The 57,671-nt window shown below is 65.0% G+C and carries 39 protein-coding genes (1 of these 39 running past the window's edge); 16 read left to right on the top strand and 23 right to left on the bottom strand.

Features of this window, described 5'->3' with window-relative positions; all coding sequences use genetic code 11:
* A protein-coding gene (locus B5F90_RS08840) for a DUF4919 domain-containing protein (RefSeq protein ID WP_087362441.1) crosses the window boundary here: on the top strand, positions 1-694 show its 3' portion. Its footprint begins 53 nt before the window's first position; only the last 694 of its 747 coding nucleotides appear in the window; its start codon lies beyond the left edge, outside the window; it ends in the stop codon at positions 692-694.
* The gene (locus tag B5F90_RS08835; RefSeq protein ID WP_239307778.1) at positions 655-2,145 is read left to right on the top strand and encodes a clostripain-related cysteine peptidase; all 1,491 of its coding nucleotides are present in this window, start codon (positions 655-657) and stop codon (positions 2,143-2,145) included. Before B5F90_RS08840 ends, B5F90_RS08835 begins: the two co-directional genes overlap by 40 nt.
* Positions 2,146-2,298: 153 nt before the next feature.
* On the opposite strand, the gene B5F90_RS08830 is transcribed toward B5F90_RS08835, so the two are convergent.
* On the bottom strand, positions 2,299-3,657 hold the full coding sequence (locus tag B5F90_RS08830; protein WP_087362440.1) for an MATE family efflux transporter: 1,359 nt from the start codon (positions 3,655-3,657) through the stop codon (positions 2,299-2,301).
* Positions 3,658-4,083: 426 nt separating this feature from the next.
* Here B5F90_RS08830 and B5F90_RS08825 point away from each other — a divergent pair, with 426 nt between their 5' ends.
* Positions 4,084-5,586 carry a pseudouridine synthase gene (locus B5F90_RS08825; protein WP_087362439.1) on the top strand — a complete coding sequence of 501 codons (1,503 nt, stop codon included), beginning with the start codon at positions 4,084-4,086 and terminating at the stop codon, positions 5,584-5,586.
* A 512-nt stretch (positions 5,587-6,098) separates the two neighbouring features.
* Here B5F90_RS08825 and B5F90_RS08820 read toward each other — a convergent pair.
* The 10 genes from B5F90_RS08820 to B5F90_RS10875 all read right to left on the bottom strand — a co-directional run bounded on the left by B5F90_RS08820 (position 6,099) and on the right by B5F90_RS10875 (position 24,247).
* Positions 6,099-7,445 carry a tetratricopeptide repeat protein gene (locus B5F90_RS08820; protein WP_087362438.1) on the bottom strand — a complete coding sequence of 449 codons (1,347 nt, stop codon included), beginning with the start codon at positions 7,443-7,445 and terminating at the stop codon, positions 6,099-6,101.
* A 149-nt stretch (positions 7,446-7,594) separates the two neighbouring features.
* Positions 7,595-10,186, bottom strand: a complete 2,592-nt coding sequence (gene gyrA, locus B5F90_RS08815; RefSeq protein WP_087362437.1) for a DNA gyrase subunit A — start codon at positions 10,184-10,186, stop codon at positions 7,595-7,597.
* 567 nt (positions 10,187-10,753) lie between these two features.
* Positions 10,754-11,701: a hypothetical protein gene (locus B5F90_RS11180; RefSeq protein ID WP_239307777.1), complete on the bottom strand. Its 948-nt coding sequence runs from the start codon at positions 11,699-11,701 to the stop codon at positions 10,754-10,756.
* A gap of 295 nt (positions 11,702-11,996) precedes the next feature.
* Positions 11,997-15,083 carry a DNA translocase FtsK gene (locus tag B5F90_RS08805; RefSeq protein WP_087362436.1) on the bottom strand — a complete coding sequence of 1,029 codons (3,087 nt, stop codon included), beginning with the start codon at positions 15,081-15,083 and terminating at the stop codon, positions 11,997-11,999.
* Positions 15,084-15,648: 565 nt separating this feature from the next.
* Positions 15,649-16,440: a glutamate racemase gene (murI, locus tag B5F90_RS08800; RefSeq protein ID WP_087362435.1), complete on the bottom strand. Its 792-nt coding sequence runs from the start codon at positions 16,438-16,440 to the stop codon at positions 15,649-15,651.
* Positions 16,441-16,465: 25 nt separating this feature from the next.
* Positions 16,466-17,002 (bottom strand): shikimate kinase, encoded by a 537-nt coding sequence (locus B5F90_RS08795; RefSeq protein WP_087362434.1) that lies wholly within the window; start codon positions 17,000-17,002, stop codon positions 16,466-16,468.
* Positions 17,003-17,386: 384 nt separating this feature from the next.
* Positions 17,387-20,461, bottom strand: coding sequence for a DNA gyrase/topoisomerase IV subunit A (locus B5F90_RS08790; protein WP_087362433.1), 3,075 nt, complete (start codon positions 20,459-20,461; stop codon positions 17,387-17,389).
* A gap of 75 nt (positions 20,462-20,536) precedes the next feature.
* Positions 20,537-22,411 carry a DNA topoisomerase IV subunit B gene (locus B5F90_RS08785; RefSeq protein ID WP_087362432.1) on the bottom strand — a complete coding sequence of 625 codons (1,875 nt, stop codon included), beginning with the start codon at positions 22,409-22,411 and terminating at the stop codon, positions 20,537-20,539.
* A 126-nt stretch (positions 22,412-22,537) separates the two neighbouring features.
* Positions 22,538-23,263, bottom strand: coding sequence for a lysophospholipid acyltransferase family protein (locus tag B5F90_RS08780; protein ID WP_087362431.1), 726 nt, complete (start codon positions 23,261-23,263; stop codon positions 22,538-22,540).
* 534 nt (positions 23,264-23,797) lie between these two features.
* Positions 23,798-24,247 carry a hypothetical protein gene (locus tag B5F90_RS10875; RefSeq protein ID WP_204229547.1) on the bottom strand — a complete coding sequence of 150 codons (450 nt, stop codon included), beginning with the start codon at positions 24,245-24,247 and terminating at the stop codon, positions 23,798-23,800.
* A gap of 676 nt (positions 24,248-24,923) precedes the next feature.
* Here B5F90_RS10875 and B5F90_RS08775 point away from each other — a divergent pair.
* From B5F90_RS08775 to B5F90_RS08765, 3 genes are all read left to right on the top strand, one after another.
* On the top strand, positions 24,924-27,293 hold the full coding sequence (locus tag B5F90_RS08775) for an outer membrane beta-barrel family protein (RefSeq protein WP_087362430.1): 2,370 nt from the start codon (positions 24,924-24,926) through the stop codon (positions 27,291-27,293).
* A gap of 254 nt (positions 27,294-27,547) precedes the next feature.
* On the top strand, positions 27,548-28,477 hold the full coding sequence (locus tag B5F90_RS08770) for a TPM domain-containing protein (RefSeq protein WP_087362429.1): 930 nt from the start codon (positions 27,548-27,550) through the stop codon (positions 28,475-28,477).
* Between the two features lie 364 nt (positions 28,478-28,841).
* Positions 28,842-29,423: a LemA family protein gene (locus tag B5F90_RS08765; RefSeq protein WP_087362428.1), complete on the top strand. Its 582-nt coding sequence runs from the start codon at positions 28,842-28,844 to the stop codon at positions 29,421-29,423.
* 407 nt (positions 29,424-29,830) lie between these two features.
* Here B5F90_RS08765 and B5F90_RS08760 read toward each other — a convergent pair whose 3' ends face one another.
* Positions 29,831-31,774, bottom strand: a complete 1,944-nt coding sequence (locus B5F90_RS08760; protein WP_239307776.1) for a glycoside hydrolase family 13 protein — start codon at positions 31,772-31,774, stop codon at positions 29,831-29,833.
* Positions 31,775-32,033: 259 nt separating this feature from the next.
* Positions 32,034-33,320, bottom strand: coding sequence for an alpha-amylase family glycosyl hydrolase (locus tag B5F90_RS08755; protein WP_087362427.1), 1,287 nt, complete (start codon positions 33,318-33,320; stop codon positions 32,034-32,036).
* Positions 33,321-33,938: 618 nt separating this feature from the next.
* Between B5F90_RS08755 and B5F90_RS08750 the strand changes: the two genes are divergently transcribed.
* The 3 genes from B5F90_RS08750 to B5F90_RS08740 are packed head-to-tail and all read left to right on the top strand — an operon-like array spanning position 33,939 to position 37,710.
* A complete protein-coding gene (locus tag B5F90_RS08750; protein ID WP_087362426.1) occupies positions 33,939-34,754 on the top strand; it encodes a polysaccharide biosynthesis/export family protein in 816 nt (271 codons plus the stop codon).
* 9 nt (positions 34,755-34,763) lie between these two features.
* Positions 34,764-37,289 (top strand): tyrosine-protein kinase, encoded by a 2,526-nt coding sequence (locus B5F90_RS08745; RefSeq protein ID WP_204229546.1) that lies wholly within the window; start codon positions 34,764-34,766, stop codon positions 37,287-37,289.
* 31 nt (positions 37,290-37,320) lie between these two features.
* A complete protein-coding gene (locus B5F90_RS08740) occupies positions 37,321-37,710 on the top strand; it encodes a hypothetical protein (RefSeq protein ID WP_087362425.1) in 390 nt (129 codons plus the stop codon).
* A gap of 442 nt (positions 37,711-38,152) precedes the next feature.
* Here the strand turns inward: B5F90_RS08740 and B5F90_RS08735 are convergent, their stop codons facing one another.
* Entirely contained in the window at positions 38,153-39,064 is a 912-nt protein-coding gene (locus B5F90_RS08735) for a sugar phosphate nucleotidyltransferase (protein ID WP_199792101.1), read from the bottom strand.
* Positions 39,065-39,540: 476 nt separating this feature from the next.
* Here B5F90_RS08735 and B5F90_RS08730 point away from each other — a divergent pair, with 476 nt between their 5' ends.
* From B5F90_RS08730 to radA, 6 genes are all read left to right on the top strand, one after another.
* Complete coding sequence (locus tag B5F90_RS08730) at positions 39,541-40,410, top strand: M23 family metallopeptidase (RefSeq protein WP_234025758.1); 870 nt, start codon at positions 39,541-39,543, stop codon at positions 40,408-40,410.
* 5 nt (positions 40,411-40,415) lie between these two features.
* Positions 40,416-41,567, top strand: coding sequence for a 1-deoxy-D-xylulose-5-phosphate reductoisomerase (dxr, locus tag B5F90_RS08725; protein ID WP_087362424.1), 1,152 nt, complete (start codon positions 40,416-40,418; stop codon positions 41,565-41,567).
* 16 nt (positions 41,568-41,583) lie between these two features.
* The gene (rseP, locus tag B5F90_RS08720) at positions 41,584-42,903 is read left to right on the top strand and encodes an RIP metalloprotease RseP (RefSeq protein WP_087362423.1); all 1,320 of its coding nucleotides are present in this window, start codon (positions 41,584-41,586) and stop codon (positions 42,901-42,903) included.
* A 94-nt stretch (positions 42,904-42,997) separates the two neighbouring features.
* Entirely contained in the window at positions 42,998-43,663 is a 666-nt protein-coding gene (locus B5F90_RS08715; RefSeq protein ID WP_087362422.1) for a lactate utilization protein, read from the top strand.
* Between the two features lie 18 nt (positions 43,664-43,681).
* Entirely contained in the window at positions 43,682-44,404 is a 723-nt protein-coding gene (locus B5F90_RS08710; protein ID WP_087362421.1) for a hypothetical protein, read from the top strand.
* A gap of 46 nt (positions 44,405-44,450) precedes the next feature.
* On the top strand, positions 44,451-45,818 hold the full coding sequence (gene radA, locus B5F90_RS08705; protein WP_087362420.1) for a DNA repair protein RadA: 1,368 nt from the start codon (positions 44,451-44,453) through the stop codon (positions 45,816-45,818).
* Positions 45,819-46,119: 301 nt separating this feature from the next.
* On the opposite strand, the gene B5F90_RS08700 is transcribed toward radA, so the two are convergent.
* The 9 genes from B5F90_RS08700 to secDF all read right to left on the bottom strand — a co-directional run bounded on the left by B5F90_RS08700 (position 46,120) and on the right by secDF (position 56,011).
* Positions 46,120-46,776: a DNA alkylation repair protein gene (locus tag B5F90_RS08700; protein WP_087362419.1), complete on the bottom strand. Its 657-nt coding sequence runs from the start codon at positions 46,774-46,776 to the stop codon at positions 46,120-46,122.
* Positions 46,776-47,675 (bottom strand): DUF4831 family protein, encoded by a 900-nt coding sequence (locus B5F90_RS08695; protein ID WP_087362418.1) that lies wholly within the window; start codon positions 47,673-47,675, stop codon positions 46,776-46,778. The genes B5F90_RS08700 and B5F90_RS08695 overlap by 1 nt, the downstream gene beginning before the upstream one ends.
* Positions 47,676-48,514: 839 nt before the next feature.
* Positions 48,515-49,228, bottom strand: coding sequence for a methyltransferase (locus B5F90_RS08690; protein WP_087362467.1), 714 nt, complete (start codon positions 49,226-49,228; stop codon positions 48,515-48,517).
* Positions 49,229-49,250: 22 nt separating this feature from the next.
* The gene (locus B5F90_RS08685; protein WP_239307780.1) at positions 49,251-50,015 is read right to left on the bottom strand and encodes a TIGR02757 family protein; all 765 of its coding nucleotides are present in this window, start codon (positions 50,013-50,015) and stop codon (positions 49,251-49,253) included.
* A 179-nt stretch (positions 50,016-50,194) separates the two neighbouring features.
* Positions 50,195-50,854 (bottom strand): ABC transporter ATP-binding protein, encoded by a 660-nt coding sequence (locus tag B5F90_RS08680; RefSeq protein WP_087362416.1) that lies wholly within the window; start codon positions 50,852-50,854, stop codon positions 50,195-50,197.
* Positions 50,855-51,055: 201 nt separating this feature from the next.
* Positions 51,056-51,850 (bottom strand): dihydropteroate synthase, encoded by a 795-nt coding sequence (folP, locus tag B5F90_RS08675; RefSeq protein WP_087362415.1) that lies wholly within the window; start codon positions 51,848-51,850, stop codon positions 51,056-51,058.
* Positions 51,851-51,869: 19 nt separating this feature from the next.
* Positions 51,870-52,460, bottom strand: a complete 591-nt coding sequence (coaE, locus tag B5F90_RS08670; protein ID WP_087362414.1) for a dephospho-CoA kinase — start codon at positions 52,458-52,460, stop codon at positions 51,870-51,872.
* Entirely contained in the window at positions 52,460-52,864 is a 405-nt protein-coding gene (locus tag B5F90_RS08665; protein ID WP_087362413.1) for a hypothetical protein, read from the bottom strand. Before B5F90_RS08665 ends, coaE begins: the two co-directional genes overlap by 1 nt.
* A gap of 105 nt (positions 52,865-52,969) precedes the next feature.
* Positions 52,970-56,011 carry a protein translocase subunit SecDF gene (secDF, locus tag B5F90_RS08660; protein ID WP_087362412.1) on the bottom strand — a complete coding sequence of 1,014 codons (3,042 nt, stop codon included), beginning with the start codon at positions 56,009-56,011 and terminating at the stop codon, positions 52,970-52,972.
* A gap of 146 nt (positions 56,012-56,157) precedes the next feature.
* On the opposite strand from secDF, the gene B5F90_RS08655 reads away from it, so the two are divergent.
* Positions 56,158-57,087, top strand: a complete 930-nt coding sequence (locus tag B5F90_RS08655; RefSeq protein ID WP_239307775.1) for a DMT family transporter — start codon at positions 56,158-56,160, stop codon at positions 57,085-57,087.
* The last annotated feature ends 584 nt before the right edge of the window (positions 57,088-57,671 follow it).

Here is a 57,671-nt window from a genome sequence, read left to right as displayed (position 1 = left end):
GCTGGCCAAGGTGCCCGACGACGAAGACATCCTCGACCGGACGATGAACACCGCCTCGCCCTTCTACTACACGAAGCTGATGATGCGCTACAACGCGGGCGATTCGACGATGACCGACGAGGACTACCACTACCTCTACTACGGCTACGCCTTCCAGGATGCCTACAAGCCCTTCGCCTCGAACCAGGCGCTCGACCGCATGCTGATGATTGCCGCGCGCATCGACGTCGAGCGGCCGCTGCGCGAGGACCTCGAGTTGCTCGTCTCGGCGGGCAACGACGCCCAGAAGGTCGACCCCTTCAGCCCGAAGGTGCTCAACCTGATGGCCTACGCCTACGGGGCGCTGGGCGACACCATCCGCGAGCGGGCCTACTACGAACGGATGAACCGCATCATCCGCACCATCGAGCAGTCGGGCGACGGCTACACGCAGAAGACGCCGCAGCACATCCTCATGTTCGACCATGCACTCGACGTGCTCGCCTCCGAGGGGCTCCCCTACGGCCGCAGCCGCGTCATCAGCCGCGAGGTCGAGTTCGTGCCGCTCGTCTCGCCCATGGTCATCGAGGGGAAGAAGCGCAAGGGGTTCTACTTCGACTTCAGCCGCATCTACCGCAACAAACCCGAAGGATACACCTATAAACGTGACCGCACATGGCAATTCAACAATCTGAAACCCCGCACCTACAAATAATCGCACGCCGCCTGCTGCTGCTCGTGCTGACGGCCGCCGCGGCCTTCGGCTGCAGCAAGGAGGAAGGCGAGCGGCAGCGCCTTGAGAGCAACGTCGCGAGCGTCGTGCTGCGCTCCGAGGCGGGCTCCGAGGCGTCGTTCACCGTCTCGTCGAGCGGCCCGTGGTCGCTCACCACGACGGGCGAGGAGTTCGAGGTCGTCGGCCCCGCGAGCGGCGACCGCGGCGAGACGACCGTCACGGTGCGGGCGCTCGCCGCGAATGACGGGCGGCTGCGCCGCGAGCTGGGCAGCATCACGCTGCAGCTCGACAAGGGCGGGCTCCAGACGCAGGTAGGCGTCGAGCAGAGCATGGCCACGGCGCCCCAGACGCTGCTCATGTACATGCCCTGGTCGGGCGACCTCACCTCGTTCTTCGAGCAGAACCTCGCCGACATGGAGCAGACCGTCGCCGCCGGCTACCTCGGCGATACGCGGCTCGTGGTCTTCTTCATGCCCGATGAGCGGCGGGCCGAGTTCTTCGAGCTCTACCACGACAACGGGCAGTGCGTCCGGCTGAACCACCGCACCTACGATACGGCGCCCGACTTCACCACGGCCGAGGGCATCGCCTCCATCCTCGAGCAGGTGCGCCAGACGGCCCCCGCCGAGCGCTACGCCATGACGATTGGCAGCCACGGCATGGCCTGGCTCCCCGTCTCGGGCATCTACGCGCGGCCCGGCAGCGCGGCTCCGCGCGAGCGGGAGTACTGGGAGTATGCGGCCGAGGGTGCGGCACTGACCCGCTGGTTCGGCGGCAAGCTGGACCAGTACCGGACCGACATCACCACGCTGGCCGAGGGCATCACGCAGGCCGGCATGGAGATGGAGTACATCCTCTTCGACGACTGCTACATGTCGTCGGTCGAGGTGGCCTACGACCTGCGCCACGTCACGCGCCACCTCATCGGCTCGACGTGCGAAATCATGGCCTACGGATTCCCCTACGCCCTGATGGGGCGCTACCTGGTCGGCGAACCCGACTACGAGAACATCTGCGAGTCGTTCTACCGCTTCTACAGTTCGTACCAGTACCCCTACGGGACGATTGGCGTGACGGACTGCGCCGAGCTGGAGCGTCTGGCCGACATCATGAAGCGCATCAATGCGGGCGATGTCTTCGACGGCTCGCAGCTCTCCGAGCTGCAGGTGCTCGACGGCTACAACCCGACGCGTTTCTTCGACCTGGGGGACTACGTCCGCCACCTCTGCACCTCGCCCACGCTGCTTGCCGAGTTCGAGGAGCAGCTCGCCCGCACGGTCCCCTACCACCGCCACACGCCGGAGTTCTACTCGATGTCGAGCGGAGCGAAGGCGATTCACACCTTCTCGGGCATCACCACCTCGGACCCGAGCACGAGCGACGCCACGCGGACCAAGCAGCAGACCGCATGGTGGCAGGCCACGCACGAATAGCGGGCCGCTGACCGGGGTGCCGACCGGCCGCCCGCGCGACCTGCCGACCATAGCTCCGCCGCCAGCCCATAAAAAAAGAAGAGAAGCGACCCCGCAAGGGTCGCTTCCCTTTTATCCTTTTGCCCAGCCCTAACCTCCGACTTCCGCTCCCGCCTACTCCCGGACCGGCGACGCGTACCCGACCCGGCCCGCATCGGCCCGCGCATAGATGACCTGCAGGCGGCGCGTCATGAAGAACTGCAGCACGCCGCGCAGGAACATGTAGAGCATGAATGCGAGCCAGAGGGCGTTGTTGCCAATCCACCCGTAGAAGAGGTGGTAGATGGCGAAGTAGGCCGCCGTAGCCCAGAACATCGAGTTGCGCATCACGCGCGTATGGGTCGCTCCCACCATGATGCCGTCCATGATGAAGGGCATGGCACTGGCGATGGGGATGATGATAATCCAGACGATGTAGCGCCCGGCAAGCTCGACGATGGTCGGGGCGTCGGGGGCCGACGCGTCGACGAAGAGCCCCACCAGGTCGCGCCACCAGACGATGTAGATGCCCACGAAGAGGGCCGAGACGGCCGTCCCCCAGAAGATGCAACGCTTGAGGCATGCGCGCAGCGAGCGGCCGTCGCGCGCCCCGATGAAGCGCCCCGTGAGCGCCTCGGCGGCATAGGCGAAGCCGTCGTTCATGTAGGAGAAGAGGGTGAAGAGCTCGAGCAGCAGCGTGTTGACCGCCAGCATCGCCGGGTTGTCCATGCGGGCCGAAGCCCCCGTGAAGAAGGAGTAGACGGCCACGATGCAGAGCGTGCGCAGCATGATGTCGCGGTTGACGATGAAGAAGTGGCGCAGCGGACGCAGGTCGAAGACCTCGCGCCAGTCGATGCCCGTCAGCACGTGCCGGTAGCGCCACACCAGCAGCAGCGCCGCCAGCATCACCCCCGTCCACTGCCCCGCAACGGAGCCGTAGGCGATGCCGACGATGCCCATCTTCATGCCGAAGGCGAACCAGAGGCTGCACCCCACGTGGACGATGTTGACCGTCACGGCCGTGCACATCGGAATCAGGGCGTTCTGCATGCCCGTATACCAGCCGTTGAAGCCGAAGAGCATGATGCCCGCCGGGACGGCCCAGATGCGGGCGTAGAAGTAGGCGCGCGTCATCTCGCCGCCGTTCATGGCCCAGAGCGCCAGCTCGCCGATGGGGTACTGCAGCGCGACGACCAGCAGCCCCATCGAGGCGGCCACCACCAGCGCACGGGCCAGCATGTTGGTGCACTCGCGGAAGTCGCCCGCACCGAAGGCCTGCGCCGTGAAGCCGCTCGTGCCCATCCGCACGAAGGAGCAGTTCCAGTAGATGAAGTTGAAAATCGAGACCCCGATGGCCAGCGCCCCGATGTTGGCCGCCGAGTCACCGGCCGAGTGGCCGGCGATGGCCGTACCGACGATGCCCATCAGGGGCACCGTGATGTTCGAGACGATGTTGGGCAGCGCCAGGCGCAGGATTTCGCGGTTCATCGACATGGGCACTCGCCGCCGGAGGGTAGATGCCGCAAAGAGCCGCCGCGGCAGGGGGTTCCGGCGAAGCGAATACAAAGATACACTTTAATTCGACAAAATGAAGGCCCCGCCCCCCTTTTGTTTCCGATTTCGGCACGAAGCGTGTGCAGAATCCCGAAAATTGAATTACCTTTGTGCAACCTTGTCGACGCGTGCGGGTTAGCGCATCGGAGGGGAAGCCCCCTTCCCGTGCCCGGACCCATGCGCAGGGCCGCCGCTCCGCACGGCGGAGACGCAGCCGCCGACCGGGCAAAAGGGGCAAATGCCGGCAGGAATCCGGGCGTCAGCGACGCCCCGAAACGAGTTCGACGTATTCCGCCGCCGGCAGGAGCCTCCGTTCAGCAAACAGACCATACCGAAAAAACATCCACGTCGAACTCGACCATTCGTATGAAAGAACACAAGAACGACTCAACCGACGCACTCGCACGCTTCGGGCGTGACAAGCGGGTGCGTACCGCAACGGTCACGGCGGAACGCGTTGAGCGCAGCCCGCGTCCGCAGCGCGATGCCGCCGACTCGGAGCGACCCACAACGGACCGACAGCCCCGCAAACGGGCTTCGTACAACCCCAACTTCACGGCCGACAACCGCCCGCTGCACGAGGAGCAGCAGGGCCGCAGCTACGGCGAGCGTCCGCACTACGGCGAGAAGGAGCACTCCGGACGAGGCTTCCAGGGCCGGGGAGGCGCCGCACGCGGAGGCGAGAGCCGCCGCGGGCAGTACGCAACGCGCGACCGCGACGAGCGGCACGAGACGCGCGGCCGCTATGAGCGCTACGAGCGCCGCGACCGCCGCGAAGAGCAGTACGGTTACTACGACGAGGAGCCGCGCGAGGAGTACGGCCGCTACGGGCAGCGCGACGAGCGTGACGAGGAGCGGCGTGCAGGCCGCGGCCGTGACGACCGCCGTGACGACCGCCGTGACGACCGCCGTGACGACCGCCGCGAACGCCGCGCCGGGGAGTACGGCCACACACCGCACAAACCCAACAAGCGATACGACAACAACCGCGCAGAGGGGCGCTCCGCCTCGGCATACGGCGAGCGCAAGGCTCCGCGCAAGTATGGCGAACGGCCCTCGTACGACGGGCGCCGCGAGGAGCGCGGCGGACGCTTCTCCTCGGCGCGGCGCGGCGAATGGAGCTCCTATCCGCGTTTCGACGCGGCGAAGGGGAGCGGCGAGATTCGCCTCAACCGCTTCATCGCGCAGTCGGGCCTCTGCTCGCGCCGCGAGGCCGACGACTACATCCAGGCGGGCGTGGTCACGGTCAACGGGCAGGTGGTCACGGAGCTGGGGAGCAAGGTGAAGCCGACGGACGACGTGCGCTTCAACGGCGAGCGCGTACAGGGCGAGAAGAAGGTCTACCTCGTGCTCAACAAGCCCAAGGGATATGTGACCACGATGGAGGACCCCCACACCGACAAGACGGTGATGGAGCTGGTCAAGGGAGCCTGCACGGAGCGCATCTATCCGGTTGGCCGGCTCGACAAGAACAGCGTGGGACTGCTGCTCTTCACCAACGACGGCGACCTGACCAAGCAACTCACCCACCCCTCCTACCGCAAGAAGAAGATTTACCAGGTGACGCTCGACAAGCCCCTCACGCGTGCCGACATGGATGCCATCGCCGAGGGCATCACGCTCGAGGACGGCGAAATCTATGCCGATGAAATCTCCTACGTTTCGGAGAACAAGGAGGAGGTCGGCATCGAAATCCACTCGGGGCGCAACCGCATCGTGCGGCGCATCTTCGAGCATCTGGGCTATACGGTGCTGAAGCTCGACCGGGTCTACTACGCCGGTCTGACGAAGAAGAACCTTAAGCGCGGACAGTGGCGCTTCCTCACGCGCGAGGAGGTTGAGCGCCTCAAGTCGGGACAGTACGAATAGTGCGCCGCGGGCTAACCGCCGCCGGACCACGGAGGCCGCCATCGGTGCGGCCTCCGTTTTTTATCTTCCACCGCCTCACCCCGGCTGTTCCGGCATCCTCTCCGCCACCCGGTCCGGCACTAACCCCCCCCACACACACAGACAGTCGCCTACCCGACGACACAAGCGTCCAACACTCGCTTGCCCCACGACCTCCTCTCCGGCGCCCAAACCAACCGCCCACACACACCTCCTGCCGCGCCTCCCCGCGCCCCCCTCCCCGACAGACACAAAAAAGCGGCTCCCGGCACCGGAACCGCCACCCTACATCCGCATCCTCGCCCGCACCATCCGCCCCCCCGAACCGGCTGGGAAAAAGCACCCTCTTCCTGCCACGTCTTCCACGTCCGCGCCGCCCGGAAAAGCGCCGCCCCGCGCCTTCCCGCACCTCCAAGTGCCTCCCCTCCCCGGCAGGCACAAAAAAAGCGGCAGCCCGCTAAAGGCTGCCGCGCTTCGTTCAAACCGCCGGGCGATTAGTTACCCTTGATTTGGTTGTAGAGGTCGTTGTACTTCTTGTACTTGTCCATCATGCCCTCCTCGTCACGCAGACGGAAGCAGAGCGACTTGAGGAACTCAACGGCGTCCGGGTCGTTGGGCTTCAGCTCGAGGACCTTCTCGAACCAGGGCACTGCTGCCATGTAGACCGCATTGACCGTCTTCAGATCGGCATCGTAGTCGGCCTGGCTGCTGTACTGACGCTCGTTCATCTCCTTATTCATGGCATCGCCCTTGAGCGCATAGAAGAGGCCGAGGTAGTAGTTGCCCTCGTACATGTCGGGCTTCAGCTCGACAATCTTCTCGAACGACTTGATGCTCTCGTCGTAGTTCTTCAGCGCGTAGAAAATACGGCCGCGGCCGAACCAGAGGTCCGTGTTGGTCGGATTCTCGGCAATGGCGGCGTCAATCATCGTCACCAGGTCGGCGGGGTCGCCCACGCCCTTCTCGGCCGTGTAGAGCTGCATCAGACCGTCGAGAATACGCTCGCTCTTCGGGAACTTCTCGATACCCTCCAGCAGCGCATCCTTGCTCTTCATGACGAAGGCTGCGTCCTTATCCTTCTGGCCGTAGTAGCAGTGGAAGAGGTAGTAGTAGATGTTGCCATCCTCGTCCGTATAGCCCTGCTCGAGCGCACGGTTCAGGTAGTCGGCACCCTCGGCATAGGCCTCGGGGTTCGTCGAACCCTCGACCGTCTTCAGATAGCCCGCATAGTAGAGCAGCGCCAGGTTGGGCTTCTCGCCGTAGGCGGGGCTGCTCTGTGCGGCATAGGCCGTCATGTAGTACTTGGCCGCGTCGGCATACTTGCCCGTGGTGATGCTCACGTCACCGGCCTGTGCGCAGAAGTCGCTGATTTGCTTCAGACCGACCTTGACCTTCGATGCGGTCTTGGGGTCCATGTCGTAGGCCTTGTTGTAGGCCTCGAGCGAGAGCTCCAGAGCGCCGGGGTAAATCTCCTGGGTCTGCGTCCATGCCATAATCTTGTTGTCCTTGACATAGGCCGTGTAGTAGGGATATACATAGGCCGTGTAGGGCACGTCGAGCAAGGTCACCTCGGAGGTCGACTGGGGCTCTCCGTCGTTGAACTTGAGCATCACGGGGTCCATTTCGAGGAACAGGTCCTTCGTCGGTTCGGATACGGCCTCGAAGAAGAGCTTGCCGCGATTTACCCACGTTGCAGCCTTGGCTCCCTTCTTGGCGTCGGCGATGTCGGCGTCGCTCTTCTCGATTTTCGAAAGGAACGAATCCTTGTTCACCTTCTGAGCCTGCACGGCGGGAACTGCCAGAAGCAGCGCCGCGAGGGCCGTTACACATGTTTTTTTCATAAAGAACTTATTTTTAGGTGTTTGTATTTGGTTTCCGTCATGCGGTGTTTCCTACCTGCAAATATAGGCATAAAATCCACTACTGCAACAGATGCGCCGCATGAAACTGCCCCAAAGATGTCCTTTCCGGCCGAAACGGCCCGGAGGAACTACTTCTCCGGGGTCGTCTCAGTCGTCTCGGTCGTTGCGTCCTGAGCGCCGTTCTCCGCATCCGGAGCCTCGACTGCGGTCTGTCCCGCCGTTTCGTCCGTTGCGGCAGAAGTCTCCTCCTCGTCGGCATGCGGCACGGCCATGACCGAAGCAATCGCGTCGCCCTCGCGCAGGTTGATGATGCGCACGCCCTGCGTGGCGCGTCCCGCCATGCGGATTTGCGACACGGCCGTGCGGATGGTCAGGCCCGAGCGGTTGATAATCATCAGGTCGTTGTCGTCGGTCACGGCCTGAATCGAAATCAGGTCGCCGGTCTTCTCCGTGATGTTAATCGTCTTCACGCCCTTGCCGCCGCGGTTGGTGATGCGGTACTCCTCCAGGTCGGTGCGCTTGCCGTAGCCGTTCTCGCTCAGCACGAGCACGTCCTGCTTCGAGTCGGGCTCGATGCAAATCATGCCGACCACCTTGTCGCCCTCCTCGAGCGAAATGCCGCGCACGCCGGCGCCCACACGTCCGATGGGACGCACCGTCGTCTCGTTGAAGCGAATCGCCTTGCCGCCGCGGGCCGCAATCATGATTTCGGCGCTGCCGTTCGTGAGCTTCGCCTCGAGCAGCTGGTCGCCCTCGCGGATGACAATCGCGTTGACGCCGTTCTGACGCGGACGCGAGTAGGCCTCGAGCAGCGTCTTCTTGATGACGCCCTCCTTCGTGCACATGACGATGTAGTGGCTGTTCACGTAGTCGGCATCGTCCAGACGCTTGACGTGGATGTAGGCGCGCACCTTGTCGTCGGGCTCAATCTGGATGACGTTCTGGATGGCGCGGCCCTTCGAGCTGCGCGTGCCCTCGGGAATCTCGTAGACCTTAAGCCAGTAGCAGCGGCCCTTCTCCGTGAAGAAGAGCATCGTGTTGTGCATCGTGGCCGTATAGATGTGCTCGATGAAGTCCTCGTCGCGCGTGGCGCTCCCCTTGGCACCCACGCCGCCGCGGTTCTGCGTACGGTACTCGGCCAGCGGCGTGCGCTTGATGTAGCCCATGTGCGAGATGGTGATGACCATGTCGTCGTCGGCGTAGAAGTCCTCGGGGTTGAACTCCTCCGAGGCGTAGACAATCTCCGTGCGGCGCTCGTCGCCGTACTTCTCCTTGACCTCGAGCAGCTCCTGCTTGACAATCTCGAGCTGCATGCCGACGTTGGCCAGCACCTCCTTCAGGTGGGCAATCTGCTTCTCGAGCTCGTCGCGCTCGGCCACCAGCTTGCCGTGCTCGAGCCCCGTGAGGGCGCGCAGACGCATCTCGATGATGGCCGAAGCCTGGATGTCGCTCAGCCCGAAGCGCTGAATCATCGTCTGCTTGGCGGCGTCGGGGGTCTGCGACGAGCGGATGATGTGGACAATCTCGTCGATGTTGTCCTGGGCGATGAGCAGACCCAGCACGATGTGGAGGCGCTCCTCGGCCTTGCGCAGCTCGAAGCGCGTGCGGCGCACCACCACGTCGTGGCGGTGGTTGACGAAGTGCTTGACCAGGTCGCGCAGGTTGAGCAGCTGCGGGCGGCCGTTGACCAGCGCGATGTTGTTCACCGGGAAGACCGTCTGCAGCGGCGTATTCTTGTAGAGCGTGTTGAGCACGACGCTCGCCACGGCATCGTGCTTCAGAATCACGATGATGCGCAGTCCGTTGCGGTCCGACTCGTCGTTGATGTAGGAGATGCCCTCAATCTTCTTCTCGTTGATCATGTCGGCGATTTTCTTAATCATCTCCGCCTTGTTGACCATGTAGGGAATCTCCGTGATGACGATGCACTCGCGGCCGCTGGCCGTATGCTCGATTTCGGTGCGGGCGCGCATGACCACCCGACCGCGGCCCGTGAGCAGCGCCTCGCGCACACCCTCGTAGCCGTAGATGATGCCTCCCGTCGGGAAGTCGGGGGCCTTGACGTATTTGAGCAGCTCCTCGCACTCGATGTCGGGGTTGTCGACATAGGCGCAGCAGGCGTCGACCACCTCGCCCAGGTTGTGCGGGGCCATGTTGGTCGCCATGCCGACGGCAATACCGCTCGCGCCGTTGACCAGCAGCAGCGGAATCTTCGTGGGGAGGACCGTGGGTTCGGGAATCGTATCGTCGAAGTTGAGCGTCCAGTCGACCGTCTCCTTGTCGATGTCGGCCATCACCTCGTCGGTGATTTTCTTCATGCGGGCCTCGGTGTAACGCATGGCGGCAGGCGAGTCGCCGTCCATCGAGCCGAAGTTGCCCTGGCCGTCCACGAGCGGGTAGCGCATCGACCAGTCCTGGGCCAGACGCACCATGGCGTCGTAGACCGACGAGTCGCCGTGGGGGTGGAACTTACCGAGCACGTCGCCGACGATACGTGCCGACTTACGCGTGGGTCTGTCCGAATAGAGATTCAGCTCGGCGCTCATGTCGTAGAGGATACGGCGATGCACGGGCTTCAGACCGTCCCGCACATCGGGAAGCGCACGCGACACGATGACCGACATCGAATAGTCGATGTAGGCCGTCTTCATCTGCTCCTCGATGTTAATGGGGATGATACGCCCCACCAAACCGGCATTCTTTTCTTCTTCAGTTAGCATTTCTCTCTGGAATTACCTTCGTTTTAACAGACAAAAATAGGCTTTTTTTTCGATATGGCCAACTTTGGGCGCCGAAATCTGGGGCCGCGACGGGGCAATTCGCGCGATTTGTCCCCGCAAGGCCCCCTTTCGGGCGATTTGAGCCGTTCAAAAAAAAATCCCGACAGGGGGTCGGGATTTTTACGGGGTTTCGCTGCGGGTCGTAACCGCCGTGCGACCGTTTCGGCCGCGGGCACCGCCTCTGCAATCAATGGCGGCCGGAGGCTCGCCACAACCGGCCGCACCCATCGGAGCCGCCGCGGACGGAAGGCCGGCAACGCAGAAAAACCGGCAGCACCGAAAAGCCGGAAGTGCCGAACGGCAGGCCGCAGACGACCGGCAGACGGCGCCGGATGGCGGGCCGCAACAGGATGACGGGCCGTGCCGGGCCGCGGGTTACAACAGAAAGCTGGCCGCAACAGGGAGGCGGGCCGTGCCGGACAGCAGGTCGTGGGCGGAAGGCTGGCCGCGCCGGATGGCGGGCCGCGCCGGATGGCTGGCCGCGCCGGATGGCTGGCCGCGGACGGGCTACCGGAAGTCGATGAACTCGTAGCCCTTGCAGGCCGAGGCGTCGAACGTGCGCAGGGCCGCATGCTCCGCAGCGATGCGGCTCACCCGCACCACAATCTGCTCGCCGTCGAAGTCGTAGGTCAGCGAACGGGGCTTTGCGGCAGAGGTATCCACCTCGAGCAGGATGCTCCCCACGGGCAGCGCACCCCCCTCCGCCGGCGTGAGGCGCACCACGGCGCACGAGCCCACCTCGCTGACGAGCGAGGCACGGTACTGCGCATCGAGGAAGTCGAAGGCGCGCGTCGGGTTGTCGACGATGTTGCGGCTCGACTCGTTGACCCGGTCGATGACCACCTCGCGTCGGCGGTGGTCCACCTCATAGCGGACCTTGCCGTCGCAGAAGACCTCGGCATCGCCCAGCGTCATGCTGTAGCGGTTGCCCGAGACGCTGTAGTGCCCCTCGACCGTCTGGTCGCCGCTCTCGACGGCAAACGAAACGCCGTAGTCGCCCAGCGCCCTGATGGAGGCCACCAGCCGCCGGAGCAGCTCTTCGGCCCGCTGCGAAAGCTCCGAGGAGGGCGCCGCAGCCACGCGGGTCCCGGCATCCGTCGCACGTACAGCCGCAGCGACAGTTGCAGCCTCCGCCTCGGTTGCAGCCGCAAACTCCGACGCAGACGCAGCCTCAACAGCCGTCCCGGACGCCTCGGCAAACCCGGCAAACCCGGCGCCCTCGGCGGCAGTTGCCGCCTCCGTCTCCGTTGCAGCCGCAAACTCCGACACAGCCGCGGCCTCCGACACAGCCGCGGCCGGCAGTCCGGCAGCGAAGCGAAGCTCCGTCGCAGAGCGAACCTCCGCGGCGGTCGAAGCGCCGAGGAATGCCTGCGCCGCCCGGAGCGGCTGAGCAGCGAAGAGCAGCAGCGCGCCGCAGAGCGGCCACCCCCATGTATGGATTCCGTATTTCATCATCTTCAAAGGTATTTGTCGGTTCATATTGCGCCATCCGGCGGGTTGCCCGGCCAGAATCGACGCCTCCCGGCCTCAGGTTGACCGTCCGCAATCGAAGTTCACCGGGCCTCGGGTTCCTTGCCCGCAATCGGAGCCTCGCGGGCGCATCCACGTCGGACCGCCCTTTCACCGGACCGCTTCAGCTCCGGGACCGCCCCTTCACTGTCCAACCTCTCATCGGGCCCGCCCCCTCTCACCGGAACCGCCCCGTCTCCGGGGTCGTCTTCCCCTCTCGTCCGGTCCCCCCCGTCCGGCCTCAGAAGAGGCCCAGGTCCTGCAGTTTGGCCTCGAGCGAGGGCATGTCGTGGAAGAGGATGTCGCGCGGCTTGGCCCCCTGCTGGCGGCCGACGATGCCGGCACGCTCGAGCTGCATCATGATGCGGCCCGCACGGTTGAAGCCCACCTCGTAGTTGCGCTGAATCATCGAGGTGGAGATGCTCCCGCTCGAGACGGCGTCGCGGGCAATCTCGGCAAAGAGCGAGTCGTACTTCTGGGGCGCCGACGACTCCTCGCTGCCCATGCCGCCGCCACCCTCGCCCGAGTCGGGGGCGTAGTCGGGCAGCAGGTAGGCCGACGTGTAGCCCTGCTGCTTGGAGATGTAGTCGACAATGCGCTCGACCTCCCGCGTCTCGACCAGCGCGCACTGGATGCGGGTCAGCTGGCCGTCCTTCGAGAAGAGCATGTCGCCGCGGCCGATAAGCTGGTTGGCACCCGGCTGGTCGATGATGGTGCGCGAGTCAATCATCTGCATCACGCGGAAGGCGATGCGGGCCGGGAAGTTGGCCTTGATGCCGCCCGTGATGACCTTCACGTCGGGTCGCTGCGTGGCGATGATGAGGTGGATGCCGATGGCGCGGGCCTTCTGCGCCAGACGCATCACGGGACCCTCGACCTCGCGCGCCGTCATAATCAGGTCGGCGAACTCGTCGACCACCACCACGATGTAGGGCAGGTAGCGGTGGCCGTTGTGGGGATTCAACCGCCGCGAGACGAACTTCTCGTTGTACTCCGAGATGTTGCGCGCCCCGGCCTTCTTGCAGAGCTCGAGGCGGGCGTCCATCTCCATGCAGAGCGAGTTGAGCGTATAGACCGCCTTGCGCGGGTCGGTGATGATGGCCTCCTCCTCGGACTCCATCTTGGCCAGGAAGTGCTTCTCGATTTTGGCGTAGAGCGAGAATTCGACCATCTTGGGGTCAATCATCACGAACTTGAGCTGCGCGGGGTGCTTGCGGTAGAGCAGCGAGGTGATGATGGCGTTCAGACCCACCGACTTGCCCTGACCCGTGGCGCCGGCCACGAGCAGGTGGGGCATCTTCGTGAGGTCGAAGACGTAGTTCTCGTTCTGAATCGTGCGGCCGATGACCACCGGCAGCTCGGCCTTCGACTCCTGGAAGCGCAGCGAGCGGATGGCCGAATACATCGAGACCACCTGCTTGTCGCGGTTGGGGACCTCGATGCCGATGGTGCCCTTGCCCGGGATGGGGGCGATGATGCGGATACCCAGCGCCTTGAGGCTCTGGGCGATGTCGTTTTCGAGGCCCTGGATTTTCGAAATCTTGACCCCCTGCGCCTGGACAATCTCGTAGAGCGTCACCGTCGGGCCGACCGTCGCCTTGATGCGCTGAATCGGAATGCCGAAGTTCTTGAGCGTCTCCTCGATTTTCGACTTGTTCTCGTAGATTTCCTCGTCGCTCACCTCCGTGTCGGACATGTAGTCCTCGAGCAGCGAGACGGGCGGGCGGTGGTAGTTGACCAGGTCCTTGAGCGGGTCGTAGGCGTCGGTGGCAATCTGCGCGTCGTCGACCTCGCGGGCCTTGTTGGCCTCGACCGTCACCACGATGCCCGGCTCGGCGGCAGCCGCATGCAGCGATTCGACAGGTTCGGCGGCGGCATGCAGCGGCGCGGCGGGTGCGGCGGGCGTTTCTGCTTCGTACTGCGGGGCGGCGGGCGCCTCCTCCCCGTAGTGCGGAGCGGCTGTCTCCGCCTCGTGCTGCGATGCGGCGGGGGTGAGGGCAATCTCGACGAAGGGCGACGAGGGGACAGCGGCCGGCTCCGGTGCCGCGTGCCGGGCGGAGGAGTCCTGCCGTGCGGCGCCGGCCTCCCCGGAGGCTTCCGGTGCGGACTCCGGCGCGGGCTCCCCGCCGACGGTGATTTCGGTGAAGGGGCCGTTCTGCACCACGGCGGGACGGCGCACGGGGGCGGCGGGGCGTTCGAGCTCGACCAGCCCGCTGCGGCCCATCACCAGACGCCCCTCGCGCGACGCGAGGTCGACCTCCTCAAAGGCGTCATCCGACGCGTCGGCATGCGGCGCGTGCGGCTGCTCCGCCTCCTCCTCGGCGGTGTGGCGGGCAATCTCCATCTCGACGGGCTTGCCGTCGGGGGCCAGTTCGAGGAAGGGGTTCTCCTCCGAAGCGGCCGCAGCCGTCGGACGGGGCTCCTCCGCACGGCGCTGCACGGTGAGCGTCGCCGGCTCGTCGTGCGGCACCTCGCGACCCGTCCGGCCGGGCACGTCGCGGGGGTTCTCACGCTCGGAGGTCGTTGCCGGGCGCTCCGCGGCGGCATCACGGCGCTGCGCGGCATGCTGCGCAGCCGGTGCGGCCTGAGCGGCCTGAGCGGCCGTACGCGGCGAGGAGGGCTCGGACGGGGCCGCTTCGGCCTCCTGCTCCTCCTGCTCACCCTGCTGGGCATGGCCCGAAGCCATCTTGTGGCAGACCATGTCGACAATCCGTCCCCCCTTGTCCACCATGGCGTTGCCGGCCGTATTGACCGTATTGATGAAGTTGCGGTTGATGAAGACGCCGGTCAGAATCCAGCCGCCCAGCAGCAGGATGAGGGTCCCCACCGAGCCAATCTGGGCGCCGAGCCACTCGCCGCCCCCGATGCCGAAGGCGCCGCCCCACCCCGTGCTCGAGCAGAGGCTCCACTTGTCGCCGAAGGCGAAGCCGAGGGTGAGCGACCCGAGAATCATGATGAGCGAGAGCGAGAGAATCGAGTGGTTGAACAGGATGGGGCGCTGGCGAATGATGCGCACCCCCACCAGCGTCAGCATCACGGGGATGAGCACCCCGAAGACGCCGAACGAACGGCCGACGAGCTGCTCGCCCAGCCAGGCACCCGCACGCCCGCAGAGGTTCTCTACCGTGTCGTCGTAGAGCGGGCTGTCGCTGCCGACGCCCTGCAGCACGCTCAGGTCGGCCGACCAGCAGAAGAAGGAGAAGAGGACCGACGCCGTGGCGAAAAGCCCCGTGAAAAAGAGCAGCAGGCCGAGCGTCCAGCGGGCGCTGTCGCGGTTCGAACGGGTGGTCTGCTGACGACTGCCGGAGGAGGTATTTTTGGATGCCATGGAATTTGCGCTTGATTTATCAAGCGAAGTTACGGAAATTTTGCGAAACTAAAAAATCGGAGGGTTGAATCCGTCGGAAGAATGCGGCGGAGCCGCGGCGGCTCAGCGCGTTGCACGGACGGCATCGAGCCGTACTCGAACTGGCGGCGCGCAACCGACTGAAAGCGAGTGTGCCGCGACATGGCTCAGCCGACCCGGAACTTCACTGTCCCGCCGCCCGACTTCGGCCCGGAGCTTCTCCGCCCAGCCGACCTGTTCCGGTCCGGAGCTTCACCGCCCCGCGTCGGCCCGGGCATCCGGTTCGGCCCGGTCTCCCGGTTTAGCCCCGCCGCCCGACTCGGCCCGGAACTTCACCGCCCGGCAAGCGGCTGCAACATATTCCCGGACCGCTGCAACCGGTTCTCCGCCCTGCCGCCTGGCAGACTGTCGCCGCAACGCTCCATGCCGCCCCGCCACCGCCCGGCAAGCGGCGGCAAAATATTCCCGGACCGCTGCAACCGGTTTTCCTGCCCCGCCGCAGCTTGGCGGACGGGCGCCGCAACGCTCCCTGCCGCTCCGCCGCCGCTTACCGGGCAGCGGGCGTATCGGCGTCGGCAAAGGCCTTGGCGCGGAGGCGCTCCCGGTAGGCCTCGTCGGCAAAGGTGCGGAATTCGCAGGTGGGAGGGTGGTCCGGGGCGGCCCGCAGACCGTACTGGTCGAGCAGCTGGGCCGTGCGCCGCGCCACGGCCGGCGAGGGGTCGATGATGGTCACGTCGCGCCCGGCGACAATCCGCCTGAAGACGGGCATCAGAAAGGGATAGTGCGTACAGCCGAGGACAATCTGGTCGGCACCGCGCTCCAGCATCCCGGCCATCGCCCGACGCACGCACTCCTCGGCCTCGGGCGTCGCCTCGCGGTCGGACTCCACCAGCTCGACGAAGCCCTTGCCGGGGGCGGTCACCACCTCGATGCCGCGGCCGTAGCGGGCCGCCGTACGCCGGAAGAGCTCGCCGTCGAGGCTCCGCTCGGTGGCCAGCACCCCCACCACCCCGCTGCGCGTATGCAGGCAGGCGGGTTTGACGGCCGGCTCCATGCCCACGAGCGGGATGTCGGGATAGCGCTCGCGCAGGAAGTCAATGGCTGCGGCCGTGGCCGTATTGCAGGCGACGACCACCAGCTTGCACCCCTGCGCAATGAGGTAGTCGACCGCCTGGCAGGCCAGACGGCGCACCTCCTCGCGCGGCCGCGCCCCATAGGGGCAGTTCTTGCCGTCGCCCAGATAGAGGAGCGACTCCCCGGGCAGCGCACGCCGCAGCTCGCGCCACACGGTCAGGCCTCCGAGGCCCGAATCATATACTCCGACAGGACGGTTGTCCATAGCAATCAGACGTCAGTTTGAAGATTCAACGCACCAGGCCGTCCGCCCGCAGCCGGGCCACGACGGCATCGAGCGCCGCCTCGTCGCTCAGCGCATCGCACGCCAGCGTGAGCTGTGCACGCTCGTAAAAGGGGGCGCGCAGAGCCATGTCGCGCTCCATGAAGGGGACCAGCTCCTCGTCGCTCAGGCCGCGCAGGCGGGGGCGCTTGCGGCGGCCGTAGGGGGTCAGCCGGCGGGCTATTCCCGCCGCCGAGCGCTGCAGGTAGACCGTCACGCCCGAGCCATTCATGCGCTCCATGTTGTCGTGCCACAGAGGCAGGCCGCCGCCCGTCGAGACCACGACGGGCTCCGCCGCCGCAATGAGGTGCTCGAGCACCTGCCGCTCCACCTCGCGGAAGCGCTCCTCGCCCTCGTAGTGGAAGATGTCGGCCACGGAGGCCCCCTCGGCCTCCTCGACCAGCGCGTCGGTGTCGGCAAAGCGCCACCCGAGGCGGCGCGAGAGCTTCCGCCCGACGGTGCTCTTGCCGCACCCCATGTATCCTATCAAAAAGAGAGGTTTCATCGTTGCATGTTCCATTTGCCGGCACCGGCTCTGCCTCGGCTTTTCCGGCGCCTTCCGCCGGCATCTTCTCGGGCTTGGCGTCCCGCCGACGCCCCGCCGGCATTTTCCGGCGCCCCGCAGACACCTTTCCGGCACCGTTTCGGGCTCCTTCCGCCGGCATTTTCCGGGCACCGCTCCGGCATTTCTTCCGCCGCTCCGCAGGTACCCGGCCGACGCCACCGGCGTCTTCCGCCGGCTTCATCTCGGGCTTGGCGCCCCGCAGGCTCCTTCTTCTCCGAACCTGCCGTCACGTCTTCTCCGGCACCGCCGGCACCCCGCAGAGGCCCCGAGCCGGAGCGGCCGCACGGACCTCGGCTCCGCCGCCGAAGGGCCCCGGAATCAGCTTCAGAAGAGGTTGAGCTGCTCGGGGTCAATCACCTCGTCCACATCGCCTTTGGCCCGCTCGATTTCGAAGTCGACGCCGCCTCCTCCCGTCTTGGGAAGGCCCGTGGTCGAGATTTCACCGCCGCGCGGCTCCGCCGCACGCCGCTTGCCCGTCTGGGCACCTGTCGAGGCGCCCGTCTGAGCACCCGTCTGAGCACCCGTCTGAGCACCCGACGCCCCCTTCGGGGCCGCGCCTGCGGCCGCATCCCGGGAGGCGTTTCCGGCTGCGGATGCCGCCGCCGGAGCATCCTCCGCCGCAGCCTCCGAAGAGCCGCCCCGCTCCGCACCGGCAGCTCCGGCAGCGCCGGCAGCACTCGAACCCCCGGCAGCCCCGGCTGCCTCGGAAATTCCGGCAGCTCCCTCAACACCGGCAGCATCGTCCTCCTCCAGCGGCTCCTCGCCGTCGGAGGGTTCCGGCTCGGGCGGGAGCTCCGGCTCGATGAAGCGCAGCGTCGCCACCTCGTAGGTCGTCAGACGCTTGCCCTTGGCGCGGTGGCTCTTCACGCCGACGAACTCGTCGACATCCACCAAATCGGCCGGGCGCGCCGCATGGGCCCCCTTGTAGGTGATTTCGAGCTTCGCCCCCGCCTTGTCGGTCAGGCAGACGAAGTCGGCCTGCCCCTCCTCGAGGAAGAACTGCAGGCGGTCGCTCATCTCGGCCGTGAAGCGCTTGAGATAGTAGTAGTGCTGCTCGCGGTCGTAGTAGCAGAGGCTGTAGACGCGGTCCGCCTCGAAGCGGTCGACCCGCACCGTATCGTCGGGGAAGTGCTGCGTCAGGTCGTAGCCCGTGATGTAGTACTGGTTCTTCGAGGTCCAGACGATGAGCTTGTCGTCGCCCTTGAACTCGCCCAGCAGGCGGCCGCGCCCCTCGGCGTTGAGCCGGCGCACGTCGTCGTCGTACCAGATGTTCTGGCCGCCGAGCGTCGAGGTGCCCCGCTCCTTGAGGACGATTTTGTGGATGCCGTAGCGCGAGAAGAGGTTGCCCTGGCTCTGGCGCCCCTTGATGGCCAGCGTCGAGAAGTCGAGGTCGACAATCACCTTCTTCAACCGCGGGCGCGGTTTGAAGTAGACCTTCAGCACCTCGGCCTCGCCGTTGGGGTTGACCGACATGTAGAGGATTTCGCTCCGCGGCGTCCCCTTCGTGATATCGTACTCCTTGTCGCGCGTGATGCCCTTGATGGCGCAGCGCTTCATCATGATGGGGCCGTTCTTGCCGTCGCGGTAGAGGACGTTGTAGATGGTCCGCTCGTCGTTGCGCTTGAAGACGCCGATGTAGTAGATGCCCTTGTCGAAGAAGGCCTTGTCGGAGACCTTCGTGATGACGTAGCGGCCGTCCCGCGTGAAGACAATCACGTCGTCGATGTCCGAGCAGTCGCAGACGAACTCGGCATCCTTCATCGACTTGCCGATGCCGAAGAATCCCTCGGCGCGGTCGACGTAGAGCTTGGCGTTGGTCACCGCCACGCGCGTCGCCTCAATCGAGTCGAACTCGCGCAGCTCGGTGCGGCGCTCCTTCCCCTTGCCGTACTTCTCGCGGATGTGCTCGTAGTAGGCCACGGCATACTCCGTCAGGTGGGCCAGGTGGTAGCGCGTCTCGTCGATGTCGGCCTCAATCTGGCGGATTTCGTTGTCGGCCTTCTCGGTATCGTAGCGCGAGATGCGGATGAACTTCAGCTCCGTCAGGCGCTGCACGTCCTCGAGCGTCACCTCGCGGCGCAGCTGCTTCTTGAAGGGCTCCAGCCCCTTGTCGACGGCGGCGTAGGCCTCCTCGCGGCTGCGGCACCCCTCGATGAGCTGGTAGAGCTTGTTCTCGATGAAAATCCGCTCGAGCGAGGCGGCATGCCACGCCTCGTTCAGCTCGCCGAGGCGAATCTCCAGCTCGCGGCCCAGCAGCCAGCGCGTATGCTCGGCCGAGCGGCGCAGAATCTCCGACACGCCCAGGAAGTGGGGCTTGTCCTCCCAGATGACGCAGGCGTTCGGAGCAATCGATACCTCGCAGTCGGTGAAGGCGTAGAGGGCGTCGATGGTCTTGTCCGACGACTCGTCGGGGGCCACCTGCACGATGATTTCCGCCTTCTCGGCCGTATTGTCGTCGACCTTGCGGATTTTGATTTTGCCCTTGTCGCTCGCCTTGATGATGGACTCCTTGATGGACTCGGTGGTGGTCGTGTAGGGAATCTCGGTGATGGCGAGCGTCCGTTTGTCGATTTTCGAAATGCGGGCGCGCACCTTCACCGTGCCGCCCCGCAGGCCGTCGTTGTAGCGGCTCACGTCGGCCATGCCGCCCGTCGGGAAGTCGGGATAGAGCTGGAACTCGCGCCCCTGGAGGTGGGCGATGCAGGCGTTGATGAGCTCCACGAAGTTGTGGGGCAGAATCTTCGAGGCCAGACCCACGGCGATGCCGTCGGAGCCCTGCGCCAGCAGCAGCGGGAACTTGATGGGCAGCGTGACGGGCTCCTCGTTGCGGCCGTCGTAGGAGCGCATCCACTCGGTGGTCTTGCGGTTGAAGACCACCTCGAGGGCGAATTTCGAGAGGCGCGCCTCGATGTAACGGCCCGCCGCGGCTTCGTCACCCGTGAGGATGTTGCCCCAGTTGCCCTGGCAGTCGATGAGCAGCTCCTTCTGCCCCAGCTGCACGAGCGCATCCTTGATGGAGGCGTCGCCGTGGGGGTGGTACTGCATGGTCTGGCCGACGATGTTGGCCACCTTGTTGAAGCGGCCGTCGTCGACCGCCTTCATGGCGTGGAGGATGCGTCGCTGCACGGGTTTGAGGCCATCCTCGACGTGGGGCACGGCGCGCTCCAGAATCACGTAGGAGGCGTAGTCGAGGAACCAGTTCTTGTACATGCCCGCCAGCTTGCGCACGCCGGCCTCCTCCTGCATCAGGCGGCCGAAGCGGCTCGGCCGGCCCGACTGTGCGGAGGCGGGGGCGTCGACGGGAGCCTCCTCCTCGCTGCCGGCATCGGTTTCGGGCGTCGAGGCATCCTCTTCGTTGAGCAGCTCTTCCTGCTCGCGTTTATCTTTCTCTTCAGACATAATCCGTTGCTTGGTTGACCGGCCCTGCGGCACGCACCCCGGACGGGGGCGCCGGCCGCCGGCGGCGTGTTACGTTCAGCTCAGACGCAGGTCCTCCTCGACGAGGTCCTCCTCGATGCGGAGGTTGTCGATGATGAAGCCCTGGCGTTCGTAGGTGTTCTTGCCCATGTAGAACTCCAGCAGGTCGTGAATCGGGTCGTCCTTCGTGATGCGGACCCGGTCCAGACGCATCCGCTCGCCGATGAATTCGCGGAACTCCTCGGGCGAGATTTCGCCCAGACCCTTGAATCGGGTGATTTCGGCATTGGCCCCGCAACGCGCGATGGCCCGCAGACGCTCCTCCTCCGAGTAGCAGTAGTGGGTCTCCTTCTTGTTGCGCACGCGGAAGAGCGGCGTCTGCAGCACGTAGAGGTGCCCCTCGCGGATGACCTCGGGGAAGAACTGCAGGAAGAAGGTCATCAGCAGCAGCCGGATGTGCATGCCGTCGACATCGGCATCGGTGGCGATAATCACCTTTTCGTAGCGGAGGTTCTCCATCTCCTCCTCGATGTTGAGCGCCGACTGCAACTGGTAGAACTCCTCGTTCTCGTAGACCACCTTCTTCGTCAGTCCGAAGCAGTTGAGCGGCTTTCCGCGCAGCGAGAAGACCGCCTGCGTGCGCACGTCGCGGCTCTTGGTGATGGAGCCCGAGGCGGAGTTTCCCTCCGTGATGAATATCATCGACTGCTCGGCCAGCTCGTTGCGGTCCGTGCGGTGAATCTTGCAGTCGCGCAGCTTGCGGTTGTTGAGCGAGACCTTGCGGGCCGTCTCGCGGGCCTTCTTCTGGACCCCCGAGATGGCCTTGCGCTCCTTCTCGTTCTCGACGATTTTCTTCTGGAGCACCTGCGCCGTGTCGGCATGCTTGTGCAGGTAGTCGTCCAGATGCTTGCCCAGGAAGTCCATCACGAAGTTGCGCATCGAGACGCCCGGCTCAATCTCCTTCGAGCCCAGCTTGATTTTGGTCTGCGACTCGAAGACCGGGTCGGTCACCTTGACCGAGATGGCGGCGATAATCGACGTGCGGATGTCCGACGGGTCGTAGTCCTTGTGGTAGAACTCCTTGATGGTCTTGGCGATGGCCTCGCGGAAGGCCGCCTGGTGCGTACCGCCCTGCGAGGTGTACTGTCCGTTGACGAACGAGTAGTAGCTCTCGCCGTAACCCGTGCCGTGGGTGATGGCCACCTCGATGTCGTCGCCCGAGAGGTGGATGGGCGGATAGAGCGGCTCGTCGGTCATGTTTTCGTTGAGCAGGTCGAGCAGGCCGTTCTTCGAGACGTAGCTCCGGCCGTTGAGCCGGATGGTCAGCCCGAGGTTCAGATAGGTGTAGTTCTTCACCATCTGCTCGACATACTCCATGTTGTAGGCATAGGGGCCGAAGACCTCCTCGTCGACGCGGAAGGAGATGAAGGTGCCGTTCTTCTCGTCGGTGTGCTCCTCCCAGCGCTCGCCCTGTTCGAGCCCCTTGGCGAAGGTCACCTCGTGGGCCCGGCCGTCGCGCACCGAGCGGGCCGTGAACTCGCTCGAGAGCATGTTCACCGCCTTGACGCCCACGCCGTTCAGACCCACCGTCTTCTTGAAGGCCGAGCCGCCGTACTTGCCGCCGGTGTTCATCTCCGAGACGGCCGCCGTGAGCGAGTTGAGCGGGATGCCGCGGCCGTAGTCGCGCACGGTGACCAGCTGCCCCTCGACCGTGATGTCGATTTGGCGTCCGGCGCCCATGATGAACTCGTCGACCGAGTTGTCCACCACCTCCTTGATGAGGACGTAGATGCCGTCGTCGGCCTGCGAGCCGTCGCCCAGCTTGCCGATGTACATGCCCGGGCGCAGGCGGATATGCTCGCGGGGCGTGAGGGTGACGATGGCGTCGTCGCCGTAGTTGTCCGTAGGAATATTATTCAATAAGTCAGCCATAATTCATGTTCAGTCCATAACCGGAAGCGCCGCAGGACGCCCGCGGTCCGCGGTCCGTTCGTCCTCCGGCACGAAGGGCGCACCCGCGCACGCGAGGCGGGATGCGGCTGTCGGACCCCGGCGGTCCTATTTGCGACGAATCTCCTCCAGCGCAGAGCACATCGCGTCGTGCACCTCCTGCATCAGCACGTGGGGGTCTTCGGCCGCCACGCGCTCGGCCGGAACCGGCGGCAGCACCCGAATCGTGATGCGGTTGCCCCAGTTGAAGAGGCCGTTGGGGCGAATCAGCGTGTTGGTACCCTCGGTGACCACCGGGAGAATCGCCACGCCCGCCTCCCTGGCCAGCAGGAAGGCGCCCGCCTTGAAGCGGTGAATCTCGCCGTCCTTCGAGCGGGTCCCTTCGGGGAAGATGGCTACCGAAGCCCCGCGCGAGAGCCAGAGCTTGCCTTCGCGCAGCAGCTGCTCCATCGCCTCCGTGGCGCGGCCGCGGTTGATGCAGATGTCGCCGTGCAGGAAGAGGTACTGCCCGAAGAAGGGGACCTTGTAGACCTCGCGCTTGGAGACCCAGCGGAAGTTGAGCGGCAGGTAGTAGAGCGTCGGGATGTCGATGACGGTGCGGTGGTTGATGACAATCACGTAGCGCTGATGCCGGTCGATGAGCTCCCGTCCGATGACGCGCTGCCGCCACAGGGGCGGGATGGCGAAGAAGATGCGCACCAGAATGCGCGAGAGTTCATGCACCGTGCGGCGCGCGCGGTCGAAGGGCCAGCACAGGACGAGGGCCAGGGCCGAGAGCACCATGAAGAGGGTGCAGAGGAGGACGAGGAAGATAAAGAAAATCAGGCTCAGCATAGGTTCGGGGCGTAATCAGTCATCGTAATTCATCCTGCAAATTTAGGAATTATTCCCGGGATTCCCGAGGGCGTGCCGCCGATTTTTTTCGAAAAACGCGGCCGAAGTGCGCTGTGCGCTCCGGCGCGGGAAGCGCGGCCGGCCGGCAGAGCCTCCGGACGGGACGCTGCGGACGGCCGCAGCACCGGAACCGCCTCATGCAGAAGCCGCTCCGCAGCGCGGCGGCATCCTGCAATACCGGGACTCGGCGCGGCAGGAGTACCGCGTTCCGAGTCGGCGACCACCGCGGCTGTTTCCGGCATGACGGCTGGATTCTCCAGATGATTTGTCTCGGCACCATGGATTGCGCTCAAAACAAACTACAAAGACACTGTTCGTCTATACATCAGTCGTAAAGAGCTGAAAAACCTTCTCTTGAAAATATTACAAATCGTTTTGCTTTAACAGTTTATCCAATTTAAACAAAAAGGATTGGATAAACATCCAATCCAAACTTAAGTAAGACAATCATATCAACACATTAATACATGCGGCTCATCTAAATATATCTAATAATGTTTTCTCGAATTTTCCCGTAGACGAAAAATTATAGGATGGATATATGGCTAATCCCGTAAAATTAGATGTAATCTCTTTTCCCCTAATATTACCAATATTTATTGTTATAGAAACACGTCCATCATTCGTGTCTATCACATGAACATTAAGCGAACATTGCACTGATACCGGCTTGGCATTCTTTTCATACGGCATGACAAACCAAGCCTGGGGATTTTCAATTACACCCCTTTTATCTTCCATTGTAAGGCATGTCTTCCAAAAAACGACATCATTCGCAGCCACAATGCCGCTTGATTTATCGATTGTCGAAATTGCAATATTGTTTGACGCAAAAAAATTTATTACTTTATTCCAAACATCCTCGTATGACGATGTAGTTTCAATAGTATTTTCGACTTTGTATTGCCCCCTCAGCGGATACATTTTTGGCATACATGACACCATGGATAACAAGACCGAGACAAACAGTAGGAGAAAAAAGATTTCTTTTTCATAACGCTGTATTATTTTAATCGTTAAACATTATAGTCTATGCCAAAGATGGCATACGCTTAACCATAAAAAAGAAACGCAGGTCATGCTTATTGCAACGAGGCACGACCAAGCGCCTGCAAAAACATAGGCACAACCCACGCCATACAGCGAGGGCATTCATTGTGCCTATTGGTGTTTTTGCGATTAAAAATTGGTCGTTTTCGTTGCAAAACCAATAGCCTAAATGCCATCAAAAAAGCGTATCGATATTCTCGATACACTAAAAATAAAGTTTGAATCTTAAGCAAATAAAATACTTTTATTATTTCGAAACTTTTACCACTCAATACATACCACCGTTATCCGTGCTTGCAATTGATTTCAATAGTCAGATTCTTTTTACCTCTACTACGAATGCTAAATCCCCTCTCCTTTAACTACACATTCTCATACCACAAGCACCTCGCTACCTCTTAAAAGAGGCTCTATTTCTTTTTAATAAATATATGTATCAAAAAATTATGCGAAAATTTAGTACTTTGTATTGCATAATACAACGAAATTTATTTATATTTGCATTGTCAAATAACAAGCAACGCAAACAATAATAAAACACAATAAAGCCATGAAGAAACTGGTTCTTCTCTCACTTGCACTGATGCTCTCCCTCACGGAGCTCTTCGCGGCCCGCATGCTCCCGACCCGCGGCCGCGTGGTCGACGAACAGGGCAATGCCGTGGCATACGCCACCGTCGTGCTGCTGCGCGACGAAAAGCAGGTGGCGGGGATGGCCTCCGACGAGGAGGGTCGCTTCGAACTGCGCGTCCCGGCGGGCAAGTACCACCTCCGCATCCAGTATGTCGGCTACGAACCCATCGACCGCGACGTGCAGCTCGCCGCCGACGGCGAACTGGGCAACCTGACGCTCCGCACCGCGGCGACCCAAATCGAAGGGGTGACCGTCAAGGCGCAGCTCATCCGCCGCGAAGCCGACCGCTTCGTGGTCGACGTGGCCAACACCCCCTCGGCCATCGGGCGCGACGGCGTCGAGCTGCTCGAACAGGCGCCGGGCGTCTGGGTGAGCGACGACAAGATATCCATCAACGGCAAGAGCGGCTCGAAGGTCTTCATCAACGACCGCGAGCTGCGCATGGAGCCCGAGCAGCTGCTCACCTACCTGCGCTCGCTGCGGGCCGAGGAGATTCAGAAAATCGAGGTGGTGCCCGTCACCGGGGCCGACTACGATGCCGACTCGTCGGGCGGCGTCATCAAAATCACGCTCCGCAAGCGGCGCGAGAACGGCCTGAACGGCTCGGTCTCGATACGCACGACGCAGGGCAAGATGGGCAGTTCGTACATGCCGGCAGCCAACATCAGCATCCACAGCGGGCGCTTCGACATCAACGCTTCGGCCTGGGCGTCGTTCGGACCCTCGGAGGCCCGCTCGACCGAAAAGACCGACTACCCTGCCAGCGGCAAGCGGCTCAATGCCGAATCGACCATGAAGAACGACGACACGTCGGGAGGCGGCCGGCTCGGGGCCATCTACGAAATCAACGACCGCCACAGCGTGGGCGCCGAGTTCTCCTACCTCCGCATGACGGAGAGCGGCACGACGCAGACCCACTCGATGATGGGCAACGGCACCACCTCCGAGACCGACAGCCGGTTCCGTCCGACAAGCACCACGAACGGCTACGAGGGGACCTTCAACTACATCTGGAAAATCGACACGCTGGGGTCGCAGTTCAAGGTGCTGGGCGACTACGCCCGCCGCGAAGCCTCGTCGCACAACGACAACTTCAGCCACATACAGCCCGAAGGACTGCCCTCCGTCGACTCGACCTACCGCGACCACACGGACAACTCGTTCGAGGTTGCCGCGCTGACGCTGGCCCTCGACAAGAAGTTCTCGCCGAAATGGAGCCTCCAGACCGGCGCCAAGTATACGCGCAACCACACCTACAACAACTCCCTCTACCAGTACCTCAAGGAGGAGGAGTGGGTGCGCAACGACGACCAGAGTCTCCGCGTCGACTACACCGAACACATCGCGGCCGCCTACGGCGTCGTGACGGCCAAGCTCGGCCGCTGGGGCGTCACGGCGGGGCTGCGCGGCGAGTACACCCGCACCGACGGGCGGCGCAACGGCGTCGAGCAGAACTACTTCAGCCTCTTCCCCAACGCCAACGTCTCCTACTCGCTGAGCCGCGACGGAGCCTACTCGCTGGTGGCGCAGTATGCGCGGACCATCCGCCGCCCGAGCTTCTGGACGCTCATGCCCAACCGCTCGCAGATTTCGGACTACACCTACCAGACGGGCAACCCCGACCTGCTCCCCAGCTACACGAGCGACGTGAGCCTCACGGCGGTGCTCGCCCACAAGTACACGCTGACGGCCGGCATCAGCATCGTCGACGACGAAATCAACCAGGACATGGTTCCCGACGCCGAGAATCCCGACGTGCTGGGCATCCTCTGGCTCAACTACGACCGCACGTCGAGCTACTACCTGGCCGCAAGCCTTCCGTTCCAGCTCACCAAGTGGTGGACGCTCAACCTCAACGCCAACTACGTCTACCACGGCATGCGCCTCTCGAGCCACGGCTCAATCCAGTACCACCACTACCTCTTCGCCAACGCGCAGACCACCTTCACGCTGCCGGGCAAGGTCTACCTCGACCTCTCGTACCGCTTCAGCAACCGAGTCTACCTGGGTTCGTGCTGGGTCGACGCGATGCACTTCCTCAACGCCAGCATCAAGAAGAGCTTCTTCGGCGACCGTCTGACCTGCACCTTCTCGGCCTACAACCTGCTGAACCGGGCACAGACGCTCGGCGCACGCGGCGACGACTTCGTACGCCACCAGCAGGTTCGCCAGAATTGGAGCTCCATCCGGTTCCAGGTGGGCGTAACCTACAACTTCAAGGCGGGCAAGGCCTTCCAGAAGAAGAGCGTCGAGGCAGGAGCCGCCGAGGACCGAAGCCGCCTCTGAGCGGGCGATGAGCGGGCGTAAGCGGCACCTCTTCCGGCCCGGACCTTTCACCAGCCCGGACCCACACACGGAACCGCCTCCCGGACCGGACCCTCCATCGGCCCGGCCCCGCCCGCGGCCCCGGGGCACCTCCCTCCCCCGCCCCGGGCCGCCCGACCGGCCGACGAAAAAAAGCGACGAAAGGCCCCCTGCACCATTGGGCAATTTGCCGTTTTTTTCGTATGTTTGCACCACACAACCCCCTGTTTTCAACCATGCGCACCCTGCTGACCACCATCCTCCTGAGCCTGATGCTCCCGCTCCTTGCGGCCACACCCGCACGGGCGGCCGGCTACCGCGTGGAGGAGATTCCCAACGTCCAGCTGACGGACCGCAACCGCTACGTCTCGAATCCCGACCGGATTCTCTCCGAGGCAGCCGTCGCCCGCATCGACTCGCTCTGCGGCTCGCTGCGCCGGCAGGGCATCGCCCAGGTGGCGGTGGTGGCCGTCGACGAGATTGCCGGCGACGATCTCTTCACCTTCGCCATCGACCTCTTCCGCCGCTGGGGCGTGGGGCGCGCCGGCGACGACAACGGCGTGGGCATCCTGCTGGTCCGCGACCGGCGCGAAATCCGCTTCGTGACGGGATACGGCGTCGAGGGGGTTCTGACCGACGCCCTCTGCAAGCGGATTCAGACGCAGCTGATGCTGCCCCGCTTCCGCACGGGGGACTACAGCGGCGGCATGGTGGCCGGTGTCGAGGCCGTGGCGGGCGCCCTGACGGGCAGCGGCATCGCATTCGGGGAGGAGGAGCCGGACGACGGGCCGCTGCCGGTGCTCTACATCTTCGGCGCGGTCATCCTCTTCTTCCTCGCCACCTCGCTGCTGGCGCTCCACCGCCGGCGGCAGGAGAAGCGCTGCCCGCGCTGCCACAAGCATACGCTCGTCCGTGAGGAGCGGCGCGTGTTGGGGCTCACCCCCCAGCACCGCATCGTCGAGTACACCTTCGTCTGCACGCACTGCGGCCATGTGGTGCGGCACCAGGAGCGCGAATGGCGCGACAACGGCTTCGGAGGGCGCGGCGGAGGGCCCATCATCGGCGGCTTCGGCGGGCTGGGCGGCTTCGGCGGCGGAGGGGGCTCCATGGGCGGAGGCTTCGGCGGAGGCAGCTTCGGAGGCGGCGGCGCCGGATCGCGCTGGTAGCCCCGAGGATGCCCAAAGGAGCGGAAAAAGAAGCACGCAAGAAGTGCAGAAAGGGACGCGCAATGCAGCGCCCCCGGCCGGCGAGCAAGGGCGGCAAAACGAAGCCCGGCGGAACAGCGCCGCGGCGAACCGCAGCCCGGGACCGCCCCGGCAGAACACAGGCGCAGCCCCCCGGCAGAACACAGGCGCAGCCCCCCCCGGCCGGCACCTTCCCCCCCCCACCGGGCAAGGCGCCGCGGAGAGCAAGGACGAGGCAAGCCGCTGAGAGCGGGCCGAGGCAGCAGAAAAGGCAACGGAAAAGGCAACGGAAAAGGCAACAGCAACCTACTGAGACAACAGAATAAACCAATCAAGAGAGCGAACAATGAAAAAGTGGATTTGGATTGTACTGGCCATCCTCGTCATCGGAGGATTCTTCTTCTACTCGAGCTACAACCGGCTGGTGAGCCGTGAAGAGGCGGTCAACGGCGCCTGGGCCAACGTCGAGACGCAGTATCAGCGCCGTTCGGACCTCATTCCCAATCTGGTGAACACGGTCAAGGGCTACGCCGAGCACGAGCGCACGACGCTCGAGGAGGTGACCGACGCCCGCACGCGCGCAACCTCCATCAACCTCTCGGTCGACGAGATGACGCCCGAGCAGCTGGAGCGCTACCAGGCGGCGCAGGCCGAGGTGCGCACGGCGCTGGGACGGCTGCTGGCCGTGGCCGAGAACTACCCCGACCTGAAGGCCAACGAGAACTTCCGGGAGCTTCAGGCGCAGCTCGAGGGGACCGAGAACCGCATCGCCGTGGCGCGGCGCGACTTCAACGAGACGGCCCGCGGCTACAACGTCGCCGTGCGCCGCTTCCCGACCAACATCGTGGCCTCGCTCTGCGGCTTCGAGAAGAAGCCCTACTTCGAGGCGGCCGAAGGGAGCGACGTAGCCCCCAAGGTGGAGTTCTGACCCACGCGGGAGGGGTCGCTCCGAAGGGCGGAGCGCAAGCACGCGAAAGGAGTCGCCCCGGAGGGCGGAGTGCAAACACGAGAAAGGGGTCGCCCCGGAGGGCGGAGTGCAAGCACGCGAAAGGAGTCGCCCCGGAGGGCGGAGCGCAAGCACGCGAAAGGAGTCGCCCCGGAGGGCGGAGTGCAGAAAAGAGGGACGGAGCCGTGAGCTCCGTCCCTTTTCTATTTGCGGCATTGTGCCCGGAGGGTTCCGGAAGGGGAATTCAGCACCCGCCGGCGCGTACCGTCTGCCGGACGGCGAAAGGCGTTCTAAGTCGGGAGGCAGAAAGCGCAAGGCGCGAGGAAAGAGGCGAGACTAAAAACAGGGCAGCAGACAGAAAGGCGGGCAGACAGGGGGCAGGCAACCGGTTATCGCTCCGCTGCGGATTTATCCCCGGCGTCACACACCACGCGGCCGGTCGGCGCGACGCCCCGGTCGAACTCGACCACCAGCGCCGTGAGCGGTGCCACGCGGCTCCGCTCCGAGAGCGTGACCCGCTCGCCCGTCACCACGTTGCGCCCCTCACGGAGCGGCGCGGCGATTTCGGCATAGTGCGACCAGGGAATGCGCACGCGGCGCCGCGAGTTGTTGACAAAGACAAAGACGCAGGCGTTGCGGTCGTAGCGGAAAAAGGCGTAGCACTCATCCTCGGGTGCAAAGTGCATCGTCCGCCCCGTGTGGAGGACGCGGCACTGCCGGCGCCAGGTGAAGAGCCGCTGCACGTAGGCGCAGAGGTCACCCGCCTCGCCCAGCCGTCCCGACTCCTCGAAGCAGTTGTGCGCATCGCCCGCCCAGCCGCCCGGGAAGTCACGGCGCAGAGCGCCGTGGCCCTGCGCCGCATCGGTCGTGCGCAGCCCCAGCTCGTCCCCGGCGAAGATTTGGGGGATGCCCCGCAGGGTGGCCAGCAGCGCAAAGGCGATTTTCATCCGCCGCCAGCTGCCACCGACGACGTCGGCCAGCCGCTCCGTGTCGTGGTTGCCGAAGAAGGTGACCAGATTCGACGGATTGTGGTAGACGAAGTCGTCCGCGAGGCAGTCGTAGAGGCGCATCATCCCGCCGCCCCGACGTCCGGGCCGCAGCGCCGAGCAGAGCGCCTCCTGCAGCGGGAAGTCCATCAGGGCGGGCAGGTGCGAATCGAAGCCGTCGCGGTTCGTCTGGCCGCTCTGCCAGTAGGCCAGACGCGGGATGTCGGTCGTCCAGCACTCGCCGACGATGTTGAGCCACGGATATTCGCGCCGCACCGAGGCGCACCAGGCGCTCATCGGCCCCTTCTCGTTGTAGGGGTAGGTGTCCACGCGCAGGCCGTCGATGCCGGCCCGCTCAATCCACCAGACGGCCCACTGCCGGAAGTAGTTCAGCACGAACGGGTTGTCGAGATTCATGTCGGGCATCGAGCGGTCGAACCAGCCGCTCTGCAACACCTCCAGGTCGTAGCGCGAGGCGTTGGGGTCCATGTGGGTCGAGAAGAGGTTGTTGGTGGGCGTATAGCTCCGGTGGCGGTGGACCCAGTCGTCGAACGGAGGCTCCTCCATCCACCAGTGGGCGCTGCCGCAGTGGTTCGTCACCACATCCATCACCACCTTCAGCCCCCGGCGGTGGCACTCCCCGACAAAGGTGAAGTAGGCCTCGTTGCCACCCATGCGGGGGTCGACCCGGTAGTAGTCGGCCGTGGCATAGCCGTGGTACGACTGGTGCGGCTCGTTGTCGAGCAGCACGGGGGTGCACCAGACGGCCGTGGCGCCGAGCCGGGCGATGTAGTCCAGATGCCGCGTAAGGCCGGGCAGGTCGCCTCCGTGGCGGCCGAAGGGGTCGCGGCGGTCGCAGCGCTCGGCCGTCGAGGGGTCGTTGTCCGTCGAGGGGTCGCCGTCGGCGAAGCGGTCGGGCATCACCAGGTAGAGGACGTCGGCCGTCGAGAAGCTCGCGCGCTGCGGACGCTGCGGACGGGCCGCCAGCTCGTAATCGACCCCGAAGTGCTCGCCGCCGCGGGTGAAGCGGAGGCGGATGCGGCCGGGGCGGGCCGTCGGCGCTATGACCACGTCGACGAAGAGGTAATTGGGGCTCGTGCCGGGATGGAGCGCCGTGACGCGGACCCCCTCGCAGCCATCAACCGCGACCTGCCACGAGGCAATCCCCCGCCCCTTGACCAGCAGCTGGAGCGGCGTTTGCATGCCGACCCACCACGACGGCGGCTCGATGCGCTCGATGCGGCTCCCGCCCTCCCCGGCCCCGGCACCGAGGGGACACGCTCCGCCGGCAGCCGGGCGGGGGTTGCACGCATCGTCGGCAGCCGGGCGGTCGTCGGCGGAAGGCACGGCGGCGGCCCCGTCGGCAGTCCCGTCGGCAGTTCCGTAGGCGGGGCGCCCGTCTCGAATTGCGGGTTTGCCGGCGGCAACTCCGACAGAGGCAGACCCATCGGCGGCCGTTCCGGCGGAGGGTTGGTCGGCAACCCCGGCGCAGGAGGCCTTCCCCGACGGGGCATCGCACCCGGAAGCGGTACGGAGCATGGGTTCGGATTCGGTGGTCATGGGCAGGAAAGCGGAAAAAAGGTTGACATCGGCTCCTCCGGCGGCGCTATTCGCGGGAGCGGGTCAGAATCCGGTAGCTCCACGGAGCCATATCCTCCTCGACATGCTCCGCAAGCAGCAACGGCAGGCCCGTCATCGCGTCGATGTAGCGCCCGGCGTAGATGCCCGTGCGGTAGTCGGCATGGATGGCGTAGGGCGAGAGGTTCATCACCGCCACGACGCGGTCGTCGCCCGCTTCGCGCACGAAGGTCATCAGGCAATCCTCGGCGTTGTTGCGGATTTCGACCATCCCGCCGCCGCGGCCGCCCGAGGCGAGGGCCGGGTGGTTGTGGCGCAGTGCGGTGAGCCGGCGGTAGAACTCCGTGAAGGCGTTGGGAGCGGCATCGGGCAGGGGGTCGCGGTCGAAGAAGGCGAAGCTGTGGTCGTAGCCCACCTCCTGTCCCGTATAGACGAGGGGCAGGCCGCGCGGCACGACGAAGGTGAAGGCCGCCATGATTTCACGGGCGGCCCCCATGCGGGTGAACTCCGAGCCGCTCCACGAATTCTCGTCGTGGTTCGAGGTGAAGGTGAGCCGCATGGCCGACTCGGGGTAGCGGCCGCGGTCGGCGTAGATGTAGTCGCGCAGCGCCGTGACCCGCACCCGACCCTGCGCCACGTCGTTCATCAGGTGGTGCATCTGCCAGGCGTAGCAGGCATCGAAGGTGCCGTGCTCGAAGAGGTTCGTCTCCTCGGCCTCGGCCAGCATGAAGAGGTCGGGCTTCATAAGGCGCAGGCGGCGGACCGTCTCATGCCAGAACTCCACCGGCACGAGCATCGCCATGTCGCAGCGGAAGCCGTCGACGCCGTGCTCGCGGAGCCAGAACTCCATCGCCTCGGCCTCACCCTCCCAGACGGCGCGGTTGGCGTAGTTGAGCTTCGCCGTGTCGGTCCAGTCCCACGGCACGGCGGGTGCGCCCGAGGCGTCGCGTTCGTACCAGTCGGCGGGCTTTTCGACAATCCAGCGGGCGTCGCGCGCCGTATGGTTGGCCACCCAGTCCAGCAGCACCTTCATGCCCAGGCGGTGCGCCTCGGCCACGAAGGCGTCGAAATCGGCCATCGTCCCCATCTCGGGGTTGATGGCGCAGTAGTCGCGAATCGAATAGTAGGAGCCCAGCGAGCCCTTGCGCCCCTCGACGCCGATGGGATAGACGGGCATGAGCCATACGGCATCGATGCCCATGTCGCGCAGCATCGGCAGCCGCGCGGCTGCGGCCCGAAGCGACCCTTCGGGGGTGAGCTGGCGGACGTTCATTTCGTAGATGACGGCCTGATAGCTCCATTCGGGATGATTCATCGCATCCATTGTCTCTTATTACCTTTCAAATCAAACTGTTCACATTTTGCTCCGCCTCCAGCGCTCCCGGGACCGGGACGGACCGGGACGGACCGGGTCCGTGCTGGACCGACTGGACGGACCGGCACAGACCGGTACGGACCGGCGGCAAACCGGACTGGGGCAAACCGGGCCGGCGGCGGAAGCTCCGCCTCCCTGCCGCACCCGCGTCGCGCCGCGCCGTTCACTGCATCGCTCGCCGACGTTGCGGTCCAGAGCGAAGTCCGCCGGAGGAATGCCCCGCCGAACGAATCGGGGAGGGCGTCGGGAGGGATTGGCACGGCCGGAAGCCGGCATCCAGAGCGTCCGGCGACGCTTCGGAGGACCAAAAATACACTTTTTCCGGCAATTTTGATACGGCTGAACGCCGAATCCCGCAAAAGAGCGCGCGGCACCGGCCCTGAGCGTCCCCAGAGGGAGCTCCGCCGCCGCAACACCTCAACTCCGGCGCCGCATCCCGCACCCTGCCCCGACGGACGCTCAATCGGTCCAACTGCGGCACAAATAGCAAATTGCACCGCTGGATTTTTCGGAAAACTTTACTACCTTTGCGGGGCGTATACAATTATCCTGAAACAGATGAGATTTTTCCGTTTTCTCCTGCTCTCCGTCGCTTGCTTCGCGGCGCTTGCCTTCACGTCGTGTGCAACGCAAAGAGCCGCCAAAAAGACCTGGTACCTCCAGGATGCCACCCCATACACTCCGGAACAGACAGCCCTCAAGGGTCAAATCCGCATCCAGCCGCTCGACCGACTCACCGTCGTGGTCAACAGCAAGGACCCCGAACTGGCCGCCCCCTTCAATACGGCTTCGGGCTACAACGCGCTGTCATCTACCGGAACAAGTTCTTCGAGCAACGCCTCCTCGCTGCAGGTCCGCACGGTGGACGAGCACGGCATGTTCGACATGCCCATCATCGGGAAAATCGACTGCCGCGACATGACCCGCAGCGAACTGGCCAAGGCCATCGCCGACAGGATTGTCGAGGGCGGGTATCTGAACGACCCGACGGTGAACGTGGAGTTCGCCGACATGAAGTTCTCGGTCATCGGCGAGGTGGCCAGTCCGGGCGAGTACGAAATCAAGAACGACCGCGTCTCGATTTTCGACGCGCTGGCGATGGCCGGCGACCTGACGGTCTACGGCATGCGCGACGAGGTGGCCGTCATCCGCGAGACGAACGGCGTGCGCACCATCGAGTACCTCGACCTGCGCTCGAAGGATATCTTCGACTCGCCGGTCTTCTACCTTCAGCAGAACGACGTAATCTACGTCAAGCCCAACAAGAAGAAGGCCCGCTCGGGTCAAATCAGCCAGGACCGCTCGTTCTACATCTCGCTGGTGAGCACCGCCATCTCGATTGCGACGCTCGTCGTAACCCTTTCCAGAAAATAATCCGCGACCATGATTGAACAGACACCCAATACGCAACACGCACCCCAGAACGAGACCTCCGAAGCGGGGATGTTCTCGCTGCACGACCTCATCCAGATGATACTGGCCAACTGGTACTGGTTCGCCATATCGGTCATCGTCTGCCTGGGTGCAGGCTACCTCTATCTGGCCCGCACGCCGAAGGTCTACAGCCGCAAGGCCACCATCCTGGTCAAGGACGACCGCAAGGGGGCCAACATGGATATTTCGGCCTTCAGCGACATCTCGGGCTTCCAGAGCCGCAACAGCGTCGACAACGAAATTTACATCCTCCAGTCGCGCCGGCTGATGCAGGAGGTGGTCCGCACGCTCCGTCTGACGACCGGCTACTCGAAGCGCAGCGGACTCCGCACGCAGGACCTCTATGGACGGTCGCCCATCGAGGCCGACTTCGTGGACGAGGGCGAGAACCAGTCCTTCTCGTTCCGGGCCCGTCCGCTGGCCGGCGGCGAGCAGGTCGAACTCACCGACTTCGACGACGGCTACATCTCCGACGAGGAGCGCGGCCGCGTCGTAACGGCCGCCTACGGCGATACGGTCTCCACCCCGCTGGGGCGGATGATTATCCGCAAGACGCTCTACCTCTCGCCCGCCGACGAGGGAACGGCCATCCAGGTTGCGAAAAGCTCGCTCGAGGCGGCCACGTCGGCCTACCGGGCCGCCGTCAAGTGCGCCGTGGAGGACAAGCAGACCTCGGTGGTCGGCATCGCGATGAACGACGCGGTGCCCAAGCGGGCCGAGGATGTCATCAACACCCTCATCACGGTCTACAACAACGACGCCATCGCCGACAAGCGGCGCATCTCCGAAGAGACGGCCGACTTCATCCACTCGCGCCTCGAAATCATCGGCAGCGAGCTGAACGACGTGGACCGCGACATCGAGAACTTCAAGAGGGACAACCGCATGGTGGACCTCGCGAGCGAGGCGACGCGCAACGTCGAGGAGAGCTCGCAGTTCAAGGCCGAGGGGCTCTCACTCGAGAACCAAATCAACGTGGCGGAGTTCATCCGCTCCTACCTGCTCGACAGGGAGCATGCCGGCGACCTGATTCCCGCCATGGCCGCCATCGCCAACTCGGGCATCACCGAGCAGATTTCGGCCTACAACGAGGGGATTCTCCGCCGCGAGAAGCTCAGCGAGAACAGCTCGGCCAACAACCCCGTGATGCAGGAGCTGGACAACAATCTGGCGGCCGTACGCCGCTCCATCATCGCCTCGCTCGACTCGCACATCCGCGCGCTCGAAATCCAGCGCAACGCCCTGCGCTCGGAGGAGGAGCAGGCCAACCGCCGCATCTCGACGGTCCCCTCGCAGGAGAAGGAGATGCTCGGCATCGCCCGCCAGCAGAAAATCAAGGAGGAGCTCTACCTCTACCTGCTCAACAAGCAGGAGGAGACGCAGCTCAACCTGGCCGTGGCGGAGAGCAACGCCCGCGTCATCGACCTGGCATACGGCTCGGGAGCCCCCATCGCCCCCAAATCGTCGATGATTCTCGGCATTGCGCTCATCGTCGGACTGGCCATTCCCTTCGGCCTGCTCTTCCTGCTGAGCATGCTCGACACGACCATCCGCGGCCGCAGGGACATCGAGGAGAATCTGAGCGCCCCCTTCCTGGGTGATGTTCCCCTCTACGAGGGTGAGACCACGAAGGGCATCGTCGCCGTGCGCGAGGCGGGCCGCGACGCCCTCTCGGAGGCCTTCCGCATGCTGCGCTCGAACATGAACTTCATGAACGTGTCGAGCCAGAGCCGCCTGCAGTGCGTCCTCTTCACCTCGTCGAACCCCCACGCCGGCAAGACCTTCGTGGCCGTCAACCTCGCCGTCACGCTGGCCATGGCCGGGAAAAAGGTGGTGCTGCTCGACCTCGACCTGCGCCGCCACGCCCTCTCGAGCGAATTCGGCCACGGCAAGGATTCGCGAGGCATCACCGCCTACCTTTCGGGCTCCATCACCGACGCAGGCCAGATAATCTCCCGCTCCGGCATTCACGACAATCTGGATGTCGTCTATGCCGGCATCCAGCCGCCCAACCCGGCCGAGATGCTGCTTTCGGACCGGCTCGATACGCTCATAGCCGAGCTCCGCACGCGCTACGACTACATCTTCATCGACTCGACGCCGGCCATGTCGGTAGCCGACGCCATCAGCACCGACCGTCTGTGCGACCTCTGCATCTACATCATCCGCGAGGGGGTTCTGGACCGCCGCCAGCTGCCCGACATCGAACGGCTCTACCGCGAAAAGAAGCTCCGCAACATGTGCATCGTCCTCAACGGCGCCCGCAGCCGCCGCCACGGATACGGATACGGATACGGGTACGGTTATGGATACGGGTACGGATATGGCTACACCTACGGGTACGGCTACGGCGACGACTACCAGGAGACGAGCTACCGCAAGCGGATTCTGAACTTCCTGCGCCGGCTTCTGACGCGCAGCGGGGAGGAGCAGAGCCACCGCCACCATCACCACCGCAAGCACGACAGGGCGTAAGTAACCCGCCGACACACAAAGACCTCAAGCCATGGCCATACACGATGCAGTCATCGCCGTCGATTTCGACGGCACGGTCGTCACCCACGAGTACCCCCACGTGGGCGAGGATGCCGGCGCCGTGCCCGTGCTCCGCGAGCTGACCGACAACGGATGCCGGCTCATCCTCTGCACGATGCGCAGCGGCCGGCTGCTCGACAAGGCGCTTGCCTGGTTTGCCGAGCGGGATATTCCGCTCTACGCCGTCAACGAGAATCCCGAGCAGCACCGCTGGACGCAGTCGCCCAAAATCCATGCGGACCTCTACATCGACGACAGCGCGCTGGGGTGCCCCATCCGCTTCATCGACGGGGTGAAGCGCCCCGTGGCCGACTGGGTAAAAATCCGCGAGGAGCTGGTCCGCGCGGGCTATCTCGACTGACCGCCGCACGCACGCCCATTCTCCGCACGCCCGACATCCGTACGCCCGACACCTGCGAGCCTGTCCTCCGCACGCCCGGCACCCGCATGCCCGACGCCCCCATCACCCTCCCCCATCACCCTCCCCCTTGGCAAGGAGCTCCGGGAACCGACACAAAACAAAGAGTCCATCCACCGACTGGTGGATGGACTCTTTCTTCCGATGTGCGGCAGAGCGCCGCTGTATGTGCCGTTGTTTCCGGCCATTGTTGCCGGTCGCTGCATCAGCCGTTTCCGGTCCCTGCAGCCGACCCTTATCTCCGGCCGCCGTACCCGGCTGTCAACTCCGGTCCCTGCTTCCGGCGGCTGTTCCGGCCGCAGCATCAGCCGCTCCGGTCCCTGCTTCCGGCCGTTATCTCCGTACACAGTTCCCGGCCGCCAACCTCCGCCGCCGCTGCCGGCCGTTATTTCCAAAGGTTGCGCGGATACTTGCCCTCGGCAATCATCCGTTCGATGCTGGCCATCAGCGCCGGCTTGTCCTCCTTGTAGGTCACGCCGTGCCACTGCGCCGTGCTGCGCAGCACCCGCAGCGAAGCCGTCCCCTCGCCGATGAGCTTGTTGACCATCGTCGGGATGTAGAACTCGGCCTTGAGGTTCTCGCGGTTGGCCGCAAACCACTCCTTGAAGTAGGCGGCCGAGTAGTCGAAGTAGTCGGGCGTGAAGCCGAAGAGGTTCATCGAGACGGGGGTATCCTCGGCCAGCGGTTCGTCGGCCCCGCCGTCGTGGAAGAGGATGCGGCCGTCGGCCACGCGCTCAATCTGCGTCCGCTCGACCATCGCCGTCAGGTTGCCTTCGCCGTCGACCGAGCAGATGCCGCGCGAGACGGTGCCGTTCTCCGAGAGGGTGCGGTTCAGGTCGTAGGCCACCATGCAGTAGCGGTTGCGGCTGCCGTCGAGCTGTGCGAGGTAGTCGCCGATGGTCCGGTAGGCCTCCGCGCCGTAGAAGTCGTCGGCATTGATGACCGCAAAGGGCTCGTGGATGGCCTTGGCCGCCATCATCACGGCGTGGTTCGTGCCCCACGGCTTGACGCGGCCCTCGGGCACCGTCAGCCCCTCGGGCAGGTAGTCGAGCTCCTGGAAGACATACTCGACGGCGATGCGGCCGCCGAACCGCTCGGCGGAGAAGACCTCCTGGAACTCCTTGGCAAACGAGTGCCGAATGACGAATACGACCTTGCCGAATCCGGCGCGGATGGCGTCGTAGACCGAATAGTCGATAATGGCCTCCCGGTTGGGGCCGACCCCGTCCATCTGCTTGAGCGAGCCGTAGCGCGAGCCCATGCCGGCAGCGAGGACCAATAAAGTAGGTTTCACCATAATATCATCGAATTTGAATCGTTATCCTATGGACACCGCAAAGGTAATAAAAATAAGCGAACCTTTGCTTCCCGGTCCGCATCGGGGCGTCGAAAAGCCGCCAGGTGTCAAACGGTTGGCCCGCCACCGCCCGGAATACGGCTCCGCGCGGCAGGCGCGACAAGAGCGGCGGCGCGGCAGAGGCAAGAGCGGCGGCGCGGCAGGGGCAAGGCTGACCCGCGCGGCAGAGGCAGGAACGACGGCCCGCCCGAAAGGCAATGTCGCGCCGGACATGCGGTCCTCCCGGAACGCGGCTCGGCGCTGCGGAAACGGCAGAGGCGGCGGCGCGGCAGAGGCAGCCGTCGCAGGACCGACCCGCGCGGCAGAGGCAGGGGCGGCGAAGGCGACCGCTGCGAACTCAAGGCGCGAATTGAGCCGCAGGCGCAGGGTTTTCGCGTAAAATTCGTATCTTTGTCGGGATTATCACTCCGCAGAAGATGGACATTCAGAAAAAAATAGGTTCCTGGTGGCGGAACTTCTTCCGCAAGCGGCGCTTCAGCATGCTCAACGCCACCGACAACAGCGAGGAGTGGCACCTGCACCTCTCGCCGGCAAGCATCTTCGCCGCACTGGTGGCCTTCGTGCTGCTGCTCTTCATCCTGATTCTCTCGCTGGTGGCCTACTCCCCCGTGCTGGAGTTCCTGCCCGGCTACCGGACCGAGGCCGACCGCTCGCGCGAAAGCCTCGTGCAGAACATCATCCGCCTCGACTCGATGGAGCGCGTGATGAACCAGATGATGACCTACAACCAGAACATCGCCCTCATCATGGAGGGCAAGACCCCCGTCATGAGGACCATCGCCTCGAGCGACTCCTCGCGGCTGAGCAAGGTGCTGGTCATGCCCTCGCACGAGGACTCGCTGCTGCGCGCCCAGATGGAGGGTGACGGACCCTACTCGCTGAGCGCCTCGCAGAAGGCCTCGCGGCGCGCGCTGCGCGAATCGATGGAGCTGCTCGCCCCCATCGAGGGCATCATCACCCAGAGCTTCGACGTGGCGCAGGGTCGTCTGGGCGTCGGGATTGTCGCCACGTCGGACGCCCCCGTCTCGGCCGTCGAGAGCGGCACGGTCATCCAGAGCCTCTGGAGCCCCGAGTCGGGGTACACCATCATCATCCAGCACGCCAACAACCTGCTCTCGGTCTACCGCAACCTCTCGCAGTCGCTCGTCACGACGGGACAGGCCGTGCGCGGCGGTGCGCAAATCGGCTACAACGCCGAACCGGTCGACGGACAGGTGCGGCTCTTCGGCTTCGAGCTGTGGAACAACGGCAAGCCGGTCAACCCCGAAAACTACATCGTATTCTGAACCTCATGAGACAACGCCTTGCCATTCTGGGGTCGACCGGCTCCATCGGTACGCAGACCCTCGACATCGTCCGCGAAAATCCCGAACTCTTCGAAGCCCGCATCCTGACGGCCCACCGCAACTGGCGGCAGCTGGCCCTTCAGGCCCGTGAATTCGACGCCGACACGGTCGTCATCGCCGACGAGAGCTGCTACGCCCCGCTGCGCGACGCGCTGAGCGACACCGACGTGAAGGTCTACGCGGGCGAGGATGCCGTCCGTCAGGTTGCCGCAGGGGGCGACACGCAGGTGGTCGTCAATGCGCTGGTGGGCTACGCGGGGCTCCACCCCACCGTCGCCGCATTGGGCGCAGGCAAGAAGCTGGCGCTGGCCAACAAGGAGTCGCTCGTGGTGGGCGGCGAGGTGGTCATGCGCCTGGCGGCCGAGAAGCGGGCGCCGATTCTGCCCGTCGACTCGGAGCACTCGGCCATCTTCCAGTGTCTGGCGGGCGAGAGCTCGCGGCCGCGGCGGCTCATCGTCACCTGCAGCGGCGGTTCGTTCCGCGACCTGCCCGCCGAGGCGCTCGCCGACGTCACCGTCGAGCAGGCGCTCCACCACCCCCAGTGGCACATGGGGGCCAAAATCACAATTGACTCCTCGACGCTCGTCAACAAGGGCTTCGAGGTCATCGAGGCGCGCTGGCTCTTCGACATGCCGGCCGACCGCATTGACGTCATCCTCCACCCGCAGTCGATTGTCCACTCGATGGTCGAGTTCGACGACGGGGCCATCAAGGCGCAGTTGGGGACCCCCGACATGCGGATGCCCATCAGCTATGCGCTCTTCTACCCCCGCCGGGCCAGCCGCCCGCAGGAGCATTTCAACTTCCTCGACCATCCGCAGCTCACCTTCGAGGCGGTCGACCGGCGCAAGTATCCGGCGCTCGACATCGCCTACGAATGCCTGCGGCGGGGCGGCACGGCCGCCTGCACGATGAACGGCGCCAACGAACGGGCCGTGGCGGCCTTCCTGGCCGGGAAGTGCCCCTGGCTGGAGATTGTCCGCGCCATCGAGTATGCGCTCAAGCACGCCGCATTCACCCTCCGCCCGACGCTCGACGACTACGCCGCGGCCGATGACGAGGCCCGCCGCCTGGCCGCCGAATACCTCAAACTCTGAACAAGTACGACACACAATGGATATTCTGATTAAAGCGCTTCAATTCTTCCTCTGCTTCACGATTCTGGTCGGCATCCACGAGCTGGGCCATTTCATCATGGCCCGCGTCTTCCGCATCCGCGTCGAGAAGTTCTACATCTTTTTCGACCCCTGGTTCTCGCTCTTCAAGTTCAGGCGCGGCGACACGGAGTACGGTCTGGGCTGGCTGCCGCTGGGCGGCTACGTGAAGATTGCCGGCATGATTGACGAGTCGATGGACAAGGAGCAGATGAAACAGCCGGTCAAGCCGGACGAGTTCCGCGCCAAACCGGCCTGGCAGCGCTTCCTGGTGATGATTGCCGGCGTTGTGATGAACGTCCTGCTGGCCATCGTCATCTACTGCGGCATCTGCTACGTCTGGGGCGACAGCTACCTCTCGAACGAGGATGCCCGCTGGGGCTACAACTTCAACGAGACGGGCCACCGGCTCGGCTTCCGCGACGGCGACCGCTTCGTCTCGCTCGACGGCGAGCCCGTGGACAACATCCAGACGCTGCTCAACGGGCTGCTCATCACCAAGGGCGACCGCGAGGTGGTCGTCGAACGCGACGGCGAGCAGGTCACGCTGACGCTGCCGCTCCAGGAGCTGATTGACATGCGCCGCGAGAGGGCCTACGAGGACCTCTTCACGCTGCGCCACCCCTTCCTCGTCGACAGCGTCGTCGTTCCGGGGGCCTCGGCGCTGCGGCACGGCGATGAGATTGTCGCAATGGAGGACTCCACGGGGCTCGAATTCCCGGGCTACCAGGCGCTGCTCAAGAGCCACGCCGGAGGCGAGGTAAGGCTCGCCGTCAAGCGTGCGGGGTGCGACTCGCTGCTGCACTTCACGCTGCCCGTCACGGCGGAGGGCAAGCTGGGCGTGCTGGCTCTGGCGCCCTACACGCTCCGCACGCAGGAGTACACCTTCTGGGAGTCCATCCCCGCCGGCTTCCGCAAGGCGGGACGGATGCTCTCCTCCTACTGGGAGCAGCTGAAGCTCATCGTGCAGCCCAAGACGAAGCTCTACGAGGAGCTCGGCGGCTTCATCGCCATCGGCAGCATCTTCCCCGGCAGCTGGAACTGGGAGGGCTTCTGGCTGACGACCGCCTTCCTCTCCATCATGCTGGCCGTCATGAACATCCTCCCCATCCCGGGGCTCGACGGCGGCCACGCCATCTTCACCTTCTGGGAGATGCTCACGGGGCGCAAGGTGAGCGAACGGGTGCTTGAGACGGCCCAGTACGTCGGGCTCATCATCATCCTGGCGCTCGTCCTCTACGCCAACGGCAACGACATCTACCGCTTCTTCATCAAGTAACCGCGCACGCGGCCGTCCCTGCCTCTGCCCGCACCGCGGGCCGGCAAGACGGCCGCAGCGCTGCGCCCAACACCCAAAAAACATCCATCGAACCATGAACACAACGACCCCACAGAACACTGCACCGGCAGCCGCCGAACGACTCGAACGCTGCGCCGAGGCGCTGCGCCGCCATGGATTCGACGCCGTAGTCGTAGCAACGCCCGAAGAGGCCTTCGCCTGCATGAAGGAGGAAATCGAGCGCGAAGCGCCGGGCCTGGTCTCGTTCGGCGACTCTATGACCATGCGCGAGACGGGCATCATCGAGTGGCTGCGCGGCGACGAACGCTTCACGCTGCTCGACGGATTCGACGCCTCGATGCCGCGTCCCGAACGGCTCGAAATCCGCCGCCGGGCACTCATGTCGGACCTCTTCATCACGGGCATCAACGCCGTCACGACGGCCGGCACGCTCCACTGGCTCGACATGGTCGGCAACCGCATCGCCCCCGTAGCCTTCGGACCGCGCAAGGTGCTGCTCGTGGCCGGGCGCAACAAGCTCACCGAGAGCCGCGAGGAGGCCGAGCAGCGCATCCGCGACATCGCCGCGCCGCGCAACATCGCCCGCCATCCCGGCTTCCGCACCCCCTGCGCCAAAACGGGCGTCTGCGCCGACTGCAACTCGCCCGACCGCATCTGCAACACGCGCATGGAGATGCTGCGCTGCCACCCGCGGGGGCGCATCAAGGTCATCCTCATCGACCGGGAGATGGGGCTCTAAGCTAACGAACGGAACGCCATGAACAGCAAATCAATCTGCCGCCTGCTGGCGCTGCTGACGGCCGCGCTGGCGGCCTGCTCGGAGCCTTCGGAGGTCTACTACACGACCCGCTACGAGGTGACGGCCATCGAGGCTGCGGTCTCGGTGACCGAGGAGACGCCGACCGAGCCCACCGATCCCGAAAATCCCGGCACCGAGCTCGGAGACGGCTCCGACGGTGAGGGAACCGGCGGCTCGGACAACACCGGCAGCGGCTCGGGCAGCGGCGGGAGCGACGGCTCGGAGGGGTCCGCAGGAACCGGCGGCGGCTCGGGCAGCGACGGGAGTGAGGGCTCCGAAGGCAGCGAAGGCGGCGAAGGCACGGAGGGCGGCGAAGGCAGCGCCACGCCGCTGGCCGACGCAATCCGCGCGGCGGTGCTGGCCTCGGCACCCGTTCAGGTCGGAGGCTCCTACACGCTCGACTACGTGGAGTACAACGGCGGCCGGCTGACCGTGCGGCCCACGGCCGACGGCGAGGCGCTGAGCGGCGCCTTCGTCAAGCTGCCCGGCTCGACGGATATCACCCTCTACTACGGCGGCGACCAGGAGCGCCGCTGCACGCTCTCCTACTACACCGACGCGGAGGGTCAGCGCCTTGCGCGCTTCGGCGAGGACCTCACGGAGCAGTTCCGCGCGCTCTACCCCGACGCCGACATCCAGTCGGTGGTGCGCTACGAGCAGACGTCGCATATCTACTACTAAAGCGAAAGCATCACACGCCCCAACCCAGGCATCACACACCACAACCATGGCCAAGGTCAAGAAAGCATACTTCTGCAAGAATTGCGGCTTCGAAGCCCCGAAGTGGCTCGGCCGCTGCCCCTCGTGCGGCGAATGGAACACCTTCACCGAGGAGCTCATCGCCCGCGAGAGCTCGTCGCCCGCCTCTGCGCTGGCCGGCGGGCTCCCCGCCTCGCGCCCGCAGCGGGTCCGCGACATCCGCGAGAGCGACCACCGGCGCATCGACCTGGGCAACAGCGAGGTGAACCGCGTGCTGGGCGGCGGACTGGTCCCCGGCTCGCTCATACTGCTGGGCGGCGAGCCCGGCATCGGCAAGTCGACCCTCTCGCTGCAGATTGCCCTGGCGGCCAACTCGCTCAAGACGCTCTACGTCTCGGGCGAGGAGTCGGCCGAGCAAATCAAGATGCGCGCCACGCGCATCGGCATCGGCAACGACGACTGCCTGGTCTACGCCGAGACGCTGCTCGAAAACATCGTGGCGCAAATCGAGGAGCAGCGCCCCGACCTGGTGATTATCGACTCGATTCAGACCATCTACACCGAGCTGCTCGACTCCTCGGCGGGGAGCATCTCGCAGATTCGCGAGTGCGCCGCCACGCTGCTCAAGTATGCCAAGAGCACCGGCACCTCCATCTTCATCATCGGCCACATCACCAAGGACGGCACCATCGCCGGGCCGAAGGTGCTGGAGCACATCGTCGACGTGGTGCTGCAGTTCGAGGGAGACAGCAACAACGTCTACCGCATCCTGCGGGGCATCAAGAACCGCTTCGGCGCCACGTTCGAAATCGGCGTCTTCGAGATGCTCGACTCGGGGCTGCGCGAGGTGGACAACCCCTCGGAGATTCTGCTCACGCACTACGACGAGCCGCTGAGCGGCATCGCCGTCGGGGCCTCGGCCGACGGCATACGTCCCTATCTGATTGAGGTTCAGGCGCTGGTGAGCGGCGCGGCGTACGGAACGCCGCAGCGCACGGCGACGGGATTCGACACCAAGCGGATGAGCATGCTGCTGGCCGTGCTCGAAAAGCGGCTCGGGATGAAGATGTTCCAGAAGGATGTCTTCCTGAACTTCGCCGGCGGCTTCAAGGTGGCCGACCCGGGGCTCGACCTGGCGGTCGTTGCGGCGGTCATCTCGTCGTACTACGACCGGCCCATTGCCGAGGGGGTCTGCTGCGCCGGTGAAATCGGGCTTTCGGGCGAGGTGCGGCCGGCGCCGCGCACCGAGCAGCGCATCAGCGAGGCGGCGCGTCTGGGCTTCCGCCGCATCGTCGTCTCGGGCTATCTGAGCCGCTCGGCCCGCCGACCGAAAGGCATCGAGGTGGTCGAAATCAACAACGTCGCGCAGCTGCCCAAGGCGCTCTTCGTGGAGTAGACGGCACGCTGAGCCCCACACACACAAAACAGCCATCCGGAAGGAGCGGACTTATGGGTCCCAATCCTTCCGGATGGCTGTTTTTCAGATATTTTCGGGCGCGACGCCCCGCTGCGGAACAATCTTTGCAGCAAAGGGGCCGAACCGACGGCCGACATCCCCGCTCACCGCGCCCCGTTCCACGCTCACCGCTCCCCTGCCGCCCGCCCGGGACGCAGGGGCCGTTGAGCTACGGGGAAGCGATGCCGGAACCGTCGCCAGACAGAGATACGGACGAACGGCGGCCCGAACGGCTGCGGCGCTATTCGCCCAACATTGCGGTGACCTCCTCGTGGACGCAGTCTTCGGCAGGAGAGGTCCCCAGAGAACCGGTCACGCGGAACACCGCCTGCCGGTTCTCCTCGTTTCGTGAGCCGCAGGCTACGAAGAGGGTCGCAACGCCGCGGCCGGCAAGCCGGGCGGCCGAATGCTCCTCCGAAGCCGCCACGCGACGCAGCCATGCGGCGGCGGTATCGATGTGGTTGAGCGAATCCTCGCGGCGGGCGGCCGCCATCACGGCGGCGTAGCCCTCAAGCAGCGTTCCGCCGTTGCACCAGCTGCGGAAGAGTTCGTCGAAGGCGTCAATCCGTCCCAGCAGCGCAAAGGCGGCCTCCTCGGCCACCTCCGAGTTGCAGATGCCGCCGCCCCAGAAGGCGAACTCGTCGGCCGTGAGCCGCTCGGGCTCGGCGATGTGGAGCGCCGCGAGGCGCAGTTCGCGCACCTCCTGGGCGTAGAGGTAGCGGGCAAATTCGTGGTCGCGGCCGCAGGCGCGGGCCAGCGTGCGCACGGTCGGCAGACTGACGCCGTAGTTCAGGCCGTAGTCGGCGCCGTAGTAGCGCATGGCATCGGCCACGGCACCGTTGCGCTCACGGCGCATCGCCCCCAGAAGGGCGACCATGCGGGAGGTGAAGTCAGCCATTACTTGCGGCGCGGAAGCGCGATTTTGACCGTACGTCCGAATTCGAAGAGCGGAAGCACCGAGCGCGAATACTCGCGGCCGCCGCATATCACGGCACAGGTGGCGGGAGCGGCTACGCGGCAGCTGACCGCGTTGCTCTCCTTGGGCGAGGTCTCGGGCACGGCAATCGAGGCTCCCGTAGGCTCAATCTGCAGCAGCACGATGTCGCCCGAGAGGTCGTTTTCGGGCAGCAGGCCGCTCCCCTCGCTGAAGCGGCAGACGATGTACTGCCGGTTGCCGGCATCGGGATAGACCACGAAGCGGCTGGTCGAGGTGGTGACCACGTGCTTGCCCAGGAAGAGTTCGAGGTAGAGCTGCTCCTGGCGGGCAATCTCCTCGAGGGCGGCGTTGAGCCCCTCGCCGAAGACATTCTCGCCCGCCTCGCCCGTGATGAGCTCGAGGCGGTGGCGGCGCAGCGAGAAAATCGTCGATGCGGCCTCCTCGGCAGCCTCCTCGAGCGTCCGCACGGTGGAGGAGTTCTTGTCGGCCTGCAGCCGCGGGAATTCACCCTCGGCCCGGGCGTAGAGCTGCTCGCTGCGCTGCGCCGCTGCGGGAAGCTGGGGTGCGGCGAGGAACTCCTCGTCGTCGAGCAGCGAGACGCGGGCGCTCTTGACCGCATAGACCGACTTGTCGGTCAGCGGGGCGCGCACGCCGAGGAACTTCTGGGCATAACGCGCATAGGGACCCGCGAGGGTTACGTCATGCTCCACCGTCACGTCGACCGCCAGAATCGTACGCGGCAGCGACACGACCACACCCTCGGCCCCTTCGGTCGCCCCTTCGAGTGCGATATAGGGGTTCTGAGCCACGACGCTCATGCTGCCAAGCAGCATGGCAAGCGCCAGCAATTTGGTTTTCATTGTCTGTAAGAAGTTAGAATCAATCTACAAATATATCTTATTTTGTTGGTTTGCCAAAATTCGGAGCTCAGAAACACACCGCCGGGGCCTCACACAGGAACCGCTGCGTAACCCCCCTCCTTCAAAACAGCCGCCCGGAATGCGACGTTCCAAAACGCCGCCCGGAAACCCTCCTTCAAAAACGCCGCCCGGAATGCGGGGCGGGAATGCAGGAGCCGGGGCGCGAGGGCGGGGTGCGAGACCGGAGTGCAGGAGGCGGAGTGCAAAACCGAGGTGCAGGGGGGCGGAGTGCGAGGACCGGGGTGCAGAGCCGGAGTGCGGGGCCGGAGCGCAAGAGCCGCCGCCAGAATCCGCCGCCCAAAGCGTGGGGCAGAATGTGGGGGGCAGGTCTGGGTCGGAGCACGGGACCGGGGTACGCCGCCCGGAACACGGGACCGGAGTGCGAGCCGGGGTGCGGGGGTCGGTGCGCGAGGACCGGGTTGTGAGGGCCGGAACACAGGGCCAGAACGCGGGGACCGGAGCTTGAGCCCGGAACGCGAAAGCCTCCTTCCAAAATCCGCCCTTCAAATCCGCCACCCAAAGCGCGGGGCAGAATGTGGGGGCAGGTCTGGGTCGGAGCGCGAGACCGGAGTGCACCGCCCGGAACACGGGACCGGAGTGCGGGCCGGGGTGCGGAGGCAGGAGTGCGGAGGCAGGAGTGCGGAGGCAGGAGTGCGGAGACAGGAGTGCGGAGACAGGAGTGCGAGGACCGGATGCGAGGACCGGAGCGAGAGAACCAGAGTGCGAGCCGGGGTGCGGGGGCCGAAGCGCGAGGCCGGGTGCGGGGGCCGGGTGCGGACTCAGAACTTGAGGTAGAAGTCGCGCGTCAGGGCGCGGTAGGACTCCGTATAGCACTCGTGCTCGCCCGTGCCGATGACCAGCTCGTCGCACTCGGGCTCGGACGGGAGCTCCCCCGCCTCCACATGGCGGTACTCCGTCAGCAGGCGACGGAGCGGGCGCCGCGGCGTGGTCCTCACCCCGGTGCGGCGCACGGGGACAAGCAGGCCGCGGCAGAGTTCGTCGAAGGCGTGCGCCTCCTCCAGGGGCAGAATCAGCGCAAAGCGCCCCCCGGGTGCGAGCAGCCGCACCACGGCGTCGCGCAGCTCGTCGAAGGGGAGCGCCACGGCATGCCGCACGCGCGTCCGCCCCTCGTCGGGACAGGTGAGCGAGTCGACAAAGTAGGGAGGGTTTGCAAGGATGAGGTCATAGGGGCGTCCGTCCGCAGGGCGGAACTGCTGAACCGGCATGCGGTGGAAGCTCAGCCGCGCCGCCCAGGGCGAGGCGTCGGCATTGGCGCGCGCCTCCGCAACGTCGGCGATGTCGACCCCCTCGATTGCCGCCTCGGGGGCGCGCTGCGCCATCATCAGCGCAATGAGGCCCGTTCCGGTGCCGATGTCGAGGATGCGGCGGTCGTCGTCCCCGACCCGCGCCCAGGCGCCCAGAAGCACCCCGTCGGTGCCCACCTTCATGGGGCACTGCTCCTGCCGGACGGCAAACTGTTTGAATCGGAAGATGCTCATAGTCGGCGGGTGGGGTTTAACGCAGCAGGTCGTGAAGGGAGCGCTTCGCATCGACGCCGATGCCGAAGAGCGCAAAGTCGAAACGCACGGGGTCGGCGGCATCGAAGCGGCGCAGCGCGGCGGTCGTCTCCTCGACGGCGCGCCAGTCGTTCTGCCGCCGCGTGAGGAGCCCCAGCGCGCGGGCCGTCTCGCCCACGTGGACATCGAGCGGAATGCGCAGCGCCGACATCGGGATGGTGCTCCACAGGCCGAAGTCGACCCCGCGCGCGTCGCGGCGCACCATCCAGCGCAGATACATGCAGAGGCGTTTGCAGGCCGCCCCGCGTTCAATCGACGAGAGGTGCTTCTCGCAGCGCGGCGCATGCTCCGCGGCGAAGAACTCGCGGCGGAACTCCGCAAGGACAGTCGGAAGGTCGCACGTCGCCGCATAGCGCTCCTCGAAGAAGGCGCCGATGCCGCCGTGGAGCTCCTCCATCCGCCGGATGGCGAGGACGAAGTCGCGCAAATCGCTGCCGTTGAAGGTGCGGTGGACGAAGGCGCCGAGCCCGGCGAGCTCCCGCTCCGAGGCGTTGCGCACGAAGTCGGCCGGGGCGTCGTCCATCAGGTGCATCATCCGATGTCCGTTGCGCACAATCGTCGGGCGGTTGCCCCAGGCAATCGTCGCGGCCAGCAGGCCGGCAATCTCGCGGTCGTGCCGCCCGGTGAAGCGGTGCGGCACCGAGATGGGGTCGTCATCGATGAATTCGGGACGGTTGTAGCGGTCGGCGAGCCGTTCGAGCAGCTCACGGAGTTCCTCCTCCGCCGCGCCGAGGGGCCGCTCGGCAGCCGTCTGCGGGGCATCGCCGCGGGTCGCCTTCCGTACGGAAGCCGCCGCCGGAACCGGCTGACGGGCGGACACGGTCTCCTGCCGGCTGCCCGTCGGGGCGCCGGAGCAAGCGTTGGAAGGGGTGTCGGAAGGGGTCATAGCGCCTCGGAGATGAGTCCGTCGCTCATGACGATGCGGCGGTCGGACATCTCGGCCAGATGCTCGTCGTGGGTGACGATGACGACCGTCTGTCCCAGATGGTCGCGCAGGTCGAAGAAGAGGCGGTGAATCTCCTCGCGGTTGCGGCTGTCGAGGTTGCCCGAGGGTTCGTCGGCCAGCAGCACGGCCGGGGAGTTGATGAGCGCCCGGGCGATGGCCACGCGCTGCTGCTCGCCGCCCGAGAGCTGCGACGGCTTGTGGTCGCGACGCTCCGCAAGGCCCATCATCGCCAGCAGCTCGTCGGCGCGCCGCTCGACCTCGGGTCGGGGGCGGTGGCCGATGAAGCCCGGGATGCAGACATTCTCGAAGGCGGTGAACTCGGGCAGCAGGTGGTGGAACTGGAAGACGAAGCCGATGCGCTCGTTGCGGAAGCGCGACAGGGCCTTGTCGCCCAGTGCGAAGAGGTCCGTGCCGTCGATTTCGACCCGCCCCGAGTCGGGACGCGAGAGGGTTCCCATAATCTGCAGCAGCGTGGTCTTGCCGGCGCCGCTGGCCCCGACGATGGTCACCACCTCGCCGCGGTGCACCTCGAGCGAGACGCCCCGCAGCACCTCGAGCGTTCCGTAACGCTTGTGTATGTCCGTTACCCGTATCATCGTTTCAAATTCTGTTCTGATTCTCGGCAAGCGGCAGCCCCACAGGCCCCGTCGGCCACGCCGGCCTCTCAAGTTCCACGGCCCCACTGGCTCCGCTGCCTCCACAGGCCTCACTGCCCCGCGGCGGTCCCCCGGCCTCGCTCCCCTTCACTGCCCCGCTGCCCGGCAGCCCCGCAGCGGCCCCCGGTCCCGGACGGAGCGTCAGCCCCGGTAGCGCTCGAAGACCTCGAAGAGACGCACCGTATCGACCGCCTCACGGACGTCGTGCACGCGCAGGATGGAGGCACCCTGGCGCAGACACTCCCACCCCAGGGCGATGGTTCCCGGCAGCGCTTCGTCGGGCGTCATGCCGAGCGTGCGGTATATCATCGACTTGCGCGACAGCCCCGCCAGCACGGGATAACCCTCGGCGCAGAGGCGGTGCAGCCCGGCCAGCAGTTCGAAGTTCTGCCCGGCGGTCTTCGCAAAGCCGAAGCCCGGGTCGAGCACAATCCGCTCGGCGCGGATGCCCGCCCGCTCCATCTCCCCGACCCGCCGGCGGAGGTAGTCGACCACCTCGGTGACGATGTCGCGCCGGTAGTCGGTCAGCGACTGCATGCTCTTGGGGTCGCCCTTCATGTGCATGGCGATGTAGGGCGCATCGTGGGCGGCGACGACGGCAAACATTCCGTGGTCGAGCTCACCGGCCGATATATCGTTGATTATCAGAGGTCCGAACTGCTCCAGTGCACGGGCGGCCACCTCGCTGCGGAAGGTGTCGACCGAGAGCGGAAGGTCGGGCGCCAGCCGCCGCGCGGCGGCAAGGCCCAGCTCCACGCGCCGCCACTCCTCCCCGACGTCGACCTCGTCGGCGCCCGGACGCGAGGAGTAGCCCCCCACGTCGAGCAGGTCGCACCCCTCGGCCACGGCCTCGCGGATGCGGGCCTCGACGGCCTCCGCGCAGCTCATGCGGCTGCCCGCAAAGAAGGAGTCGGGGGTGACGTTCAGGATGGCCATCACCCGGGGGCGCGAAAGGTCAAGCGTCATGGTGTCGTGCTTCGAGGCGGAAGAGGCGGTCGAGCTGCTCGACGGCAGGCGCCAGCTCCTCTTCGCGGATGTTGACAATCGTATGGTCGGCACGTGCGTGGAGCTCGTCGTCGCTCATCTGGGCGGCGATGCGGCGCCGCACCGACTCGGCATCGGTGCCGTCGCGGCGGCAGGTCCGCTGGATGCGCAGGGCCTCGGGGGCCAGCACGGCCACTGTGCGGTCGACCGACTTCTCGAGCCCCGCCTCGAAGAGGATGGCGCTCTCCAGAACGACGTAGTCGCCCTGCTGCGCCTCGGCCCACGCCTCGAAATCGCGCATCACGGCGGGGTGGACAATCGCATCGAGCGCCTGCAGCGCCTCCCGGTCACGGAAGACGATGCCGGCCAGATAGCGGCGGTCGAGCACCCCGTCGCGGTAGGCCTGCGCGCCGAAACGCGCCTCGACGGCCCCGCGCAGCGGCCCGGCCATCAGCCTTTTGGCGGCGGCATCGCTGTCGTAGACCGCCACGCCCCGCGCCGCAAAGAGGCGGCAGACCGTACTCTTGCCGCTTCCGATTCCTCCCGTTATGCCGACCTTCATCATCGCTTCTTGTCCTCTTCGGGCATGTTGATTTCGGGAATGCGGTCGATGGAGACAATCTTGATGTCGCTGAACTTCACCGACAGGGCGTTCTGCAGCGACTGGGGGTCGATGATGATTTTCCCCTCGTGGCCCTCCTCATGCGAGGGCTCGTACTTGAGCTCCGAGAGGGGGATGCGCGACTTCTTGCGCATGTAGACCCGGTAGCCGAAGAGGTTCGTACCCACGCCCTCGACCGTGCAGGTCACGTCGAAGGTCTGCCCGTCGACATCAATCCTGACGACCTGCGAGGTGGTATAGGTATAGCTCAGTTTGGCGATGTACCAGAGGATGAACGACGCGACGAGCAGCGCCAGAAACACCGGCGAGACGTAGCGGCGAAGACGTTTCCACAAATTTTCCATAGCGTTCCGCGAAAAAGGGATTCCCGTTGCAAAGATAAAAATAAAAAGGACTGCCCCAAACGGGAACAGTCCTTTTTATTGCAGCCGCGCGGAGCGGTCGGGAGGTTACTCCTTGTCAATCTTGGCACGCTTGCGCATCAGGTCGTAGGCCATCGGCGTAGCGATGAAGATGGTGGCGACCGTACCGACTACCACGCCCACGATGAGGGCGAAGATGAAGCCGCGAATGGTCTCACCGCCGAAGAAGAAGATGGCAAGCAGCGTGACGAGCGTCGTACCCGAGGTGTTGATGGTACGCGACAGCGTCGAGTTGATGGAGTTGTTGACATTCTCCTTCAGGTTGCGCTTCGGGTAGAGGCCCATGTACTCGCGGATTCGGTCGAAGACGACCACCGTGTCGTTGATGGCGTAACCGATGATGGTCAGGATGGCCGCGATGAAGGCCTGGTTCACCTCAAGGTTGAAGGGCAGGATGCCGTAGAACATCGAGAAGAGGCCGACGATGAAGAGCGCATTGACGGCCAGAGCGACCGTGGCGCCCGTGGCCCACTGCCAGCGCTTGAAGCGGAAGGTGATGTAGAGACCGATGGCGATGAGCGAGAAGAGCACCGAATAGATGGCGTTCCACGTCATGTCCTGGGCAATCGAGGGGCCAATCTTGTCGGCCGTCAGGATACCGTTCAGGTCGGTCTGCGTGTTGCGGAACTGCTCGAAGGTGATGTCGTAGGAGTAGAGCGGCTTCATGGCCTCGTAGATAATCTTCTCTACCTCGGCCGTAGCCTCGTCCGACGTATCGTCGTAGCGGTACTGCGTCACGATGCGCATCTGGTTCTCGTTGCCGTACTGCTTCACCTCGAAGCTGATGGAGGCGGCGTCGGCATCGGCCTGGCGGGCGAAGACCTCACCGAGGTTCTTGCGCACCTCCTCGGCCGAGACGGCCTTGTCGAAGCGGACCACATAGGCGCGGCCGCCGGTGAACTCGGCGCCGAGGTTCAGACCGCGGACGAAGAACGAGATGCACGAGAGGAGCATCAGCACGATGGTAACCACGTAACTGATTTTACGCACGCGGAGGAAGTCGAAGTGGGTATTGTTGAGGAAGTTCTCCGACCACTTGTGCGAGAAGGAAATCGAGCCCCACTTGGCAACCACCCACTCGATGAGCATGCGCGTGATGAAGATGGCGCAGAATACCGAGGTGATGATACCGATGATAAGCGTCGTGGCGAAGCCCTGCACGGGACCGTTACCGAAGATGAAGAGGACGATACCGGTGATGATGGTGGTCAGCTGACCGTCGATGATGGCCGAGTAGGCCTTCGAGAATCCCTCCTTGATGGCCAGCGAGAGCCCCTTGCCGCCGCGCAGCTCCTCCTTGATGCGCTCGTAGATGATGACGTTGGCGTCGACGGCCATACCCATCGTCAGCACGATACCGGCGATACCGGGCAGCGTCAGCACGGCGCCGAACGAGACGAGCACGCCCATCAGCAGGAAGACGTTGCAGAGCAGTGCGATGTCGGCCATCCAGCCGGCCGTCTTGTAGAAGAGGCCCATGTAGAGCAGCACGAGGATGAAGGCGACGACGAACGAGAGCATACCCGCGTTAATCGAGGCCTGACCCAGCGACGGACCTACGACCGTATCCTGGATGATTTTGGCCGGAGCGGGCACCTTGCCCGACTTGAGGACGTTGGCAAGGTCCTTGGCCTCCTGAATCGAGAAGCCGCCCGTGATGGAGGAGGTACCCTTGTCGATTTTGGTGCGGACAACGGGTGCCGAATAGACATATCCGTCGAGGACGATGGCGATGCACTTGCCGATGTTCTCACCCGTCAGGCGGGCCCACTCGCGGGCGCCCTCGCCGTTCATGGTCATCGAAACCTCGGCCTCGGCGCCGCGCTGAGCATACTGCTCGACGGCATCCACAACGACGCTGCCGTCGAGCGGAGCCTTGCCGTCGGCCGTAGCCACCTTGATGGCGTAGAGGTCATAGCGGCCATCCTTCTGCGGGTCGCCCTTGACGCCCCACTTGAACATGATGTCGGCCGGGAGCAGCTCGCGTACGGCGGGCATGGCCAGATACTGGTTGACGGTCGCCATGTCGGCCTTGTAGGCCGAACCCACGACGGCACCGCCCGCATAGGTCGGGTCGAGCACCGCGAAGAGCGGGTGCTCCTCGGCCGTGAAGCGGCTGCGGGCAACGGCGGCGTCGCTCTGGGCCGTCGAGTCGGCGGCGGCCACCTGGGCCAGCAGGCCCTCGTTTGCGGCGGTGGTATCGGCTGCGGCGGCCGGCTCGGTCGTCTCGGTTGCCTCGGTTGCCTCGGCAGCCCCGGTGCTCTGAGCGGCGGCGGTCAGCTCCTTGCGCAGCAGCTGGTCGGCGGCGTTCAGCGCGGGGAATACCTCGTTGGCGTCGTACGTGGTCCAGAACTCGAGCGAGGCGGTACCCTGCAGCAGGTTACGCACGCGCTGCGGCTCCTTCACGCCCGGCAGCTCGACCAGAATGCGGTGCGAGTTGGGCAGACGCATGATGTTGGGCTGCGTCACGCCGAAGTGGTCGATACGGCTGCGCAGTACGTTGAACGAGGCGGCGATGGCGGCGTCGGTCTCCGACTTGAGCATCTTCTCCACGTCGGCATCGGAGCTTTCGAGCGTGATGTCCTTGCAGTCGGGGCTCACGAAGATGGCGGCCAGCGGCGCACCGTTCGAGAGGCGCTGGTAGGCCTTGACGAAGTCACCGATGTAGTCCTTCGACGAACCGTCGTGGAGCGCCTTGTTCGCCTCGGCGATGGCCTCCTTGAAGGCGGGGTCGTTCTGGCTGTCGCCGGCCAGAGCCTTGACCACATCCTCGACCTGCACCTCCAGCATGACGTTCATACCGCCCTTGAGGTCGAGACCCAGGTTGAGCTCCTTCTCCTTGCACTCCTTGTAGGTGAAGGACTTGAATCCCATGTTGAAGACGGGCTGGTTCTGCACCGAATCCAGATAGTGCTGCTCGGCCTCGGCCTGGTGGTCGAGGTCGAACGAGGCGGCATACTCGGCCGCCTTCTTCTCTACGCTACGTGTCTTGAACGTAAACGAGAGCTGGTAAACGCACGCGAGCGCCAGAAGGACCGCGATGAGTTTAATAAAGCCTTTACTTTGCATTTGGTTGAAAAAAATTTGTTGTTATTTGTTGTAATTATTGTCATTACACACAATAGCACGCAAAGATAGAAAAAAAGAAATAAAAAAAGGGGATTTCCCCCTCAAGAATTGCACTCTGTCGCGAAAAACCGTAATTTTGGCCCCGCATGAAACCCCGAATGAAGCTCACGACCCGATACCGCTACCACCTCGCGGCGCTCTTCTGCGTCACGGTGTGGGGGGCCACCTTCGTGTCGACCAAGGTGCTGATAGCCAACTCGCTCACCCCGGCCGAAATCTTTCTCATGCGCTTTGCCGCGGCCTACATCCTGCTGCTGGCCCTGTCGCACGCGAAGCTCCGGGCCGACAGCCTGCGCGACGAGGCGATGCTCGCCGCGGCCGGCGTCACGGGGGGCTCGCTCTACTTCCTGACCGAGAACATGGCGCTGGAGTTCTCGCCGGCATCGAACGTCTCGCTGATAGTCTGCACGGCGCCGCTGTGGACCGCCCTGCTGCTCCGCTCGCTCTACCGCAGCGAGCGGATGTCGCGCCGGCAGGCCGTCGGGTCGCTCATCGCCTTTGCCGGGATGACGCTGGTGGTGCTCAACGGGCGCTTCATCCTCCACCTCGAGCCGAAGGGCGACCTGCTGGCGCTGGGCGCCTCGCTCTCATGGGTCTGCTACTCGCTGCTGCTCAAGCGCATCGGCGGGCGCTACCCGGCGCTCTTCATCACCCGCAAGGTCTTCTTCTACGGTGTGGTGACCATCCTGCCGGTCTTCCTGCTGCGGCCGTTTGCCGTCACGTGGGAGATTCTGGCACGGCCGGCCGTCTGGGGCAACCTGCTCTTTCTGGGCATCGTCGCCTCGATGCTCTGCTACCTGCTCTGGAACGCCTCGGCCCGACACATCGGGATGGTCAAGATGACCAACTACATCTACCTCAATCCGCTGGTGACGATGCTCACGGCGGCGCTCTTCATCGGGGAGCGCATCACCGGCGCGGCGCTTGCCGGCGCGGCGCTGATACTCTGCGGGATGTGGCTTGCCGAGCGGCGCGCCGCACGGACCCGCGGACTCCGTCCCCAGGGGGCGGCCTGAAGCGGCGGCCAGGAAGGCCGGTAACGGCCCCGGCGGCAGCGAGAGGCCCGAGGCGGCAAGAGGTCCGAGGCGGCGGCAAAGGGCGCAGGGAACGGCCCGGAGGCGGCGAGGGGCGGCCCGAAGCGGCGGCCAAAAAGGCCGGTAACGGTCCCGGAGGCGGCCGAAGCGCCTCGTCCCACTTATTCCAGCCGAGCCGGAACGCCTCGCCCGCACATCCCGCTGCCCAACTCCATTCCTGCAAGCGCACCGCCCCCCATTTCCTCCCCGGCCGAGGCTTCCCGCCCGCACGCCCTTCCGCCCCCTTCCATCCCGTCCAACCCGGCCGAAGCGCCTCGTCCCACTTATTCCACCCGGGCCGGAACGCTCCGCCCGCACGCCCCGCCGCCCTATTTCATTCCTGCCAGCACCTATTCCATCCCGTCCATTCCGCCCGAAGCACCTCCCGCCATATCCCCTCAGCCGAGGTTCACCGCCCGCACGTCAGTCCGCCCCCTGGGGACGGAGTCCGCGGGTCCGTGCGGCGCGCCGCTCGGCAAGCCACATCCCGCAGAGTATCAGCGCCGCGCCGGCAAGCGCCGCGCCGG

Origin of the sequence: Alistipes sp. An31A (genome assembly GCF_002159425.1) — a bacterium.
In the GTDB taxonomy this organism is placed as follows: Bacteria; Bacteroidota; Bacteroidia; order Bacteroidales; family Rikenellaceae; genus Alistipes; species Alistipes excrementigallinarum.
The sequence above is the reverse complement of the archived record's forward strand: the minus strand, read 5'-3'. Positions and strand labels throughout refer to the sequence as shown.

Bases quoted from the DNA above. Each gene is read 5' to 3' on its own strand.
- B5F90_RS08655 (WP_239307775.1), top strand. From the start codon at position 56,158: ATGAAACCCCGAATGAAGCTCACGACCCGATACCGCTACCACCTCGCG.
- B5F90_RS08700 (WP_087362419.1), bottom strand. From the start codon at position 46,776: ATGGCTGACTTCACCTCCCGCATGGTCGCCCTTCTGGGGGCGATGCGC.
- B5F90_RS08715 (WP_087362422.1), top strand. From the start codon at position 42,998: ATGAACACAACGACCCCACAGAACACTGCACCGGCAGCCGCCGAACGA.
- B5F90_RS08785 (WP_087362432.1), bottom strand. From the start codon at position 22,411: ATGGCTGACTTATTGAATAATATTCCTACGGACAACTACGGCGACGAC.
- B5F90_RS08775 (WP_087362430.1), top strand. From the start codon at position 24,924: ATGAAGAAACTGGTTCTTCTCTCACTTGCACTGATGCTCTCCCTCACG.
- gyrA (WP_087362437.1), bottom strand. From the start codon at position 10,186: ATGCTAACTGAAGAAGAAAAGAATGCCGGTTTGGTGGGGCGTATCATC.
- B5F90_RS08750 (WP_087362426.1), top strand. From the start codon at position 33,939: ATGAGATTTTTCCGTTTTCTCCTGCTCTCCGTCGCTTGCTTCGCGGCG.
- murI (WP_087362435.1), bottom strand. From the start codon at position 16,440: ATGGACAACCGTCCTGTCGGAGTATATGATTCGGGCCTCGGAGGCCTG.
- B5F90_RS08790 (WP_087362433.1), bottom strand. From the start codon at position 20,461: ATGTCTGAAGAGAAAGATAAACGCGAGCAGGAAGAGCTGCTCAACGAA.
- radA (WP_087362420.1), top strand. From the start codon at position 44,451: ATGGCCAAGGTCAAGAAAGCATACTTCTGCAAGAATTGCGGCTTCGAA.
- B5F90_RS08795 (WP_087362434.1), bottom strand. From the start codon at position 17,002: ATGAAACCTCTCTTTTTGATAGGATACATGGGGTGCGGCAAGAGCACC.
- B5F90_RS08745 (WP_204229546.1), top strand. From the start codon at position 34,764: ATGATTGAACAGACACCCAATACGCAACACGCACCCCAGAACGAGACC.
- B5F90_RS08835 (WP_239307778.1), top strand. From the start codon at position 655: ATGGCAATTCAACAATCTGAAACCCCGCACCTACAAATAATCGCACGC.
- secDF (WP_087362412.1), bottom strand. From the start codon at position 56,011: ATGCAAAGTAAAGGCTTTATTAAACTCATCGCGGTCCTTCTGGCGCTC.
- B5F90_RS08740 (WP_087362425.1), top strand. From the start codon at position 37,321: ATGGCCATACACGATGCAGTCATCGCCGTCGATTTCGACGGCACGGTC.
- B5F90_RS08755 (WP_087362427.1), bottom strand. From the start codon at position 33,320: ATGAATCATCCCGAATGGAGCTATCAGGCCGTCATCTACGAAATGAAC.
- B5F90_RS10875 (WP_204229547.1), bottom strand. From the start codon at position 24,247: ATGTATCCGCTGAGGGGGCAATACAAAGTCGAAAATACTATTGAAACT.
- B5F90_RS08780 (WP_087362431.1), bottom strand. From the start codon at position 23,263: ATGCTGAGCCTGATTTTCTTTATCTTCCTCGTCCTCCTCTGCACCCTC.
- B5F90_RS08680 (WP_087362416.1), bottom strand. From the start codon at position 50,854: ATGATACGGGTAACGGACATACACAAGCGTTACGGAACGCTCGAGGTG.
- B5F90_RS08730 (WP_234025758.1), top strand. From the start codon at position 39,541: ATGGACATTCAGAAAAAAATAGGTTCCTGGTGGCGGAACTTCTTCCGC.
- B5F90_RS11180 (WP_239307777.1), bottom strand. From the start codon at position 11,701: ATGATGAAATACGGAATCCATACATGGGGGTGGCCGCTCTGCGGCGCG.
- B5F90_RS08710 (WP_087362421.1), top strand. From the start codon at position 43,682: ATGAACAGCAAATCAATCTGCCGCCTGCTGGCGCTGCTGACGGCCGCG.
- B5F90_RS08820 (WP_087362438.1), bottom strand. From the start codon at position 7,445: ATGAAAAAAACATGTGTAACGGCCCTCGCGGCGCTGCTTCTGGCAGTT.
- folP (WP_087362415.1), bottom strand. From the start codon at position 51,850: ATGGCCATCCTGAACGTCACCCCCGACTCCTTCTTTGCGGGCAGCCGC.
- B5F90_RS08735 (WP_199792101.1), bottom strand. From the start codon at position 39,064: ATGGTGAAACCTACTTTATTGGTCCTCGCTGCCGGCATGGGCTCGCGC.
- B5F90_RS08770 (WP_087362429.1), top strand. From the start codon at position 27,548: ATGCGCACCCTGCTGACCACCATCCTCCTGAGCCTGATGCTCCCGCTC.
- coaE (WP_087362414.1), bottom strand. From the start codon at position 52,460: ATGAAGGTCGGCATAACGGGAGGAATCGGAAGCGGCAAGAGTACGGTC.
- dxr (WP_087362424.1), top strand. From the start codon at position 40,416: ATGAGACAACGCCTTGCCATTCTGGGGTCGACCGGCTCCATCGGTACG.
- B5F90_RS08830 (WP_087362440.1), bottom strand. From the start codon at position 3,657: ATGTCGATGAACCGCGAAATCCTGCGCCTGGCGCTGCCCAACATCGTC.
- B5F90_RS08765 (WP_087362428.1), top strand. From the start codon at position 28,842: ATGAAAAAGTGGATTTGGATTGTACTGGCCATCCTCGTCATCGGAGGA.
- B5F90_RS08665 (WP_087362413.1), bottom strand. From the start codon at position 52,864: ATGGAAAATTTGTGGAAACGTCTTCGCCGCTACGTCTCGCCGGTGTTT.
- rseP (WP_087362423.1), top strand. From the start codon at position 41,584: ATGGATATTCTGATTAAAGCGCTTCAATTCTTCCTCTGCTTCACGATT.
- B5F90_RS08695 (WP_087362418.1), bottom strand. From the start codon at position 47,675: ATGAAAACCAAATTGCTGGCGCTTGCCATGCTGCTTGGCAGCATGAGC.
- B5F90_RS08805 (WP_087362436.1), bottom strand. From the start codon at position 15,083: ATGGCATCCAAAAATACCTCCTCCGGCAGTCGTCAGCAGACCACCCGT.
- B5F90_RS08825 (WP_087362439.1), top strand. From the start codon at position 4,084: ATGAAAGAACACAAGAACGACTCAACCGACGCACTCGCACGCTTCGGG.